This is a genomic window from Burkholderia sp. BC1 (genome assembly GCF_052683555.1).
Genome location: NZ_JBQYLP010000050.1, coordinates 1 through 45,490, shown reverse-complemented (window position 1 = coordinate 45,490; position 45,490 = coordinate 1). Strand labels below are relative to the sequence as shown.

The window sequence follows — 45,490 nt, the reverse complement described above, 5'->3', positions numbered from 1 at the left end:
GCCCAGCGCGCCCGTCACCGTGCTGACCACGCCGTTCAGCGCACCGGTCGGATTGTTCGCGCCACCCAGGGCGCCCGTGACCGTACCGACCACGCCATTCAATGCGCCCGCCGGATCGTTACCGCCCAGCGCGCCCGTCACCGTGCTGACCACGCCGTTCAGCGCACCGGTCGGATTGTTCGCGCCACCCAGGGCGCCGGTGACCGTACCGATCACGCCGTTCAGCGCGCCCGTCGGGTTGTTGCCGCCCAGCGCGCCGGTGACCGTGCCGACCGCACCATTCAGCCCATTGCTCGCCAGATCGAGCACCGCTTGATCCAGCGCGCCGTGCGCCGCGACGATCGTGTTGACTGTATTGGTTGCGGTGTTCACGACACCGTTCAGTGCGCCAGTCGGGTTGTTGCCGCCCAATGCGCCCGTCACCGTGCTGACCACGCCGTTCAGTGCACCGGTCGGATTGTTCGCGCCACCCAGCGCACCCGTGACCGTACCCACCACACCGTTCAATGCGCCCGTCGGATCGTTACCGCCCAGCGCACCCGTCACCGCGCTCACCACACCGTTCAGTGCACCGGTCGGATTGTTCGCGCCGCCAAGGGCGCCGGTAACCGTACCGACCACACCATTCAATGCACCCGTCGGATTGTTCGCACCACCAAGCGCACCCGTGACCGTACCGACCACGCCATTCAGCGCGCCCGTCGGATCGTTACCGCCCAGCGCACCCGTCACCGTGCTCACCACACCGTTCAGCGCACCGGTCGGATTGTTCGCGCCACCCAGCGCGCCCGTGACCGTACCGACCACGCCATTCAACGCGCCCGTCGGACCGTTGCCGCCCAACGCACCCGTCACCGTGCCCACCACACCGTTCAGCGCACCGGTCGGATTGTTCGCGCCACCCAGGGCGCCGGTGACCGTACCGACCACGCCATTCAACGCACCCGTCGGATCGCTTCCGCCGAGCGCGCCCGTCGCCGTCCCGATCGCACCGCTCAACGCGCCGCTTGCCGTATTGAGCGCACCGGTCAGCGCGCCAGCCGGGTTGTTCGCACCACCCAGTGCGCCCGTGACGGCGCCGACGGCACCGCCCACTGCACCGCTCACCGCGCCGCCAACCGCACCGCCCGCGTTTCCGCCGCCGAGCGCGCCAACCACCTGCCCGACCGCGCCCTGCACCTGGCCGAGCGGATCGACCGTGCCGCCGCCGGCGCCGCCGAGCAGACCGGTCACCGTATGTGCGACACCGTTCAGCACGCTGCCCGGATTGCCGATCGACGTGCTGATCGAGCCGGACCCGGATGCGGTCACGTTAACCGAGCCCAGCGGCGTCGTGCCCGTCGCCGTGAGGCTCGCCGATACGCCTTGCGACGGCGGATTGACGATCACCTGCGGAATCGAGAGTCCATCGAGCGAACCGGCCGCGGCAACCGCCGACCCCGAAGCCAGCACCCCGAACGCGGCCGCTACGGCCAGCGCCCCACCCGTCAATTTAAAGTTATTTCCCATCGTGACCTCATCTCGGTTGGCACTTCATTGATAAAGCACGGGGACAGGTTGCATGAAGTGTGCCATCGCGAAATTCACGCGGAATTTCACGATTTATTGCGATGCAATAACCGAGAAAAGCCCGACTCCATTAAGAAATAACGAAATACGACGGGTCAATATTCATACGAGAAAACGGCGCCGCGCAGAAACGTAACGTAACGTTTGCGAGCCCCAAGGTAACGTGTTCCGGTACATTTGCGAACGATCGTTTCGACAGCGTCGCGGACGCCCAATCGGATCGCTATAGATATTCCTTTTCACGAATATGAAAATGCACGGATAAATCGCGAATTTACTGGTTTTATGATTTCGCGATATCTTTCCGACGCCTTACGGGGTTCATCAGCGAATCGTCGTTTCAACTCGATTCGGATAGCAAAACGAAAAATTGTTAACGCCGAGATTTTGCGTCGATTCACCGGCGTCAATTGTTAACGGCAAATACGCACGCATGTGCGCATCGCCGAAAACTCAACCGAATCGCTCGGGCCGATACGGACGCGGATCGATGTAGGTCGGCGTGCCGGTCATCATCTCCGCGAGCAGACGCCCGGTCGCGGGCCCGAGCGTCAGCCCGTGGTGGCAGTGGCCGAACGCGAACCACAGCCCGCGATGCCGCGGCGCCGGCCCGATCACCGGCCGCATGTCCGGCGTGCACGGCCGCAGCCCGAGCCACGGTTCGGCATCGAGCCGTTCGCCGAGACCGAATGCCTCGCGCGCAAGCGGCTCCGCGCGCGCGAGCTGCACGCCGGTCGGCGGCGCGTCGGGTAGCGCGATCTCGACACCGGTCGTCAGCCGCAGGCGGCCGCCGTCCATCGGCGCGACGACGAACCCTTGTTCGGTGTCGCACACGGGCACGCGCAGCGGCGCGCGCGTCGGCCGGTAATGCATGTGATAGCCGCGCTTCGCGCGCAGCGGAATCCGGTAGCCGAGCGGCCCGAACACGCGCTCGGACCACGGCCCGAGCGCGACGACGACGGAGCGCGCCGACATCGCCCCGTGCGCCGTGGCGACCTGCCAACCGTCACGTATCTGCGCGAGCGTCGCCGCGTCGCCGTGCACGAACGTGCCGCCGTCGCGCTCGAACAATCGCGCGTACGCCTTCGTGAGCCCGCCGGGGCTCGACACCGTCTTCGGATCCTGCCAGTGGAACGCGCCGCAGAACGCCTCGCCGATGCCGGGCTCGCGTGCGCGCAACGCGCGCGCATCCAGCACCGTCATCCGCAAGCCGTGCGCATGAGCGACGCGCTGCTGCGCGCGCGCCTCTGCATCGAACAGGGCGGGCGAGCGAAACGCCTCGATCCATCCGCCGTCGTGTACGAGCGGCTGCGCGTCGGTGCGCGCAAGCAGTACATCGTGCTCGACGACGCTCGCCGCGACGAGCGGCAACATGTCGCGCGCGGCCGCCGCGAGGCGTTTCGGCGACGACTCGCGCCAGAATCGCGCGAGCCAGCCCGCATACGCGGGCAGCGCACGGTAGTCCCAGTAGAGATCGACCGAACGGTTGCGCGCATAGCGCAGCAACGTGCCGAGCCGGCGCGGAAACGCATACGGCACGACCGACGAACGCTCGATGAGCCCCGCGTTGCCGTGGCTCGTTTCCTCGCCGGGATCGCGCCGGTCGACGAGCGCGACGCGCAGCCCGCGATCCTGCAGGTGCAGCGCCGACGACACGCCGACGATGCCGGCCCCCAGAACGATCACGTCGAAATCCATGCTTGCCCGTCCAGCGTAGAAGGTCGATGCAGCACGCGCCGGCACCGCGGCCGGCGCACGCCCGCGCTTACTTCGCGATGATGTCGCGCTTGAAGTACTTCTGCGACAGCGCGCTCAACGTGCCGTCCTTCTTCAGCGCATCGAGCGCGCCGACGACCTTCGCCTGCAGCGCCTTGTCGCCCTTGCGCAGCCCGAAGCCCGTGCCTTCGCCGAGCGTCGCCGGATCCTTGAGCGGCTCGCCGACGATCTGGTAGTCGCGGCCGGCCGGCTTGTCGAGGAAGCCCTCCTGCGCGGTCTGCGCTTCCTGCACGGCGGCGTCGAGCCGCCCGGCGACGAGATCCGCATAGATCTGGTCCTGATCCTGATACGACACGACGGACACGCCCGCATTGGCCCAGTGCGCCTTCAGGAAATCTTCCTGCGACGAGCCCTGCAGCACGCCGACGTGCTTGCCGCGCACGCTCGCGACCTCGGGCCGCAACGGCGAGCCGCGCTTCGCGATCATCACGATCGGCACCACGTAGATCGGCGGCGTGAAATCGATGCTCTGCTTGCGCTTCGCTGTGATGTTCATCGCCGAATTGATCACGTCGAACTTGCGCGCCTGCAGCGCGGGAATCAGGCCGTCGAACGCGTTCTCGACCCACACGCACTTCATGTTCAGCTTCGCGCACACGGCGTTGCCGATGTCGACGTCGAAGCCCTGCAACTGGCCGGCCGGCGTCTTGCTCTCGAACGGCGGATAGGCGGCTTCGATCCCGAAACGCAACGTGGTCGGTTCCGCGTGGACGGTGACGGCCGCGCAGGCGAGCGCCGCGGCGGCGCAAAGGGAAAGCTTCCAGTTCATGACGGGTCCTTCAGGGTTCAGCGATGAAAATCGGACGCGCGACGCGATCGCGCAGGGCGACGAAGCGGCGGCCGGTGCGGCGGGCCCGCGTGTGCGGACACGCTGCCGGGCATTCGAAATATAGACTCAAAGTCTACTATAGACTATAGGGGATACGATAATGCGAGGCCGCCGCGCCGCGTATCGGACGCCGCATACGACCCTTATCTCCTTGATTCTTCACTGCTATTCCAACAGGCAACGATTCCGGAAGCGTAGAAAAAGAAACGCTCGCCACATCCACATTGTCTATATTAGACTTTTCGTCCACAACGAACCCAGCCGGACATCGCATTGCGAGACTGTCCTGTCCGGCCCCGACCGGAGATGTCCGATGAACCCGACCGCCCCGACCCTGCCGCTGACCGTCGACGACGCGATGGTCCGCGCGGCGCTGCCGTCGCTCGACGTGCTCGGCACGCTGCGCCGCATGTTCGCGTCGCTCGCGTCCGCACGCGCCGTGCAGCCGCCGCAAACGCTCACGCTGTTCCCCGAGCAGGCCGGCGACTTCATCACGTACCTCGGCGCGCTCGCCGACGAACAGGTGTTCGGCGCGAAGCTGTCGCCGTACATCGTCGGCGGCGGGCCGGACGGCAAACCGGTCGTCACCGCCTGGACCGCGCTGATGTCGATGCGCACGGGCCAGCCGCTGATGTGGTGCGACGCCGGACAGCTGACGGTCGAACGCACGGCCGGCACGACGGCGCTCGCGGTCGACTGCCTGGCGCCGCGCGACGCGCGCCGTCTCGCGATCGTCGGCGCCGGCGCGGTCGGCCTCGCGCATCTGCGGCATGCGGCAGCGCTGCGCGAGTGGGACACGATCTCGGTGTACTCGCCGACGCTCGCCGACGATCGCGCGCTGCAGGCCGCCGTCGCCGGCACCGATCCGCGCGCACGGCCGGCAGCCGACATCGCCGCGTGCGTGCGCGACGCCGATGTCGTGATGCTCTGCACGTCGTCGGGCACGCCGGTGCTCGGCGACGGAATGCTGACGCGGCCGGCGCTCGTCACGTCGATCAGCACCAACGTCGCGCAGGCGCACGAGATTCCGCCTGCATGGCTGCCCGACATGGACGTCTACTGCGACTACCGGCACACGACGCCGGCCAGTGCCGGCGAGATGCGGCTCGCGGCAGCCGAGCACGGCTGGACGCCGGAGCGCATCGTCGGCGATCTGCCCGCGCTCGTCGCCGGCACGTGCGCGGCGCCGTCGCGCACGCGTCACGCGTTCTTCCGGTCGATCGGCCTCGGCCTCGAGGACATCGCGATCGCCTACGCGCTGTATACGCATCTGACGCGCGCATGAGCATCGTGCGCACGCGACGCCGATACAATGGCGCAACCGCGACAGCCGCACGCGGGCGCACGGGCACGACGACTGCCGGTGCGCCGGCGGATCGGCCGGACCTGCGGCCTGCGTCCCGCTCACCCGATATCGCGATTCCGATGCGCAAGAAGCCGTCCCCCGTCAAAGACCTGCTGCTCACCCGCTACGCGCCGATCGCGGACGGGATCGCAGCGCTGTTCTTCCCGTACGCGGAAGTGGTCATCCACGATCTGCACGACCAGACCGTGCTGTATCTGGCGAACAACCTGTCGAAGCGCGAGGTCGGCGACGATTCCGCGCTCGAGGAAATCGACCACTCGGCGCGCGAGCGCGTGATCGGTCCGTACGAGAAGCTGAACTGGGACGGCCGGCGCATGCGTTGCGTCAGCAACGTCCTGTTCGACGACGACGGCCGGCCCGCCGGGATGATGTGCATCAACTTCAACATCGCGGTGTTCGACGAGGTGCGCACGACGCTCGATCTGTTCATCAAGGGCGCGGGCGTCGTCGCGCAGCCGGATGAACTGTTCCGCGACGACTGGCAGGAGCGCATCAACACGTTCCTGCACGGCTGGCTGCGCGAGCGGCAGATCGGGCTGAACGGCCTCACGCGCGAACACCGGCGCGAACTCGTCGAGGCGCTGCATGCGCAAGGCGCGTTTCGCGGCAAGAGCGCGGCGAACTACGTCGCGAACGTGCTCGGCATGGGGCGCGCGACCGTCTACAAGCATCTGAAACATCTGAAGGACACGCAGGGCGACGCATGAGCGCTCGCGCCTGCGCGCAAATGCTATAGTTTCAGTTACATTTTTTCGAATGCCTGTTGCCATGCCGACCGCTCCCGCTCCGACCGCCCGCCCGACGCTGACCGTCGAAATCTGGTCCGACCTGATCTGCCCGTGGTGCTGGATCGGCAAACGCCGTTTCGACGAGGCGCTTGCCGCGTTCGCGCATGCGGACCGCGTCGACGTCGCGCTGCGCGCGTACCGGCTGATGCCCGGTCAGCCCGTCGAGCCGGTCGAGGCAATGCTCGCCGCCAAATACCGGATGTCGACCGCGCAGGTCGACCAGATGCTGCGCCAGGTGACGGACGCCGCCGCGAGCGTCGGGCTGCGCTACGACCTGCCCGGCACGCTGGTCGGCGATACGCTCGACGCGCACCGGCTCGTGAAGCTCGCGGAAGCGACCGGCCGCGCGCACGCGCTGACCGAGCGGCTGTACCGCGCGTACTTCTGCGAGCACGGCTCGCTGTTCGATCACACGGCGCTCGCCGATTTCGCGGTCGAAGCCGGTCTCGAGCGCGCGGCGGTCGAAGCGGCACTGCGCGGCGATGCGTACCGCGACGAAGTCGAAGCCGACGGCGCGCGCGCCGCGCAGATCGGCGGACGCGGCGTGCCGCTGTTCGTGTTCGGCGGCCGCTATGCGGTGTCGGGCGCGCAGCCGGCCGACGTGTTCGCGCAGGCGCTCGAGCAAGCGTGGCGCGACGGCGTCGTCGAATCGGGCGGCGACGCGGCAACCGCATGCGGCCCGGACGGCTGTGCGCTGCCGCCGCGCGAATAAGCGCCCGGAGCTTCGATCGCCGAGGCGCGCGACCGCGTAACGGCACGTCGCTGCTGCATCCGCGCGTGCGCTCACGCCGTTCGGCCGCTACGCGATGCTGCTGCCATAAACCGGCAGCAGACGCGTACGAATGCCGTCTACAATCCAGCCTTTCAAATCCCTATCGGAAGGTTGCGAGCCCATGACACACGGCATCCACGGCGAAAAGCGCTGGTACGCACTGATCGTCCTCTGCCTCGGCGTGCTGATGATCGTGCTCGACAGCACGATCGTGAACGTCGCGCTGCCGTCGATCGGCACCGATCTGCACTTCACCGAGACGGCGCTCGTCTGGGTCGTCAACGCGTATCTGCTGACGTTCGGCGGCTGCCTGCTGCTCGGCGGCCGGCTCGGCGATCTGTACGGCCAGCGGCGCATGTTTCTCGCCGGCCTCGTCGTGTTCACGCTCGCGTCGCTCGCATGCGGACTCGCGCCGTCGCAGACGATGCTGATCGCCGCGCGCGCGGTGCAAGGGCTCGGCGGCGCGGTCGTATCGGCCGTGTCGCTGTCGCTGATCATGAATCTGTTTACCGAGCCCGGCGAACGGGCGCGCGCGATGGGCGTATACGGCTTCGTGTGCGCGGGCGGCGGCAGCATCGGCGTGCTGCTCGGCGGGCTGCTGACGAGCGCGCTGTCGTGGCACTGGATCTTCCTCGTGAACCTGCCGATCGGCATCGCCGTCTACGCGCTGTGCGCGGCGCTGCTGCCGCGTACGCGCGTGCCGGCCGGCGCCGGGCGGCTCGACGTCGCGGGCGCGATCACGGTCACCGCGTCGCTGATGCTCGCGGTCTACGGAATCGTCGGCGGCAACGAGGCCGGCTGGCTGTCGGCGCAGACCGTCGCGCTGATCGGCGCGGCCGTCGTGCTGCTTGCACTGTTCGTCGCGATCGAGATGCGCGTCGCGCATCCGCTGATGCCGCTCACGCTGTTCGCCGCACGCAACGTCGCGCTCGCCAACGTCATCAGCGTGCTGTGGGCGGCCGCGATGTTCGCGTGGTTCTTCCTGTCCGCGCTGTACCTGCAGCGCGTGCTCGGCTACGGGCCGCTGCAGGTCGGCCTCGCGTTCCTGCCCGCGAACCTGATCATGGCCGCGTTCTCGCTCGGGCTGTCCGCGCGGATCGTCATGCGTTTCGGGATTCGCGGCCCGATCGCGGCCGGCCTGCTGATCGCCGCGTGCGGGCTCGCGCTGTTCGCGCGCGCGCCCGTCGACGGCGGCTTCGTCTGGCACGTGCTGCCCGGCATGACGCTGCTCGGTATCGGCGCCGGCATCGCGTTCAACCCGGTGCTGCTCGCCGCGATGAGCGACGTCGATCCGGCCGATTCGGGGCTCGCGTCGGGCATCGTGAACACCGCGTTCATGATGGGCGGCGCGCTCGGCCTCGCGGTGCTCGCGAGCGTCGCGGCGGCGCGCACCGATGCGCTCGCGGCCGCGCAGGTCGCGCCGCTCGGCGCGCTGAACGGCGGCTACCACGCGGCATTCGCATTCGGCGCGGCGTTTGCGGCGCTCGCCGCCGCGATCGGCATCGCGCTGCGCGTGCGTCCGCCGGCGCACGCCGACGGCGGCGTCGGCGCTTCGCTGCACTGACGCGCGGCGGGCGGCCCTCGGCGCCGTCCGGCCGCCCGCCGCAGCCGGTACGGCTGTCCGCAGGCGCCACACGCCGCCGCGCGCAACCACCGTTCAAACGCCCGTTTCACCGCTCCGCCCCATCGGCCGGCCGCCGCGCGCCGGCCGATTTTTAACGCAGTCGTACACCGACCCGTCACTTTTGCGACAATGTCGGACTTTGATCCGCGCGTCGCAGCCGCGCGCCGCCGCCGAACGCCCCCTAACCGCCTGCTTCCGATGTCGCTTCCCCATATCGATCTGCTGTACTCCCTGTCCGGCCTGTTCGTCGGCATCCTCGTCGGCCTGACGGGCGTCGGCGGCGGTTCGCTGATGACGCCGATCCTCGTGCTGCTGTTCGGCGTGCATCCCGCGACGGCGGTCGGCACCGATCTGCTGTACGCAGCGGCGACGAAGGCGACGGGCACGCTGGTCCACGGCCTCAAGGGCTCGATCGACTGGCGCATCACCGGCCGGCTCGCGGCCGGCAGCGTGCCGGCGGCAGCGCTCACGCTGTGGGTGCTGCATTCGCACGGGCTGAACGCGCCGGGCACCGCCCGGCTGATCCAGCTCGTGCTCGGCGTGGCGCTGCTGCTCACATCGGTCGCGCTGATCTTCCGCCCGCAGCTCGCCGCGTTCGCCGCGCGCAATCCGCTCGCGCCGAGCCCCGCGCGCACGCTGTGGTCGACCGTGCTGACGGGTGCGGTGCTCGGCGTGCTCGTGTCGATGACCTCGGTCGGCGCGGGCGCGATCGGCGTGACCGTGCTCCTGCTGCTCTATCCGGCGCTCGCAACGACACGCATCGTCGGCTCCGACATCGCGCACGCGGTGCCGCTCACGCTCGTCGCCGGCATGGGCCACTGGCTGCTCGGCTCGGTCGACTGGTCGATGCTGCTGTCGCTGCTGCTCGGCTCGCTGCCGGGCATCGTGATCGGCAGCCTGCTGTCCGCGCGCGCCCCGGAACGGCTGCTGCGCAATCTGCTCGCGGCGACGCTGGTCGCGGTCGGCGTGCGGCTCGTGCTCGCCTGAAACCTGCGCCATGCGGCGCGGTGCGCCGCGGCCGTCCTGGTTGCGGGCCATGTTCGCGGCCGTGGTCGTGGTCGCAGTCACGGCTGCACTGAAACGCGTCGCGTCCCCGGCGGCCGCATCGCGCTTCCCGCCTCTCCGGCCGCTCGGCGGCCGAGGCCGCCCCGCCCGATTTCCCCGCTTCAAAAAGAAAAAAGCCGGACGACCATCGTCCGGCTTCGCAGCAAGCGCGCGTGCGCTCAAAGCGGTACGTCGATCGTGCCGGCCGCCGCCGAAATCGCGTTCGCGCCCGGCGCACTCGCGATCGGCGGCAGGTTCGCCGTCGTCAGCGCGGGCGCCGCACCGGGCGTGCCGCCCCGCGGCACCGTGCGGATCACCTGCGACGGCGGCAGCGGCGCACCCTTCTTCAGGTGCTGCCACATCAGGTTCAGCGCCTGCAGATCGTAGTAGTGGACCGGCACGAAACGCGTGTCGTAGCCGGCCACCGGCAGGAACGCGTCGAAGTGCTGGCCGTTCGTCACCTCGTAGAACACGAGCCCGCTACGGCTGCCCTCGGTGAGGCTGTTCTGCGCGACGTACGCGCGCGACGCGTGATTGACGGGCACGAGCGCGTCGCTGCGCCCCTGCACGATGATCGCGGGCTTGCCGTGCAGGTTCGCGTTCACGCGCACCGCCTCGACGTTCGCCGGCATCCCGAGCATCGCGTTCGTCCACAGCTGGCGCAGGCATAGCGCGCCGGCGAAGCTCGCATCGGGCGTCGCGAGCCGGTGATCGACGCCGGCGCCCGTATTGAATACGAGATCGATGCCGGCCGTCGGCGGTATGCCGTTGCCGGCGCCGAACACGGCCGGCATCGGCGATGCCGCGGGCGGTGCGACCGCGCCGGTCCCCGCTTGCGTCGTCGCGAAGCTGAAATTGCAGAGGTTGTCGGTCACGCGCGAGCGCGTATACGCGTTCGCATAGGTGACGGCGATCGCGGGGATCGCCTGCGAATCCCACATCGACGCGTGCAGCAGATCGGAATCGGCGAGATAACCGGCCGCATGCAGCTGCGCGAGCGCGTCGGCGGCCTGGCTCTGCGTGTCGGCGCCCGACACGAGGCCCGCGGCGGCGAGCGTCGCGCAGCGCTGCGCGCGGATCGACTGCGTGGTCGCGAGCGGCAGCGCGCTGATGTACGGCTCGCCGGCCAGCGACGCCGAGGCGGCCGCGCACGGCTGCAGCAGGTTCGCGAGCGTCGCATAGTCGGCGAGCGGCCGGCCGAACGACGGCACCGGCTGGCCGCCGCTCCGCACGACCGCATTCGGCGCCAGCCGCACGTTGATCTGCGGCTCGCCGACCACGACCGCGGTAATCCAGCCGCGATCGTCCTGCTCGGCGGCCGCGAGCGACGCGCCGCCGCCGTTGCTGACCGACGCGGCGATCGTCGTGATGTCGCCCGCGCGATAGCGCACGCCGCGATGCGAGCCGTCGACGAGCGGCGCGAACTGCTCGTTCAGCGCCCAGTACGCGAACTCGACTGCCTGCAGCGTCGAGCGCCCCCAGTCCTGCTCGGGATTCTGCTGCGAATGCGCGTGCTTGAACGCATAGCGGTTCGGAAAGCGGCTGTTGAACGCGGCGAGATCGCCGCTCGTCAGATTCGCGGTGAACAGGCTCGCGTTGCCGGCGAGCACCGCGTTCGCGAGCGTGCCGTCGATCAGCGTGACGGTGTCGCTGCCCAGTTCGTGCGCGCCGTTGCCGCCGCCCTTGTCGTTGTACGCGACCGCGCAGCCGCGCTTGAGCCCCCACTCGCCGGCGGCCGAGATCGCGCCGTAGACGCCGCGCGAGCCCGACGACGTCGCCGTCACGATGCACGGCTGTGCGGGATCGAAGCTCGCGGGCACCTGCACGAGCAGCGTCACGTTCTTGCGGCCGCTGCCGTCGTCGGAATAGGCGAGATATTCGGTGCCGGCGATCTTGCCTTCGCCGAGCGTGGCGTTGCCGTCGACATCGACGTTCGGCCCCCAGAAGCGGCCGTAGCCGCCGTTCGCGCTCATGTCGACGAGCGCGCGGTAGTTCGACCAGATCGCGAGACGGCGCAGCTCGGCGCTCGTCGGCCGCGACGGATTCGCGAAGGCCGGCGCGGTCGCGCTCGCAAGGCCCGTCTTGCCGAGGCCGGCCGTCAGCAGATCGTCGCTCATGCCGTCGTATGCGGTCGTGCGCACGTTGCCCGACACGAAGCCGGGTAACCGGTTGCGCTCGCTCGTCTCGTCGCCGTTGCAGGCGCCGAGCAGCGCCGCGATGCCGGCCAGTGCCGTGCCGACAAGCATCCACCTGCCCCATCCGTGCATCGTCATTGCCGCCCCTCTCTCGATATCGTTATCGGGCCGCCGCCGTGTCGCGCACCGCGTGCGGCCGCTGAAGCGCAAACGGGCCCCGGCATGCCGGGGCCCGCACGACCCGCGCGTGCGCGGGCCCGGACGACGCTTGCGCGCCGTCGCCCGGCATCATTGCTGCTGGACCGTCAGCTTGTTCGTGACCGACGTGACGCCCTTCACGCCCTTCGCCGCTTCTCCCGCCTTGTCGATCTGAGCCTGGTCGGGCACCGTGCCCTCCAGCGTGATCGCGCCGCCCTTCGAGCGCACGACGAGGTTCGACACATCGATCCCGCCTGCTTTCGTGATCGCCTTGCGCACCGCGTAGCCGAGCTTGCGGTTCGCGTGCTTCGCCGTCTTCGCGGCCGACTTCGACTGCGTCGCGGCGGCCGGCGCTTCGGCCGCGGCCGGCTCGCTCGACTGCGCATACGCGCTGCCCGACAGACAGGCCGCCACGGCGGCAATACCCAACGCTCTCAACACGATCGACTTCATGCTATCTCCTTGTAACTTCGGAACGGCCGCGCACAGTACGGCCGGATACCCCCAAAGGCAGCCGGCCCGCGCGCGAACGGGCGGGTCGGCCGATGATTTCCACGGCGATGCGAGAGAGGCGAGACGGGCCGGCAGCCGGCGCACGCGAAGCGGCCGGCCGGACCGGGCAGCCGCCGTGCCGGACGCGCCCGGTCTCGTCGGGTGCCGGGTCGCGCGAGTCGGGCGCGGCTGCGTCGCACAATGTAATCCAGCGCCCGCGGAAGCGCAAAGCTTTTGACGCGGCATCGCGCGGCGGCCCGCCGAAGGCCGTCACGCGGCACTCGCGCGGGCGCGCCCAAACCGGTTACCATCGCCGCCAGAGCGCGCAGCGTCGCCGTCGCGGCACTGCGCAGCGCCCGCGTCATCGATCGATCTCATGAAGCCAACCCGCCCGCAGCGGCCGCCGCCGCGCATCCTCGCCCGTTTCGTCGCGGTGTCGTGGCGCGACCTCGCACTGTCGATCGGCCCGACCGTGCTGCTCGCGGCCGCCGCCGTGTGGCTCGCGATCCGGATGATCCAGCCCGCGCCGCCCTCGACGCTCGTGATCTCGGCCGGCCCGCCCGGCAGCACCTACTGGAACGCCGCCCAGAAATACAAGGCGATCCTCGCGAAGAACGGCGTCACGCTCGACGTCGAATCGTCGGAAGGATCCGCGCAGAACCTCGCGCGGCTGCAGAACCCGAACGCCACGGTCGACGTCGGCTTCGTGCAGAGCGGAATCGGCCCGAAGGAACGCGACGATCACCTCGCCTCGCTCGGCAGCATCGGCTACGTGCCGCTCGCGATCATGTACCGCGGGCCGGTGGTCGCGCGCCTCTCCGATTTCAACGGCAAGCGGCTCGCGATCGGTACCGAAGGCAGCGGCGCGCGCGAGCTGAGCCTCGCATTGCTGAAGATGAACGGGATCGAGCCGGGCGGCACGACGCGGCTGCTGCCGACGAGCGGCGAAGACGCCGCGGCCGCGCTGCTCGACGGCAAGATCGACGCGGCGTTCCTGTCCGGCGACTCGACGCAGATCCCCGTGATGGCGAAGCTGTTCCGCACGCCGGGCGTGCACATGTATTCGTTTACGCAGGCGGAAGCCTACGCGCGGCGCTTTCCGTACCTGACCGCGATCACGCTGCCGATGGGCGTCTACGATCTCGGCCGCAACCTGCCGCCCGAGGATCTGCATACGGTTGCGCCGACCATCGAACTCGTCGCGCGCGACACGTTGCACCCGGCGCTCTCGGACCTGCTGATCGAGGCCGCGCGCGAAGTGCACGGCCACGCGACGATCCTGCAGCACGCGGGCGAATTCCCGTCGCCGGTCACACGCGGCTTCCCGCTGTCCGACGATGCGGCGCGCTACTACAAGTCCGGCAAGACCTTCCTGTATCGACGGCTGCCGTTCTGGGTCGCGAGCCTCGTCGACCGGCTGCTGGTCGTCGTCGTGCCGCTGATCGTCGTGCTGATTCCGGGCCTGCGGCTCGTGCCGTCGCTGTACGGCTGGCGCGTGCGCTCGCGGATCTACCGCTGGTACGGCGCGCTGATCGCGATCGAACGCCGCGCGCTCGGCGAGCATACGGCCGAGGAGCGCGTCGCGCTGCTCGACGAGCTCGACGACATCGAGGAAGCCGTGAACCGGATGAAGATGCCGCTCGCCTACGCGGGGCAGTTCTACGTGCTGCGCGAGCACATCGGCTTCGTGCGCGAACGGCTCGCCGCGCACGACGCCGATGCGCCCGCCGGCGCCGCGCCTCGCGCGGCCGATGCCGCGCCGCGAGCGGCCGACGCCCCTCGGGCGACTCCCGGTTCCGCATGAACGGACGATCCGCGATCATTGCTGCATGCGCGTACGGCCCGTAACATGGAGGCCCGCCGCACGCCCCACCCTCTGGAGATCGTCATGACAACCGGCCTCGACACCGCCCAACCCGCGTGGTTCTTCGACTTCGTGTCGCCGTTCTCCTATCTGCTGCTCGAACAGCACGACAAATGGCCGGCGATGCCGTTCGAACCCGTCGCGGTGTCGCTGAACGAGCTGCAGCGGCACTGGGGGCAGCGGCCGAGCGCCGACGTGCCGGCCAAGCGCATCTTCACGTACCGGCACGCGCTGTTTCGCGCGGAGCAGCTCGGCATCCGCTTCAAGATGCCGCCCGTGCATCCGTTCGATTCCGACAAGGCGCTGCGCCTCGCGATCGCGACGCGCGCCGACATCGCGACCGTGCTCGAGATGTTCCGCTTCATCTGGCGCGAGGGCAACGATCCGTCGACGCCGGCCGGCTTCGCGGCGCTCTGCGAGCGCGTCGGCGTGAGCCATGGCGACGCGCTGATCGAATTCGAAGAGACGAGCGCGCAGCTGCGCCGCAATACCGACGACGCGATCGCGCTCGGCGTGTTCGGCGTACCGACCTTCTGGATGAACCGCCAGCTGTTCTGGGGCGAGGACGCGCTGCCGATGGTGCTGTACTGCGCGCGCACGCCGAACTGGCTCGAATCGCAGGAAGTGAAGCGGATCAGCACGCTGCCGAAAGGCCGCGCGTGATGGCGGGTATCACGCACGCGCGCGCACGGCTGCGGTAAGGTTACGCTTCGCCCGGATCACCCCGCATCGATGGAAGACGACGACCGTACCGCCTCGCTCGATATCTGGCTCGTGCGCGTGCTGCGCACGCTGCTGCTCGAGCGCAGCGTCACGCAGACCGCGCTGCGGCTCAACCAGACGCAGCCCGCGATCAGCACCGCACTGCGCAAGCTGCGCGAAACGCTGAACGACCCGATCCTCGTGCGCGGCAAGTCGGGCATGGTGCCGACCGAATACGGCGCGTCGCTGCTCGGCGCCGCGACGCGCGCGCTGCGCGAGGTCGACTTCATCTCGACGCCGCACGGCGATTTCGATCCGTCGTCCGCGCGGCGCACGTTCCGCATCGCCGCGCCCGACTATCTGAACGATTTCTTCATGCCGACGCTGATCGAGCGCTTTCGCGATGCCGCGCCGCACGCGCATCTGGAAATCGATTCGCTGAATCCCGCGCTCGACCATGCGGGCGCGCTCGAATCGGGCGCGCTCGATCTCGTGATCGGCAACTGGCCGAAGCCCGATCCGCAGTTCGCGCGGCAGGACCTGTTCTCCGACACGATCGTGTGCCTGATGCGCGATGCGCATCCGCTCGCACGCGAGCCGCTCACGCGCGAAGCGTACGCGGCCGCCGCGCACGTCGCGCCGACGCCCTATACCGGCGACAAGCGCAACGCGATCGAGATCGGCCTTGCGCGCGCGGGCCTCGCGCGGCGTGTCGTGACGACGCTGCCGTACTTCGGGATCGTCCCGCAGGTGCTGCTGCAAACCGATCTGATCTTCACGACGACGCGCCGCTTCGCGACGCACTATGCGCAGCTGCTGCCGCTTGTCGTCGTCCCGCCGCCGGTGCCGTTTCCGCGCATCAAGAGCTATCTGCTCACGCATCCGCAGCCGGATCGGCCGACCGATATCGCGTGGCTGTGCGCGCTGATGCAGAGCGTGTCCGACGAACTGACCGCCGCGCGCGCACGCAAGCGCTGAGCCCGCGCGCGCGGCACGCGCGTCACGCCGCGCAGAACGTTTCCTGCAGATGCGTCCAGCGCACCGCGCCCGCGGAATCGCGTGCGAACACGGCGGTCGAACGGCGCGCCGGCAACTCGCCGGACGCCGCGTGCTGCGCTTCGACGTACGCAACAACCGCATGCGACGCGTCGGCCGCGAGCACGCGTACATCCGACAGCGTAATGCGCAGCCCCGGCTTCGCGCCGCCGAGCGTCGCGAACAGGGCGCGCAGACCGTCGCGATCGACTGCGCGGCCGTCGGTCATGATCATCGTGAAGTCGGCGGAGAAATGCGCGAGCAGCGCGTCGAGCGCGGCCGGCGCCGTGTCGACGCCGGACAGCCAGCGTTCGATGGCGACGATGCTCGCGTCGAGCACGTCGAGATAGAGGCGGGAATCGGACATGGTGCGTACACGAAAAGGCGCGGCCGGACGCCGCGCATGCCGTGCAGTGTAGGGAAAAACGCGCGGCCGTGCGTCGACGCGATGTCGTGCGGCGCTGCCGGGCGCGTCCGATGCGCACCGGCGCCTATCGTCGTTGCGCGCGTGCGTGCAGTGTGCCGCGTGCAACGCAGGACGTGCGACTCAGCGCAGGCAGCACGCGTCGTCGCGCGCGGCGGCAGCCGCGGCCGCCTTCGCGCCGGCGACCGGCATCCCGGCGCGCACCTGCAGCAGTTCCGCACACACGGCCACCGCGATCGAGCCGGGCGCCTTGTCGACGATGCCGGCCACGCCGATCGGACACACCATCTCGACGAGCCTTGCCGGATCGACGCCGCGCGCGGCAAGCCGTCGTTCGAACTTCACGCGCTTCGTGCGCGAGCCGATCATCCCGAAGTACGCGAAGTCGCGCCGCCGCATGATCTGCTCGGCGAGCGCGAAATCGAGCGCATGGTTGTGCGTCATCACGAGGAAGTACGTGCCGGGCGGCGCGGCATCGACGATCGCCTCGGGCGTGTCGGTCGGCTCGGGCTGCACGTTCGGCGGACACTCGTCGGGGAACAGTTCGTCGCGCGTGTCGACCCACTGCACCGTGCACGGCAACGCACCGAGCAGCGTGACGAGCGCATGACCGACGTGCCCCGCGCCGAACAGCACGACGTGCATCGGCGGCGGCGCGCCGGTCGCGCGGTTGCGGGTGCCGGTGCCGCGCGCAAACGCGGCCGCGTCGGGCGCGACCGCGCGTGCAGGCGAATGCGGCGAACGGGCCGGCGCACGCATGTCAGGCTGCCCGCGCCGCGCGCACGGCCTGCACCGCACGCAGGATCGACTCGCCGGTCGCCGGTGCGTCGAGCGGCGGATTCACGCGATAGTCGCCCACCGCCGCGATCGCGTCGCGCACGGCGAAGAACACCGAGAACGGCAGCAGCAGCGGCGGCTCGCCGACGGCCTTCGAGCGGTGAATGCTGTCCTCGACGTTGCGGTTCTTGAACAGCCGCACGTTGAATTCGGGCGGCGTGTCGTTGACGGTCGGAATCTTGTACGTCGAGGGCGCGTGCGTCATCAGCTTGCCGCCCGCGTTCCACCACAGCTCCTCGGTCGTCAGCCAGCCCATCCCCTGGATGAACGCGCCTTCGACCTGGCCGATGTCGAGCGCCGGGTTCAGCGATGCGCCGACGTCGTGCAGCGCGTCGACGCGCAGCGTGCGCATCTCGCCCGTCAGCGTGTCGATCACGACTTCCGACACGGCCGCGCCGTACGAGTAGTAGTAGAACGGCCGTCCCTGCAGCTTCGATTGATCCCAGTGCAGCTTCGGCGTCGCATAGAAGCCGTCGGACCAGAGCTGCACGCGCGCGAGATACGCCTTCGCGATCACGTCGCCGAACGGCACGGCCGTCGTGCCGATCCACACGCAGTCGTTCGCGAACTTCACGTCGGCCGCCTCGACCCGGCCGTCGCCGTACTGCTTCGCCGCGAACACGGCGAGCCGCTCGCGCAGCTGGCGCGCGGCGTCCTGCGCGGCCTTGCCGTTCAGATCCGAACCGGTCGACGCGGCCGTCGCCGACGTATTGGCGACCTTGCTCGTATCGGTCGCCGTCACGCGGACGCGGCCGAAACGGATCCCGAGCTCGTGCGCGACGACCTGCGCGACCTTCGTGTTCAGCCCCTGCCCCATCTCCGTGCCGCCGTGGTTCACGAGCACCGAGCCGTCGGTATAGATATGCACGAGCGCACCGGCCTGATTGAAGTGCGTGACGTTGAACGCGATCCCGAACTTCACCGGCGTCAGCGCGATGCCCTTCTTCAGCACTGCGTTGCGGGCGTTGAACGCGCGCACGCCGTCGCGCCGCGCGCGATAGTCGCTCGCTGCCTCGAGTTCGGCGAGCAGTTCGTGCAGCACGTTGTCCTCGACGGTCTGACCGTACGGCGTGACGTTGCGCTCGGTCTTGCCGTACAGGTTCGCGTAGCGGACGTCGAGCGGATCGCGGCCGAGCGTGCGCGCGATGTCGTCGAGGATGTACTCGATCGCGAACGCGCCCTGCGGGCCGCCGAAACCGCGAAACGCGGTGTTCGACTGCGTGTTGGTCTTGCCGCAGTAGCCGGCGATCGCGACGTCGGACAGCCAGTATGCGTTGTCGAAGTGGCAGACCGCGCGCGTCATCACGGGCCCCGACAAATCGGCCGAGAAACCGCAGCGCGAGGTCATGTCGAGCGACACGCCGTCGATGCGGCCGTCGTCGTCGTAGCCGACGTCGAAACGGTAATGGAAGTCGTGCCGCTTGCCGGTGATCATCATGTCGTCGTCGCGGTCCGGACGCAGCTTCACCGGGCACAGCAGCTTCCAGGCGGCGAGCGCCGCGCAGCACGCGAACAGCCCCGACTGCGATTCCTTGCCGCCGAACCCGCCGCCCATCCGGCGGCACTCGACGAGCACGTTGTGCGACGCGACGCCGAGCACGTGCGCGACCAGATGCTGCATCTCGCTCGGGTGCTGCGTCGAGCAGTACACGTGCATGCCGTCGTCGTCCTTCGGCACCGCGTACGCGATCTGTCCTTCCAGATAAAACTGCTCCTGGCCGCCGAGCAGCATTTCGCCCGACTCGCGATGCGGCGCGGCGGCGATGCGTGCCGTCGCGTCGCCGCGCGCGAGCTTCAGCGGCGGAATCACGTACGACTCGGCCTTGCGCGCTTCCTGTGCGGTCAGGATCGCCGGCAGCTCCTCGTATTCGACTTGCGCGCGCCGCGCGGCGAGCCGCGCGACATCGTGCGACGTCGCGACGACGATGAACATCGGCTGGCCGACGTACTGCACGACGCCCTGCGCGAGCACCGGATCGTCGTGGACGATCGGGCCGCAGTCGTTGACGCCCGGAATGTCGTCGGCGGTGAACACCGCGACCACGCCCGGCGTCGCGCGCACCGCGTCGAAATTCATCGACACGATTCGCGCGTGCGGCTTCGCCGACAACCCGAGCGCCGCGTGCAGCGTGCCCGCGACGAGCGGAATGTCGTCGGTGTAGGTCGCGCGCCCGCTCACGTGCAGATGCGCGGACTCGTGCGCGCGCGACACGTGCACCTGCGCGGCATCGGCTTGCGGATCGAGGGTGCTGAGGAACGGTTCTGCTTGCTGGTTCATGTTCGGGGTTCTCCGTCGTCAGACACGCGCCGCTTCGGCGGGCACTTCGCGCACGTTCAGGGCTTGCGGCGGCAGCGGATCGTGCGGACGCGTCTCCAGCCAGAATCGGTACATCAGGTTCTTCGCGGTATCGAGCCGGTAGGTGCTCGTCGCGCGCATGTCGGTGAGCGGCTGGTAATCGCGTTCGAGCGCCTGCATCGCGGCCTGCGCGGTCGCTTCGTGCCACTGCGCGCCGTCGAGCACGGCTTCGGTGTGCGCCGCGCGCTTGGGCGTCGCGGCCATCCCGCCGAACGCGATGCGCGGTTCGCGGATCGTGTCGCCGTCCGCGATGAACGCGAACGCCGCGCAGACGGCCGAAATGTCGGAGTCGAACCGTTTCGACAGCTTGTAGGTGCGGAATTGCAGGTTCGCGCGCGCGCCGCTGCGCGTCGGCACCTTCACGCCGACGACGAATTCGTGCGGCGCCATGTCCTTCTGCTGGTAGCCCGTATAGAGCGCTTCGAGCGGCAGCTCGCGCACCGTGTCGCCGCCGCGCAGCACGACGCGCGCGCCCAGTGCGATCAGGCCCGGCATCGAGTCGCCGATCGGCGAGCCGTTCGCGACGTTGCCGCCGAGCGTGCCCGCGTTGCGGATCGGCAGCGACGCGAAGCGTTTCCACATCTCGGTCAGTTCGGGATACGCCTCGGCGAGCGCTGCATAGGCGTTCTCGACCGTGACGCCCGCGCCGATCTCGATCCAGTCCTCGCCGTGCACGATGCGCTGCAGTTCGGCGATCTGGCCGACGTAGATCAGGTCGTCGAGCCGGCGCATCTGTTTCGTGACCCACAGCCCGATGTCGGTGCTGCCCGCCAGAATCCGCGCGTCCGGACGCTCCGCCTTCAGCGCGGCCAGCGCGTCGAGCGTGCGCGGGGCGGCGAAGCGCGCGCCGCCGACCGTGTAGTCGAATGTCGCGTCGCGCCGCAGCGACGCAAGCGTGCGCGCAAGCGCGGCCGGGTCGACGGGCGCGGTGTTCGGTTCGGGGGTGGAGCCTTCGCCGGTCGCGCCTTCGCCCGTCGCACCTACGCCGGTAGCATCGAACATCCTCACCGCCGCGTCGACGATCGGACGATAGCCGGTGCAGCGGCACAGGTTGCCGGTCAGCGCATCGGCGATTTCGGTGCGCGTCGGCACGTGCTTCGCCTTCTCGCATGCACCGCCGCAGCGTTCATGGCCGTGCTTCTCGTAGAGCGCCCACATCGACATCACGAAGCCCGGCGTGCAGAACCCGCACTGCGACCCATGACAGTCGACCATCGCCTGCTGAACCGGATGCAGCGAGCCGTCCGGGCGACGCAGGTCCTCGACGGTCAGCAGCGCCTTGCCGTCGAGCGTCGGCAGGAACTGGATACATGCGTTGACGGCCTTGAACGCGACCGTGCCCGCGTCCGTCAGCTCGCCGACGACGACCGTGCACGCGCCGCAGTCGCCTTCCGCGCAGCCTTCCTTGGTGCCGGTGCAGTGCGCGTCCTCGCGCAGGTACTGCAGCACGGTGCGGGTGACGTCCGCGCCGCTGACTTCGCGGACGGCGTGACGATGGTAGAAGCGGATCGGCTCACTCATGTCTCTGTCGTTCTTCAAGTGGGGGCAAAGGCGGCCTGCGCGGGGCGCTCGGCCGACGTTTCTCTGACAGTTTGCACGCTATCACCGTCAAATTCCGCAACCCATAGCCCAATACGCATGCGGCCCATATAACTGCGGCGATATGCGCGGCCGCCCATGCCGGCGGGCCGCCGCGGCGGGCGCATGGAGCCGCATGGCCGGCCGCGGTGCGCGAAGGCGCCGGTTCGGCGTCGTCCAAAAAACGGGGCGCGGTTAACTAAACGGTACCTGCGTGAAAACCGGTTCCATGGGAAAATCCCGATTCCGTTTTTCGCCACGATCCGTTCCGTTCGCTCATCCGTTCCGACCCCATGTCAACCGATTCTGCCTCCACGCCGCGCAGCGGGCTCGCCGTCACGCTGCAAATCGTGTCCGTCGTCTGCTTCACGTTCATCTGCTACTTGACCATCGGCCTGCCGCTCGCGGTGCTGCCGGGCTTCGTCCACGACGAGCTCGGCTTTTCCGCGATCGTCGCGGGCGCCGCGATCAGCGTCCAGTATTTCGCGACGCTCGCGTCGCGCCCGCTCGCCGGGCGCCTCGCCGATACGCTGGGCCCGAAGCAGACCGTGCTGCGCGGGCTGCTCGGCTGCGGCGCGTCGGGCGTGCTGCTGCTCGTCGCGCTGCTGCTCGCGCGCTGGCCGGCCGCGAGCCTCGTGCTGCTCGTCGCGAGCCGGCTCGTGCTCGGCGTCGGCGAGAGCCTGTGCGGCACCGGGGCGATTCTGTGGGGCATCGGCCGCGTCGGCGTCGCGCACAACGCGAAGGTGATCTCGTGGAACGGCATCGCGACGTACGGCGCGCTCGCGCTCGGCGCGCCGGTCGGCGTCGCGATCGCGCATTCGCTGAACCCGGCGCTGATCGGCGTGCTCGTGATCGCGCTCGCGGCGCTCGGCTATGCGCTCGCGCGCCTGATCGACGCGGTGCCGCTCGTGCACGGCGAACGGATGTCGTATGCGAGCGTGTTCACGCGCGTGCTGCCGCACGGCATCGGCCTTGCGCTCGGCTCGGCCGGCTTCGGCTCGATCGCGACGTTCGTCACGCTCTACTACGCGGCGCGTCACTGGCCCAACGCCGCGCTGTCGCTGACCGTGTTCGGCACGCTGTTCATCGGTGCGCGTCTGCTGTTCGCGAACACGATCAAGACGCATGGCGGCTTCCGCGTCGCGATCGTATCGTTCGCGTTCGAATGCGCGGGCCTCGTGCTGCTGTGGCTCGCGCCGGTGCCGCACGTCGCGCTCGTCGGTGCCGCGCTGACGGGCTTCGGCTTCGCGCTGATCTTCCCGGCGCTCGGCGTCGAGGCCGTCGCGCTGGTGCCGGCCGCCAGCCGTGGCGCGGCGCTGTCCGCGTACTCGGTGTTCCTCGACCTGTCGCTCGGCATCACCGGGCCGCTCGCCGGCTACGTCGCGGGCGCGTTCGGCTATCCGCAGGTGTTCCTGTTCGCGGCGCTCGCCGCGGCGGCAGGCGTCGCGTTGTCGGTCGTGCTGTATCAGCGGCAGGCGCGCGTCGCGGGAAGCGGCGCGGCGGCGTGAACCCGCGGCGGATGCCGTCGGCGCGCAGCGCACTCGTGCGTGCGCGCGCTGCACGACGGTGCCGCGGCTAACGCGGCAGGATGTTGAAGTCCCGCAGCACGCGGGCCGCTGCCGGGTGATCGCGGAACGGAACCGCGGCCGACAGTGCGAGCCTGGGCGCGGCGCGATCGAAGAGCACGAGCGCTTCCGACGTGTTCAGATGCCTCGACATGTAGAGGAAGCCGTCGACGTGCTGGCGATGCCGGTACACGGCGGCCGACCATTGTTGCGGGATGTCGTAGGGCACGACGGTCGACAGCGCGCCGTCACCGCCCAGATTCTTCAGCGGCACGCCGTGCAGGACGGCCACGTTCAGCGACCGTCCGGTAAAGGACAGCACGTAGCGTTCGAGTTCCGTTGTCACGAGCGGGAAACCGCCGAGTTCGAGATCGGCGACCTCATCATGCAGCACCGTCTCGGCGAACGCGCAATGCAGATCGAAACCGAAATAGCAGGTGCCGTACCGGCCGCGCTTGCGCGGGTCGTCGAAGCGGTTGCCGCCCGATCGGCCGAAGTAAGGCTCGCCGGTGTCGTAGCGCGAAATGCGCAGAAGCGTCGAAGGCGAGATTTCCTTCGTCGTCAGTGTCGCGCTCGCGAAATGCCTGCGGGGCGTCGTCAACGTCAAATATCGGCTCCCCAGGATCCGGATCCACCGGGAAGCCGGCCCTAGCGCTCGGCAAACGCCGCTGCCGCGCGCGTCACCTGCTCGACCTTGCCTTGTGCGAGCGCCTTCAGCGGCGTGAGCCTGCCGAGCGACGCTTTCGGCGTCGTGAAGAACTGCCATTTGCTCCAGCCCGGCAGATCGCCCAGCTGCTGCGTCACCCTGCCCAGCGTCTTGCGATCGATGTCGCCGGCGAGATAAAAGGCCGGATAGTACTGTGCGGCGCCGACGTCGACCGTGAAGATGCGGCCCGATGCGACCGCCTTGTTCAGCGCCTGGCGCGTGATCCCCAGCGCGGTCCAGACTTCGGCGGCCGGCAGCAGCCTGCCGCTCGCGACGAGCGCCTGTCGTTCCGGCAATACGAGACGCTCGCGCTCGGCAAGCGCGGCAGACTCATGCGCGCTCGAGCGCGGTTCGGGCTTCGCGCGGCCCGGCTCCGTCCTGTCGCCCGTCGCGGCAGCCGCGATCCCGAACGTGACCGTCGCCGCCAGATCGATGATTTGCGCGATACCGACCTTGAACAGATGCCCGAGCTGCGCATCGGAAAGCCGGAGCAGCGCGCGCGCCTTGTCGGGCCCCAGCATGGTCGCGGCGCCGACCGCGCTGCGCAGCGCGTCCGCGGTATCGACATCGAGAATGACGTCGGCATCCTCGATCGTGTGTGCGTGCCGGCCCATCGCCGCCTCCTTTCGCAATCAGAAAGCAGCGTAGGCCAATCTCGCAACCAAGTCAACCTCGTCAACCGATTCGTCGCCATCGCGGGCCGCGCGCATCGCGCCGGGCAGCATCGGCGATCGGCCCGTTGCGGACCGTTGCCGCCCGCTCAGGCCGCCCGCAGAAACAACCGCCGCGTCAAATCGAACGCAACGAGATTCCCGGCCAGCACGAGCAGCAGCCCGATCACCGCGAGCGGCGACCACCGATACCCTTCGAACACCGTCGACACGGCCAGCGCGACGATCGGAAACAGCACCGTGCAGTACGCGGCGCGCTCCGGCCCGATCCGGCCGACGAGCGTCAGATAAGCGGTAAAGCCGATCACCGAGCCCGGCACGGCCAGATAGAGCAGCGCGCCGAGATAGCGCGGCTCCGTTTCGAGCGAAAACGGCAGCCCGGCCGCCACGCTGCCGACGGTCAGAATCGCCGCGCCGATCAGCATCGCCCAGCCGTTCGTCGCGAGCGGATGCAGGCCCATCGACTGCATGCGGCTCGACAGCAGGTTGCCGGCCGAGAAGCACATCGTCCCCGCCAATGCGATCGCGAGCCCGATCCACGTCGCGCGATCGTCGAGATGGCCGGCCATCTGCTGCCAGAACAGGCAGGCGATGCCGGTCAGGCCGAGCAGCGCGCCCGCAATCGCCGACGCGCGCAGCGGCCGCCCCATGAACAGCCGCCCGTTGATCGAATTGAGCAGTGGCGCGGTCGAGAAAATCACCGCGACGAGGCCGCTCGGCACGACGCGCTCCGCGTAGTAGAAGCACAGGAAGTTCAGGCAGAACAGCGCAACGCCCTGCGCAGCGAGATAGCGCCACGCGGCGCGCGGCGGCCGCGCGGGGCGACGCATCGCGCGCAGCAGCGCGAACATCACGGCGGCCGCGAGCCAGAAGCGCCACGCGATCGACACGGGCGGCGGCACGCTGCCGAGCTGCCATTTGATCGCGATCCAGGTGGTTCCCCAGATCAGCACGGTAACGATATAGAGCGACAGGTTCATGGCGACGGCGACGAGGCTTCGAACGAAACGGGAATCCGACTATGCCGTCGCACGACGCGTGCCGATTGTCCGGAATTGCGGTCTTTTTCGCCGGCGCCCGCGCGCCGGCATGCGCGCGCTTATACTCGGACCTCATGAACGCGTCCCTGTCCGCCCCGCCCGTCGATCGCGCCGCCGCCCTGTCCGGCGGCGATCTGCCGTTCGGCCTGCAATCGGTGTGCCGCACGCTCGCCGACGCGAACGCGACGCTCGAGCGCTTCGCCTGGCTCGGCGACCACCTCGCGATCGCCGAGTGGACGCGGATCACCGACGAGAGCGAGACCGTCTACGCACAGCCCGGCCATCACACGCTGTCGTGCTACCTCGACGGCGGCTACCGGACCGAACGGGAACGCGTGCCGCGCTACGGCGCGCCGAGCCTGCTGTGCGCGCTGCCGGGCGACCACGAATCGCGCTGGTGGGTGCGCGGCGAGATGCATTTCGTCCACCTGTACTTCCTGCCCGAGCACTTCACGCAACGCGCGATCCGCGAGCTCGATCGCGAACCGCGCGAACTGAAGCTCGCCGATCGGACCTATTTCGAGGAAGCGCGCGTCGCGTCGCTGCTGCGCTCGGTCGCGCTCGAGCGCTGGGACGACGCGGACGGCCGCCTGCGCGTGAACGAAACCGCGCACGACGTGCTGAGCCTGCTGCTGCGCGAACAGAGCGCGACGCGCACCGACACGCCGTTTCGCGGCGGCCTCGCGCCGGCCGTCCGGCGCCGCGTGCGCGACTACATCGACGCGCATCTGTCGCAGCCGCTGACGCTCGGCGAACTCGCGGAGGTCGCCGCGCTATCCGAATACCATTTCTCGCGGATGTTCCGGCTGTCGTTCGGCCGCGCGCCGCATGCGTGGGTCGCTGAGCAGCGGCTCGCCCGCGCGCGCCTGCTGCTGCGCACGACATCGCTGCCGCTTGCGCAGATCGCGGCCGACTGCGGCTATGCGAACGCCGCGCATTTCAGCCACCGCTTTCGCGACGCGCACGGCGCAGCGCCGAACGCGTACCGGCGCGCGATCCAGGGCCGCTGAGCGGCCGCGCCGCGCGCGTTACGCGCCGCGCCGCGACAGTTCCTGCTCGAGCGCCGCGACGCCGGCCGGCAGATCGACGGGCACCTTCAAGTCGACCATCGTGCGGCCGAACGCATGCACGGTGCGGAACAGGTTGTGTTCGCGGCACTGCTCGCCCATCTGGCCGATCCGCACGATCGGCAAGCCGAACGAGCCCGAGATCTCGACCTGATACTGCTTCGAGATATGGCCGCAGATCAGGCCCGGCGTGAGGCCTTCCGGCGTCTCGATCCCGACGACCGAATTGAGCCGGCATGCCTTCGGCGCATACAGCTTCAGCCCCATCGCCTCGACGGCCGCCTGCAGCGCGAGCGAACAACGCAGATGGCGCGCGAAGCGGCTTTCGAGCGTCTCCGCGCACACGAGCCGCAGCGCTTCGTGCAGCGCGAGCACGCCCGACACCGGCGCGGTGTAGTGATAGCCCGCGTTGTGCCAGAAGTTCTCGGCGAGCGCCATGTCGAGGCACCAATGCGCGTTCGGCTCCGGGCGATGCTTCATCCGTTCCCACGCGGCGTCGGAGAACGCGATCAGCGACACGCCGGGAATCGACGACAGCCCCTTCTGACCGCCGGTGATCACCGCGTCGATGCCCCACGCGTCCATCTCGAGCGGCATCGTCGACAGCGTGCAGACCGCGTCGACCACGACCAGCGCGCCGGCCGCCTTCGCGAGCGCCGCGATGTCGCGCAGATCGCGGTTCCATACCGTATTCGACGTCTCGCCCTGCACGATCGTGACGATCTCGGGCCGCTCGCGCGCGATGGCCTCCGCAACTTCGTCGAGGCTCGCGACCGCGCGATCGGCGACTTCGAGCGTCGCGACTTCGGCGCCGACGCGCGTCGCCATCTCGGCCATCCGTGCGCTGAAGAAACCGTTGCGGATCGACAGCACGCGCGTGCCGCGCCATGCGAGATTCGAGATCGCCATCTCCATCGCAGCCGAACCGGGGCCCGCGACGCCGAGCACCCACTTCGTGCGCGTCTGGAACACGTAGCGCGCCATTTCCTTCACCTGCTCGATGATCTTCGCCATCGTCGCGCCGAGGTGGTTGATCACGATCGTGTTCGCCTTCGCGACGGCGGCCGGGATCGGGACCGGGCCGGCCCCCATCATCAGCAGCGGTTCTTCGGGCAGGATCGCGTCGAGCGGCACGACGACGGGACAGGGAATCGGCGAATGGTCGATGGACATGGCTGGAACGAAGTGAAGGAAGAAAACGCACGGAACGCGTGCCGCACGGCACGGCAAGCGATCGATCATTCCGCGTTCCGCGGCATTGCGCAAGAGGCACGCGCGGGCGGACAGCGCGAAGGTGGCCCGGCGCGCCGACCGGGCCAGCGCACCGCGCGCGCCGCGCATCGCTTGCGCGCGGATTGTGGGCGCCATTCGCAGCCTGGAGAAAGGAGCCCGATCGTGCGCGATTTTGCGCGGCCATATCGCGGCGCGCTCGATACGGTCGCTTTCGGCGCTGTATGTCCGCCGAACGGCAAAAAGCACCGCACGCCGCAAAATCGGCATACGCGATTCGGCACGCATATTGGGCACACGCTGAGTTATCTCGATCTCTAATGCCGCCGCTTGCCGAAATTACCGACCCGCATTCCCACCTTGTCTCGCAATTCATTGATTTTCCGAAGAATTATCCGCGCGACGACGAGGCCCAAGCGAAAATACACGCAATCGCGACAAGCGTATGACCGGCATCCATCGGTTTTCCGATACGCGCGATTTCGATTTTCCGCAACCCGCCCCTTTTCTCAGGTTGACGGACACGCTTTTCTTATTGAACAATCGTCTGCAGATTCCGAAAACGCTTTAACCGATACGAGCGGGAATCACGCGCCGCGCAATGTTTTTTCCGCGCTGCACGATGAAAAATCACAACCATAATCAGTCAACCGGGCCAAAAATACGCAAGCCATGAACCAGATTCAGACCATGCGTGTCTTCGTCTGCGTCGCCGAGCATCAGAGCTTCCGGCGTGCGGCGCATCATCTCGGCGTGTCCAATGCACTCGTCACGCGTTCGATCGCGATGCTCGAGAGCCATCTCAATACGCGGCTGATCCACCGCACCACGCGCAACCTGTCGTTGACCGAAGCCGGCGTGCGCTATCTCGACGGCTGCCGCGCGCTGCTCGAGGAATTCGATCATCTCGAGGCGTCGGTCGCGCAGGCCACGCACGAGCCGGGCGGCACGCTGCGCGTGGTCGCGTCGGGGCTGCTGTCGCCTGGCGCGCTGACGCCGCTGCTCGGCCGGTTCCGCCATCGCTATCCGGAGTTGCGCGTGCAGATGACGATCGCCGAAGCGCCGCTCGACGTGCTCGATGCCGGCTACGACGTCGGCATCGTCACCGGCGACGGCTTCGACGGCAACCCGGCGCTGATCGCACAGGCGCTCGCGCCGAATCCGTTCGTCGCATGCGCATCGCCCGCGTATCTCGAACGGCGCGGCGAGCCGCGCACGCCCGACGATCTGCCGCGCCACGACTGGGTCGCGCTCGCGCCGCATCAGCATCCGGGCGCATGGCGGCTGGTCGGCCCCGACGCGCGTGTGCATACGGTCACCGTGCGGCCCGCCTGCACGGTCAATCAACTCGCGCTCGTCCATGCGGCGACGGTCGCGGGCTCGGGCATCGCGATGCTGCCCGAGCACTGCGTCGCCGACGCGATCGACAGCGGTACGCTCGTGCGGCTGCTGCCCGGCTACCGGATCGACGATCCGCATACGCAGCTCTCGCTCGTCTATCCGAACCGGCAGTTCGTGCCGGCGCGCACGCGCAGCTTCGTCGAACATGCGATCGAGCACTTCAGCGCGCTCGCGCAGCCCGAGCGGGCGGGCTACGGTTTCCTGCGCGCGGCGCACGCGTCCGCGCATGCCGACGGCGTGCCGGGCCTGCAGTAAACTGCGGGCGACGACGCTCCCCGGAGAAACAGCGTGCGCGTGATCCTGTTCAGCAGCCGACAGTACGACGACGATTCGTTCACCGCCGCCAACCGCCGGTTCGGCTACCGGCTGCACTTCCAGCCGTCGCATCTCGATGCGGAAACGGCAATCCTCGCGCACGGCTACGACGTCGTGTGCCCGTTCGTCAACGACACGCTCGATGCGGCGGTGCTCGAACGCCTCGCGGAAGGCGGCACGCGGCTGATCGCGCTGCGCTCGGCGGGTTTCAACCATGTCGACCTCGCGGCGGCCGAGCGGCTCGGCATCACGGTCGTGCGCGTGCCGGCCTATTCGCCGCACGCGGTCGCCGAACATGCGGTCGCGCTGATTCTCGCGCTGAACCGCCGGCTGCCGCGCGCGGTCGCGCGCACGCGCGAAGGCGACTTCTCGCTGAACGGGCTGCTCGGCTTCGACCTGCACGGCAAGACGGTCGGCGTGATCGGCACGGGGCTCATCGGCAGCGTGTTCGCGAAGATCATGATGGGCTTCGGGATGCACGTGCTCGCGCATTCGATGCCGCCGTACGACGACGAACTGATCGCGTTCGGTGCGCGCTACGTCGACCTCGACACGCTGCTGCGCGGCGCCGACATCGTCAGCCTGCACTGCCCGCTGCTGCCGTCCACGCATCATCTGATCAATGCGCGCACGCTCGCGCAGATGAAGCCGGGCGCGATGCTGATCAACACGGGCCGCGGCGGGCTCGTCGACACGCAGGCGCTGATCGACGCACTCAAGAGCGGCCAGCTCGGTCATCTCGGCCTCGACGTCTACGAAGAGGAAAGCGGCCTGTTCTTTGAGGATCATTCCGACCTGCCACTGCAGGACGACGTGCTCGCGCGGCTGCTGACGTTCCCGAACGTGATCGTCACGTCGCATCAGGCGTTCTTCACGCGCGAAGCGCTGGCGGAAATCGCGCATACGACGCTCGCGAACATCGAAGCGTGGCATGCGGGCACGCCGCAGAACGTCGTGACGCCGAGTCGCTGACGCGCCGGACGCGCCTTCGGCCTTCGCCTTCCGCCCCCCCGCCTTCGGCCTCCCGCCGCAACCGCACACCGCACGCTATCGCACACCTCTGCCGCGCCGGCGTTTTTCGCCGAAGCACCGCGGCGTGCCCGCACTCTGCTATCGTTCGCCGACTTTCCTCTGCTGCCGCTGCCCGTCATGCGTTTCGACGATTCCGCCCTCGACGCCGTTTACCGCGCCATCTTCGAGCGGCGCGACATGCGCCATTTCACGTCGGCCCCGGTCGATCCGGCCGTGCTCGCACGGCTGCTGCGCGCGGCACACCATGCGCCGAGCGTCGGCTTCATGCAGCCGTGGCGCTTCATCCGCATCACGGATCCGGCACGGCGCGAGGCGATCCACGCGCTCGTCGACGCCGAGCGGCGCGCGACCGCCGACGCGCTCGGCGAACGCCACGACGAATTCATGCGACTGAAGGTCGAAGGCGTGCGCGAATGCGGCGAGCTGCTCGTCGTCGCGCTGACCGACGATCGCGAGCGCCATGTGTTCGGGCGCCGCACGCTGCCGGAGATGGACCTCGCGTCCGCCGCGTGCGCGATCCAGAACATGTGGCTCGCGGCGCGCGCCGAAGGGCTCGGGATGGGCTGGGTCTCGCTGTTCGACGTCGACGCGCTGCGCACGCTGCTCGGCATGCCGGCCGGCGCGAAACCGATCGCCGTGCTGTGCCTCGGTCACGTCGACGCGTTCTACGCGAAGCCGATGCTCGAACAGGAGCGCTGGGCCGCGCGGATGCCGATCGAAGCGTGCCTGTTCGAGAACGGCTGGGGCGAGCCGGCGGGGCACGGGCCGGCGGCTGTCGCAGCGGCCGCCCCCGATGGCGGATCGGGCAGCACGGCCGCCTCGGCCGTCAGCGAAGTGCCGACCGCCGCGCAATCCGTCACGTGCACTCCGGCGCCTTCACCGCACGCCGCCGACCCGGAACCCGCCGTCGCGCTTTCCGCTCGCTCGACCGAACGGCCGTCCTAGACGCGCGCCTGCCCCAACCCGCGCGCTATCGCGACCCGCGCCGCCGCGTCCCACAGTGTGGGCGCAGCCCGTCGCACGCCGGCAACATCCGTTCCGGCCCCCAGCATAAGGGTTTTTACTGAAGTAGAATCGCCGCTATCGCCCTGCCGTCCACCCGCTCCCGCGCGTCCTGCGCCGCTCCTGGCCGACGGCCTTTCCCGGAATCCCCGCGATGCCCTTACCTCTGTTCGCCCTCGCCGTTGCCGCGTTTGGAATCGGTACCACCGAATTCGTGATCATGGGACTGCTGCCGAACGTCGCGCGCGACCTCGGCGTGTCGATCCCGGCCGCCGGCATGCTCGTCTCCGGCTACGCGCTCGGTGTGACGATCGGCGCGCCGATCCTCGCGGTCGTCACCGCGAAGATGCCGCGCAAGCGCGCGCTGATGGGACTCATCGGCCTGTTCATCGCGGGCAATCTGTTCTGCGCGATCGCGCCCGGCTATGCGGTGCTGATGGCGGCGCGCGTCGTGACCGCGTTCTGCCACGGCGCGTTCTTCGGCATCGGTTCGGTGGTCGCGAGCAGCCTCGTCGCGCCGAACCGCCGCGCGCAGGCGATCGCGCTGATGTTTACGGGCCTCACGCTCGCGAACGTGCTCGGCGTGCCGCTCGGCACCGCACTCGGCCAGGCATACGGCTGGCGCGCGACGTTCTGGGCCGTGACCGGCATCGGCATCGCCGCGGCCGCCGCGCTCGCCGTCTGTCTGCCGAAACACCTCGCGATGCCCGAAACCAGCATCACGCGCGAATTCGGCGTGCTCAAGCATCCGCAGGTGCTGATGGTGCTCGGCATCAGCGTGCTCGCGTCCGCGAGCCTGTTCAGCGTGTTCACGTACATCACGCCGATCCTCGAGGACGTGACCGGCTTCTCGCCGCACCAGGTCACCTGGGTGCTGCTGCTGTTCGGGCTCGGGCTGACGGTCGGCGGCACACTCGGCGGCCGGCTCGCCGACTGGCGCCGGATGCCCTCGCTGATCGCGACGCTTGCGCTGATCGGCGTCGTGCTCGCGCTGTTCGCGGCGACGATGCATCTGCCGTTCGCCGCGCTCGCGACGATCTTCGTGTGGGGCGTACTCGCGTTCGCGATCGTGCCGCCGCTGCAGATCCTGATCGTCGATCGCGCGAGCGACGCGCCGAACCTCGCGTCGACGCTGAACCAGGGTGCGTTCAACCTCGGCAATGCAACCGGCGCGTGGCTCGGCGGCAGCGCGATCGGCGCCGGCGTGTCGCTCGTGAACCTGCCGTGGGTCGGCGTCGCGATGGCCGTCGCCGCGCTCGCGCTGACGCTGTGGTCCGCGTCGCTCGAACGCCGCCCGGCCGCGGTACCGACCGAATACGTCTGACGCGCGCCGCGCGATCGTTGCGCACGCAACGCAACGCAACGCAACGCAACGCAACGCAACAACGTAGCGACACCGCACGCCGGCCGCGTCATGAACCGTTCAAAGGCTGCGGTGTAGCATCTCGGCCGATGAAAGCCATACTCAATCGCGATTTCGTCGCGCTGATCCTGAGCGTCGCCGTCGTCGGTCTCGGCACCGGCGCCACCCTTCCCCTCACCGCGCTCGCCCTGACCGAAGCCGGCCACGGCACGAACGTCGTCGGCATCTTGACTGCCGCGCAGGCCGGCGGCGGTCTCGCGATCGTCCCGTTCGTCACCGCGCTGGCGCGGCGCATCGGTGCGCGCCGCGCGATCGTCGTGTCGGTCGTCGTGCTCGCCGCGGCGACCGCGTGGATGCAGTTCACGTCGAATCTCGTCGTCTGGGGCGTGCTGCGCGTACTGTGCGGCGCCGCACTGATGCTGCTGTTTACGATCGGCGAGGCGTGGGTCAACCAGCTTGCCGACGATGCGACGCGCGGCCGCGTCGTCGCGATCTACGCGACCAATTTCACGCTGTTCCAGATGGCGGGCCCCGTGCTCGTCAGCCAGATCGCGGGCGCGACCGGCATCCGCTTCGCGCTGTGCGGCGCGCTGTTCCTGCTCGCGCTGCCGACGCTCGCGACGATCCGCCGCGCACCGCTCGCCGGCGACGACGCGCAGCACGCGCAACACGATCGCTGGCTCGCGGTGCTGCCGCGCATGCCGGCGCTGATCATCGGCACGGGTTTCTTCGCGCTGTTCGATACGCTCGCGCTGTCGCTGCTGCCGCTCTACGCGATGGATCACGGCGTCGGCAGCGAAACGGCGGTGCTGCTCGCGTCGATCATGCTGTTCGGCGACACCGCGATGCAGTTCCCGATCGGCTGGCTCGCCGACAAGCTCGGCCGCGAACGCGTGCATCTCGGCGCGGGCGCCATCGTGCTCGCGGGGCTGCCGCTCTTGCCGTTCGTCATCGCGAATCCGCTGCTGTGCTGGCCGCTGCTGTTCGTGCTCGGCGCGGCGGCCGGCAGCATCTATACGTTGTCGCTCGTCGCGTGCGGCGAACGGTTTCGCGGCGCGGCGCTCGTCACCGCGAGCTCGCTCGTCTCCGCATCGTGGAGCGCGGCCAGCTTCGGCGGCCCGCTCGTCGCCGGCGCATTGATGGAGCAGCTCGGCAGCAACGCGCTGGTCGGCGTGCTGGTCGTGTGCGTCGCCGCATTCGTCGCGGCCGCGCTGTGGGAGCGGCGTGCCGCGTTGTCGCGCGCCGTCTGAGGTCCGCGCTCACATCGCACGCGTGGCACGGCCGAAACGACGACGGCCCGCGCGAAGCGGGCCGTCCGGAACCGGCGCGTCATGCGCGATGCGTCACGCTTGCAATGCAGGCAGGATCTTGCCGACGCAAGTGCCGAAGCCGACACGATAGCCGTCGCCCTGGCACCAGCCGGCGAGCGTCAGCTCGTCGCCGTCCTCGATGAACGTGCGCGTGCCGCCGCCGTTCAGTGCAACGGGCTCCTTGCCGTTCCACGTGAGCTCGAGCAGGCTGCCGAACGAATCCTTCGTCGGCCCGCTGATCGTGCCCGAGCCCATCAGGTCGCCGACCCGCGTATTGCAGCCCGACACCGTGTGATGCGCGAGCTGCTGCGCCATCGACCAGTACATGTACTTGAAGTTGGTACGGGAGATCGTCGTCGCTTCGGCCGCGTCCTGCGCGCGCAGCGTCACTTCGAGCGCGATGTCGAACGCGTGCCGGCCCGCATGCTGCAGATACGCGAGCGGCGGCGGCGTCTGCTCGGGCTGCGCGGTGCGGAACGGCTCGAGCGCGTCGAGCGTGACGATCCACGGCGAGATCGTCGTCGCGAACGACTTCGCGTTGAACGGACCGAGCGGCACGTATTCCCATTGCTGGATGTCGCGCGCGCTCCAGTCGTTCAGCAGCACCATGCCGAAGATGTGCGCTTCCGCGTCCTCGCATGCGATCGGCTCGCCGAGCGCATTGCCCTTGCCGACGATGAAGCCCGTCTCGAGCTCGATGTCGAGCTTGCGGCACGCGCCGAACACCGGGCGCTCGAGATCGGGCAGCTTCAGTTGCCCGTTCGGGCGCCGCACCGGCGTCCCGCTGACGACCACCGAGGACGCGCGCCCGTTGTAGCCGATCGGCATCTCCGACCAGTTCGGCAGCAGCGCATTCTTCGGATCGCGGAACATCGAGCCGACATTCGTCGCGTGCTCCTTCGACGAATAGAAATCGGTGTAGCCGGGAATGTCGACGGGCAGATGCAGCGTCGCGTCGCGCTGCGCCACGAGCACCTGCGCGCGCAGCGCCGCATCGTCGCGCAGCCGCGCGTTGTCGCGGGAGAACAGCTCGGACAGCTGCACGCGCACGCTGCGCCACGCATCGCGACCGAGCGTGATGAAGGCGTTCAGCGTCGATGCGGCGAACACGTCCGCGCCGCCCGGCAGCGTCAGCAGGCCCGCGCGCGCGAGCGCCGCGAGATCGACGATCTGGTCGCCGAGCGCGACGCCCGCACGACGCGCGGGCTGCTTCGCATCGCTGAAGATCCCGAACGGCAGGTTCTGGATCGGAAAATCGCAGGCGGGATCGTTCGCGGTCTCGACCCAGCTCTTGCGGGCCGGGTCGAGCGTCGCGCGCCAGTCTTGGGTATCGCTCATCGTTGCTCCGGATTGAAGTGTTTCCTGATGCCTTGCCAGCATTCGAAGTAGTTGGCCTGCAGCTGCGCGGTGTCGAGCGCGTAGCGCGTCGGCCGGATCAGCGTGCGGGTTTCGAACATGAACGCCATCGTGTTGTCGACCTTGTGCGGCTTCGTCGTATCGCTCGCCGACGCCTTCTCGAACGTGTCCGCATCCGGGCCGTGACCCGACATGCAGTTGTGCAGGCTCGCGCCGCCCGGCACGAAGCCTTCGGCCTTCGCGTCGTACGCGCCGTGCACGAGCCCCATGAACTCGCTCGCGACGTTGCGGTGGAACCAGGGCGGACGGAACGTATCCTCGGCCGCGAGCCAGCGCGGCGGGAAGATCACGAAGTCGATCGCATCGACGCCCGGCGTATCGGTTTGCGAATGCAGCACGAGGAAGATCGACGGATCGGGATGGTCGAAGCTGATCGAGCCGATCGTGTTGAACAGGCGCAGGTCGTATTTGTACGGCGCATAGTTGCCGTGCCACGCGACGACGTCGAGCGGCGAATGGCCGATGTCCGCGCGCCAGAGCCGGCCGTTCAGCTTCGCGACGAGCTCGAACGCGCCTTCGCGGTCTTCGTATGCGGCCTGCGGCGTCAGGAAGTCGCGCGGATTCGCGAGCCCGTTCGAGCCGATCGGGCCGAGATCGGGCAGCCGCAGCAGCGCGCCGAAGTTCTCGCAGATATAGCCGCGCGCGTCGCCGTCCGGCAGCGCGACCGTGAAGCGCACGCCGCGCGGAATCACCGCGATCTCGAACGGCTCGACGTCGAGGCGGCCGAATTCGGTCGCGATGAAGAGCCGTCCCTGCTGCGGGACGATCAGCAGTTCGCCGTCCGCGCTGTAGAAGAAGCGGTCCCGCATCGAACGGTTCGCCGCATACAAATGGATCGCGCAGCCGCTCATCGCGGCGGCCGAGCCGTTGCCGGCCATCGTCACGAGCCCTTCGACGAAATCGGTCGGCTCGCTCGGCATCGGCAGCGGATTCCAGCGCAGCTGGTTCGGCGGCGTCGGCGGCACGTCGGCCGAGTCGGCGAAGTCCGACACGAGGCGCTGCGCGCCCGCGAACGGCGCGAACGGCCGGTGCACGGCGGCCGGCCGGATCCGGTACAGCCACGAGCGGCGGTTATGGCCGCGCGGCGCGGTAAACGCGGTGCCCGACAGTTGCTCCGCATACAGGCCGTACGGTGCGCGCTGCGGCGAATTGCGGCCGTGCGGCAGCGCGCCCGGCAGCGCCTCGGTCGCGAACTCGTTCGCGAAACCGCTCAGGTAGCCGGCGGTCGCCGGTTTCGACAAGTCAAGCGTCATCGTTTCATTTCTCCATCAATTCAGGCGGCATGCGGCGCCTGCGCACCGCTTCGCCGCGTCACGCCGGCCAGCCCGAGCACGAACAGCGCCGAGCACAGCACGGGTACCGCGGCCGCATGAAACAGCGCGCCGTTGGTCCAGTTCAGCGCAATCAGTTGTCCGCCGACGAGCGGCCCGAGCACCGAGCCGATCCGGCCGATGCCGAGGCTCCAGCCGATGCCGGTCGAACGCAGCGAGGTCGGGTAATACTGGCCGGCGAGCGCGTTCACGGCCGGCTGTCCGCCGACCACGCAGAAGCCGCCCGCGAACACGACGATCAGCAGCCACGGCAGCGCATGCGCGACCGAGCCGATCAGGGCGACCGACACCGCCGCGCACGCGAAGCACGCGAACAGCACGCGCACGAAACCGTAGCGTTCGATGAACCAGCCGAGCGACAGCGTGCCGATCACGCCGCCCGTCTGCAGCACCGTGCCGACGATCACCGCGGTGCCCGGCGAATAGCCGGCGTCGCGCATCACGGTCGGCAGCCAGTTCGAGAGGAAGTACAGATCGATCAGGTTCATGAAGCTGATCGCCCACAGCAGCAGCGTGACCGGCAGGCGGCCGTCGCGGAACAGTTCGGCGACCGGCGCGCCCGTCGTCGCACGCTCGCGCACGACGAGCCGCGTGCTCGCGTCGATGCCCGCGTGCGGCGCGAAGCCGGCGAGCCAGTCGCGCGCCTGCGCGTCGCGCCCTTTCAGCACGAGAAACTGCAGCGATTCGGGCAGCCGCGCGGCCATCGCGATCGCGAGCACGAGCGGCACCGCGCCGCCGACGAAAAACACGGCGCGCCAGCCGAGCGCCGGAATCAGCGCGGCGCTGATGAAGCCGCCGATCGCCGCGCCGAGCGTGAAGCCGCACGACACGATCATCATCCGCTTCACGCGATGCGCGCTCGGGCTGAACTCGCCGACGAGCGCCATCGCGTTCGGCATGATGCAGCCGAGGCCGAGACCGGTGACGAAGCGCAGCGCCATCAGCACCGGGATCGAGCCAGCGAACGGCGTCGCGAGCATCGTCAACGCGAAGAACAGCGTCGCGCCGATCAGCACCGGCCGGCGGCCGATCCGGTCGGCCAGCACCGACAGCGCGAGCGCGCCGAGCAGCATCCCGAACAGGCTCGCGCTGAACACGGGCCCGAGCGCCTGCTTCGGCACGTGCCATTCGGCGATCACGCTCGGCGCGACGTAGCCCATCGCCTGCGCATCGAAGCCGTCGATCACGAGGCACAGCCCGCACAGCACGAGCAACATCCAGTGAAAGCCCGGACGATGCGTGTCGTCGATCACGCGCTCGACTTCGAGCGTGCGCGCCTCGCCCGCGGCGCTCACGGCGTCACCTCGGCGGCCGGATGCACGGGCGGCGTCACGCCGCGGCGCGCGAGCGCCATCGCTTCGCGCAGCACGTCGAGATCGCCGATGTGGTTCGCGAGCAGCAGGATCAGCTTCGCGTTGACGAGCTGGCTGTCCGCGTCCGACAGGTCGCGATGCATGTCGATCAGCGCTTCGTAGAACGCGTCCGGGTCGGCGAGACGCGCGCGGGTATCGAGTGGGGGCATGACGGTGTCTCCGTATCGTTGTCGTATTCAGCCGGCGCAGATCGCGCGGGCCAGCGCCTCGGCGATCGCCTGGCGGTCGAGCGCGCGCATCCGCGCGCACACATGCTGGTCGGGACGCAGCAGATAGAAGGTGCCCGGCCGCGCGTCGTAGCGCTGCGCAGCGAGCCCGTCGACGTCCTCGACGACGTCGACGCCGGCCACCGGCTGCGCATGGCCGGCCGGCACGACGAGCACCGGCCGCACCGGCAGCGCGAGATCCGCGACCGCCTGCGCGAGCGCCGCGCCGTCGCCCGGCAGGCCGAACAGCACGCCGGCGAAGCCTCCGTGCAGATGCGGCAGCAGCCAGCTCGCGCCGTGCTCGGCGCGCACCGGCGCGTCGGCCGCGGCCGCGCCCGGACGCATCGCGCACGCGAACGTCTCGCCCGCGCGATCGGGCGTGTTCAGCGGCGAACCGTCAAGCACCGCGGGCGTCGACAGCCGCCCGCTGTTCACGATCTTGCGTGCGAACTCGCAGTCGCGCGCGAGCTTCAGCGTCGCATCGCGGAACACGCGCGACACCGCGCTTTTCGGCGTGATGAAGTCGGTCGAGCGCGTCGAGTGGCGGATATTTTCGTCGGCCGCGTATTCGCGCTCGCTCGCATAGGTGTCGAGCAGCCGGTCGGGCGCGCGGCCGTCCAGCACGAGCTTCAGCTTCCACGCGAGGTTGTCCGCGTCCTGCACGCCGCTGTTCGCGCCGCGCGCGCCGAACGGCGACACGCCGTGCGCCGAATCGCCCGCGAACAGCACGCGGCCGTGACGGAACGTGTCCATCCGCTGGCAGCGGAACGTATAGATGCTGACCCATTCGAGCTCGAACTCGACGTCCGGCCCGAGCAGCGCGCGCACGCGCGGAATCACGCGCTCCGGCTGCTTCTCGGCGACCGGATCGGCGTCCCAGCCGAGCTGGAAGTCGATCCGCCAGACGTTGTCCGGCTGACGGTGCAGCAGCACCGACTGGTTGCGATGAAACGGCGGATCGAACCAGAACCAGCGTTCGGTCGGAAAGTCGGCCTTCATCTTCACGTCCGCGATCAGGAAGCGATCCTTGAACGTGCGGCCGCGGCTTTCGAGGCCCATCATCGTGCGCATCGGGCTGCGCGAGCCGTCGGCCGCGATCACGTACTGCGCGCGCAGCGTGTCGACGCCTTCGGGCGTCTCGACCGTCAGCACCGCATGCTCGGCCGCCTGCTCGATGCCGGTCACCTTGTGCTTCCAGCGGATCTCGAGGTTCGGCAACTCGAACGCGCGCTCGGCCAGATACCCTTCGACGTAGTACTGCTGCAGATTGATGAAGGCGGGACGCGCATGCCCTTGTTCCGGCAGCAGGTCGAACGCGTACAGCTGCTCGTCCTGCAGGAACACCTTGCCGACGTGCCAGCTCACGCCCTTGTCGACGAAGCGTTCGCCGCAGCCGAGCCGGTCGAAGATCTCGAGCGTGCGCTTCGCGAAGCAGATCGCACGCGAGCCGGTGGACAGCGTGTCGTCGTCGTCGAGCAGCACGACGGGCACGCCCTGCTGCGCGAGATCGATTGCCGCGGCGAGGCCGACCGGCCCCGCGCCGACGACGATCACGGGCCGGACGGCCGCATCGTCGGCAATCGCGCGCTCCGCGCGCGTGCGGTACGCAAACTTCAGGCTCTGGTAATCGACGTTCATGACCGGCGCGCTCCCACTGCCGCGACGCGCGCACCCGCGCACGCCGTCGTTGCGCCCGTCGCGTACCGGCCTGCCGGCCCGCCCGCGTCCTCCGTCCATTTGCTGTCAACCGCCACGTCTCGCTCCTTGCTTCCTGTTGATCTCGGGCCGGCACCGCCGCGGCGCCCGTAGCCGCCTGCCGTGATCCGCCGCACGTCTTTGGATTTACGAATAGTAAAACCAATTACGAATAGTGAAATCAACGTAAACCCTAGGGATCGGTTCGGGGACGGGATAACGATATGAACGAAACGCCGAGCCGAGCGGCGCGGGCGCTGCTACTATCCAGACATGAGGCGGCCCGTTGGCCGCCGTTTTTCCTTGTCGACGCCGATGATTCCGCCCACCATCCCCGAGCTGGTCGCCCGTGCCGGACAACTGCCCTATCTGCGGGAGCACGTCGCGCTCGCCGACGACGGCACCGCATGCGCGCGCCTGCCGGAGCGCACGCTCGGCAGCACGTACGAGCCGATCTACGACGTGACGATGCCGGGCGCGCCGCAGTCGACGTCGTTCGCCGATGCGATCGAGCGCTACGGCGACGAACTCGGGTTCCAGGCTGTCACGCAGGTGACGGGCGCGCCGCACGATCCGGTCGACTCGGCCGTCGACGACCAGACGCTCGTCGCGCTCGACCGCCTGTCGCGCGCGCTGCACGCGATCAACTTCTTCGGCGCGCAGCGCCACGGGCTGCTGTTCCTGCGCGTGCACGAGCGGCTGCTCAAGAGCGTGAAGTACGATCACGGCAAGCATTTCTCGTCGGTGCTGCAGCGCTTCGGGCTGCCGCCGGAGCGGATCGTGATCGAACTGCCGGCCGTCGCGGTCGCGCACAAGACCTTCCTCGGCTATCTGACGCGCAGCTACCAGCATCACGGCTTCAAGGTCGCGGACAAGCTGCCCGATCCGGGGCGCATCCTCGCGGTCGAATCGGAGATGGCGCGTCCCGACTACATCAAGATGGACGCCGGCATCGCGCTGCGCGACGGGATGGTGAAGGCGCTCGTCGCGTATGCGCAGCGCGTGCGGATTCCGCTGATCTTCGATGGCGTCGTCGACGAAACGCAGTGCGAACTGCTGCGCCAGCACGATGTGCGCTTCATGCAGGGGCCGGTGTTCGCGAAGGTGATGACGGTCTAGCGCCCGTTGCGGCGCGGGCGCGGGTGGCGGCCTGCCGGCCGTTCGCGCGTTGCCGACGGGTTTTCAGGATCGTTTTGCCGCTGCGTTTTGCGCATCGCCGCGCGCGAATCGGGCGCGTCGCGCGGCCGTGTCAGTCGCGGCCGCCGTCCGCGTACTTCGGCAGATCGTCGCCGATCTCGATGCCGGGAAACCGGTCCGCATACCAGACGTGCCAGCGCGGCTGCAGCCGCGACGGATCGTCGAGCGTCGCCGTGTTGATTTCGACCGTCTGCGGCGCGTCGCGGCGCCGGTATTCGAGCTGCGCGCCGCAACGGCCGCAGAAACGCCGCTCGCCCCACGCACTCGACGCATAGACGACCGGCTCGCCCTGCAGATATGTGAACGCGCCGATCGGCACCGACGCGGACGCGACGACCGCCGCGCCGGTCGTTCGTTGACAGAGCCGGCAATGGCAGAAGCCGGCGTCGGTCGGCACGCCGGCGATCCGGTAGCGGATCGCGCCGCATGCGCAGCCGCCGTCGAGCGTGTCGGATGCAGTCATCGTGTTCCTCGTCGTCGAAGTCGGTAGACGGACGAACGATGATGAGCGCTGTCCGCCCGGTCCGCAACCGTGGGCCGGACGCATCCGCAGATTTCGCCGATCCGCCGCCGAACGGCGCCGCCGCGATCTCGCGCGGCCGTTCGTCAGACCGTCTGCCCGAGACGCTGCGCGAGCGCCTTCAGCTTCGGCCCGACCTGCGTGCGGAACACCTCCTCGCCCATCGACGACGCCGGCCCGCTGCAACTGAGAATCAGCCAGCGCCCTTCGCGCGGTTCGCGAAACGGCACGGCCGCCGCATTGACGTCGGCGTGCCACGCGCGGAACGAATAGCAGCAACCGCTTTGCGGAAATTCGGCGACCGCCGCCTGCGCCGCGGCGACCAGCGCATCCGCATCGTCCGCGCCGCCGGCCGCCTTGTGCAGTTCCGCGTACAGCGCGCGCCGCACGTCGTGGGGCTGCACGGCCAGATAGGCGCGGCCCATCGAACTCGTCAGCATCGAGAGCCGCGAACCGGGCGCGAGCCCGAGCGTCAGTGCCGTCTCGCTGCGGATCGTCTCCAGGTAGATCATGTCGAGCCCGTCCCGGCAGCCGAGCGACACGGCCGCGCCGATCTCGCGCGCGAGCGCCTGCATGTGCGGCCGCGCGAGATCGATCGTGCCGGCGCCCGACAGCAGCGCATAGCCGAGCGACAGCACGCCGGCGTCGAGCGCATACTTGCCCAGCGTCTCGTCGTAGCGCAGATAGCCGAGCACCGTCAGCGTGTACGCGAGCCGGTTCACGGTCGCCTTCGGCAAGCCGGTGCGCTGCGCGAAGTCGCGATTGCCGAGCATCGTCTCGCCGGGCCGGAACGCGCGCAGCAAGTCGAGCCCGCGCGCGAGCGCGACGACGAACTTGCGCTCGTCGATGGTGGTGTCGTCGATGGTTGAAAGTGTCATCCGATGCTACACTGGGATCAAATTTGCAAAACATTGTTCCGCACAGCGGAACTCCAGTCAAGTGAGGAGATGACACGATGAGCGCTGCAACTTTTCATTGGGACGATCCGCTGCTGCTCGACCAGCAACTGACCGAGGACGAGCGCATGGTGCGCGACGCCGCGCACGCGTATGCGCAGGACAAGCTCGCGCCGCGCGTGACCGAGGCGTTTCGCCACGAGCGCACCGATGCCGCGATCTTTCGCGAGATGGGGGAAGTCGGCCTGCTCGGCCCGACGATTCCCGAGCAATACGGCGGCCCCGGGCTGAACTACGTCAGCTACGGGCTGATCGCGCGCGAGGTCGAGCGTGTCGATTCGGGCTATCGGTCGATGATGTCCGTGCAATCGTCGCTCGTGATGGTGCCGATCTACGAGTTCGGCTCCGACGCGCAGAAGGAGAAATACCTGCCGAAGCTCGCGACCGGCGAGTGGATCGGCTGCTTCGGGCTGACCGAGCCGAACCATGGCTCGGACCCGGGCAGCATGGTCACGCGCGCGAAGAAGGTGCCGGGCGGGTACTCGCTGTCGGGCGCGAAGATGTGGATCACGAACTCGCCGATCGCCGATGTATTCGTCGTCTGGGCGAAGCTCGACGAGGACGGCAAGGATACGATCCGCGGCTTCATCCTCGAGAAGGGCTGGAAAGGGCTGTCGGCGCCGGCGATCCACGGCAAGGTCGGGCTGCGCGCGTCGATCACGGGCGAGATCGTGCTCGACGAGGTGTTCGTGCCCGAGGAAAACCTGATGCCGAACGTCAGCGGCCTGCGCGGGCCGTTCACCTGCCTGAACTCGGCACGCTACGGAATCGCATGGGGCGCGCTCGGCGCCGCGGAATCGTGCTGGCATACCGCGCGCCAGTACGTGCTCGATCGCAAGCAGTTCGGTCGCCCGCTCGCCGCGAATCAGCTGATCCAGAAAAAGCTCGCCGACATGCAGACCGAAATCACGCTCGGCCTGCAAGGCGTGCTGCGTCTGGGCCGGATGAAGGACGAAGGCACGGCGGCCGTCGAAATCACGTCGATCATGAAACGCAATTCGTGCGGCAAGGCGCTCGACATCGCGCGGCTCGCGCGCGACATGCTCGGCGGCAACGGCATCTCGGACGAATTCGGCGTCGCGCGCCACCTCGTCAACCTCGAAGTGGTCAATACGTATGAAGGCACGCACGACATCCACGCACTGATTCTCGGCCGCGCGCAAACCGGCATCCAGGCATTCTTCTGAGCAATCGGCGCAGCGTGTCCGTATTACACGCGATGGGCGGAAACGACACGGCCCGCCCGGCATGACTGCCGGGCGGGCCGTTTTGCGCATGCCGCCGATACGGCGCGCGACGATGGCTTTACTTGTTCGGCTGCGGCGTCAGACGCAGATACGGACGCACCGCGTTGAAGCCCTTCGGGAAACGCTTCTTCAGTTCTTCCGGATCCTGCAGCGACGGCACGATCACGACGTCGTCGCCGTCCTTCCAGTTGCCGGGCGTCGCGACCTTGTAGTTGTCGGTCAGTTGCAGCGAGTCGATCACGCGCAGCACTTCGTCGAAATTGCGGCCGGTGCTGGCCGGATACGTGATGATCAGCCGCACCTTCTTGTTCGGATCGATCACGAACAGCGAGCGCACCGTCAGCGTCTCGTTCGCGTTCGGATGGATCATGTCGTACAGCTGCGAGACCTTGCGATCCGCGTCGGCGATGATCGGGAAACCGACGACCGTCGACTGCGTTTCGTTGATGTCGTTGATCCAGCCTTTGTGCGATTCGACGCCGTCGACCGACAGCGCGATCACCTTCACGTTGCGTTTCGCGAATTCGTCCTTCAGCTTCGCGGTCAGCCCGAGTTCCGTCGTGCACACCGGCGTGTAGTCGGCCGGATGGGAGAACAGGACACCCCAGCTATCGCCGAGCCACTCGTGAAACTTGATCGGGCCCAGGCTCGATTCCTGCTCGAAATCCGGTGCGATGTCGCCAAGACGCAGACTCATGGTGTTCCCTCCTCGAACGATGCAAGTTGAAACCGCGCGCGGTCGGCGCGGGACAGTCCATCAGCTTACGGGAAGCAATGGGCCATGCGAACGATTATTACGTTTGATATTCATATCTTTTTGTCATTTTTTCGATAGGTCGGACGACGATCGCGGGTGCTGGCGAAACTTTTTCGGTTGCTTGCCGCTCTGTTAGGGATTACGAGTCGTTTACCATTCGGTCTGGCACTGCCGCCGTGCGTCTTCCCGGCTCGCCAGCAAGCAGGCGTTTCGCTACGATGTGAACCTGCAGCATGACAGCACGAAGGGAGTTGCAATGTCGGAAATCAACAAGGAGAAACTGATGTCGGATATCAAAACCGTTCTCGCGGACGCCGAAGACCTGCTCAAGCAAGCCGCGAGCAGCACGGGCGACCGTGCGGCCGAGCTGCGCGAGAAGGCCATGTCTCGCCTGAAGCAGGCCAAGGAAAAGGCAGCCGACGTCCAGGTCGTCGTGGTCGAGAAAGGCAAGAAGGCCGCGCGCGCGACCGACGACTACGTGCATGAGCATCCGTGGACGTCGATCGGTATCGCGGCCGGCGTCGGCGTGCTGATCGGTCTGCTGATCAACCGCAAGTAACGCGCGCCGTTTCGTCTCGCAGGCCGCCCGTCGGCCCGCAAGATGCCGAAGCCGGCCGGCGGTTCGCCGCCGGTCGGCTCGGTCCTAGCCGAAATACTGTTCAGATACGAAGCACCGGCACTGGCTGATGCCGCAAATGGAG

At 68.8% G+C, this 45,490-nt stretch carries 40 protein-coding genes; 19 read left to right on the top strand and 21 right to left on the bottom strand.

Going from position 1 to position 45,490, the window contains the following annotated elements; translation table 11 throughout:
* The 3 genes from ACSHSS_RS22010 to ACSHSS_RS22000 form a co-directional block, all read right to left on the bottom strand.
* On the bottom strand, positions 1-1,509 hold a 1,509-nt coding region (locus ACSHSS_RS22010), incomplete at its 3' end, for a beta strand repeat-containing protein (protein WP_445545549.1).
* Between the two features lie 513 nt (positions 1,510-2,022).
* On the bottom strand, positions 2,023-3,267 hold the full coding sequence (locus tag ACSHSS_RS22005; protein ID WP_445545548.1) for an NAD(P)/FAD-dependent oxidoreductase: 1,245 nt from the start codon (positions 3,265-3,267) through the stop codon (positions 2,023-2,025).
* A 67-nt stretch (positions 3,268-3,334) separates the two neighbouring features.
* The gene (locus tag ACSHSS_RS22000) at positions 3,335-4,114 is read right to left on the bottom strand and encodes an ABC transporter substrate-binding protein (protein ID WP_065494207.1); all 780 of its coding nucleotides are present in this window, start codon (positions 4,112-4,114) and stop codon (positions 3,335-3,337) included.
* 373 nt (positions 4,115-4,487) lie between these two features.
* On the opposite strand from ACSHSS_RS22000, the gene ACSHSS_RS21995 reads away from it, so the two are divergent.
* The 5 genes from ACSHSS_RS21995 (at position 4,488) to ACSHSS_RS21975 (ending at position 9,711) form a co-directional block, all read left to right on the top strand.
* A complete protein-coding gene (locus ACSHSS_RS21995; RefSeq protein WP_105799438.1) occupies positions 4,488-5,459 on the top strand; it encodes an ornithine cyclodeaminase family protein in 972 nt (323 codons plus the stop codon).
* A complete protein-coding gene (locus ACSHSS_RS21990; RefSeq protein ID WP_445545547.1) occupies positions 5,456-6,247 on the top strand; it encodes a helix-turn-helix transcriptional regulator in 792 nt (263 codons plus the stop codon). Before ACSHSS_RS21995 ends, ACSHSS_RS21990 begins: the two co-directional genes overlap by 4 nt.
* A gap of 61 nt (positions 6,248-6,308) precedes the next feature.
* Complete coding sequence (locus ACSHSS_RS21985; protein ID WP_445545546.1) at positions 6,309-7,040, top strand: DsbA family oxidoreductase; 732 nt, start codon at positions 6,309-6,311, stop codon at positions 7,038-7,040.
* Positions 7,041-7,221: 181 nt separating this feature from the next.
* Complete coding sequence (locus ACSHSS_RS21980) at positions 7,222-8,664, top strand: DHA2 family efflux MFS transporter permease subunit (protein ID WP_048805177.1); 1,443 nt, start codon at positions 7,222-7,224, stop codon at positions 8,662-8,664.
* A gap of 258 nt (positions 8,665-8,922) precedes the next feature.
* Positions 8,923-9,711 (top strand): sulfite exporter TauE/SafE family protein, encoded by a 789-nt coding sequence (locus ACSHSS_RS21975; protein WP_006401519.1) that lies wholly within the window; start codon positions 8,923-8,925, stop codon positions 9,709-9,711.
* A 236-nt stretch (positions 9,712-9,947) separates the two neighbouring features.
* On the opposite strand, the gene ACSHSS_RS21970 is transcribed toward ACSHSS_RS21975, so the two are convergent.
* Both ACSHSS_RS21970 and ACSHSS_RS21965 read right to left on the bottom strand, forming a co-directional pair.
* On the bottom strand, positions 9,948-12,041 hold the full coding sequence (locus ACSHSS_RS21970; protein ID WP_445545545.1) for a D-(-)-3-hydroxybutyrate oligomer hydrolase: 2,094 nt from the start codon (positions 12,039-12,041) through the stop codon (positions 9,948-9,950).
* A 150-nt stretch (positions 12,042-12,191) separates the two neighbouring features.
* Positions 12,192-12,554: a BON domain-containing protein gene (locus ACSHSS_RS21965; protein WP_006401521.1), complete on the bottom strand. Its 363-nt coding sequence runs from the start codon at positions 12,552-12,554 to the stop codon at positions 12,192-12,194.
* Positions 12,555-12,969: 415 nt separating this feature from the next.
* Between ACSHSS_RS21965 and ACSHSS_RS21960 the strand changes: the two genes are divergently transcribed.
* The 3 genes from ACSHSS_RS21960 to ACSHSS_RS21950 all read left to right on the top strand — a co-directional run bounded on the left by ACSHSS_RS21960 (position 12,970) and on the right by ACSHSS_RS21950 (position 16,137).
* Positions 12,970-14,397, top strand: coding sequence for a TAXI family TRAP transporter solute-binding subunit (locus ACSHSS_RS21960; RefSeq protein ID WP_445545544.1), 1,428 nt, complete (start codon positions 12,970-12,972; stop codon positions 14,395-14,397).
* An 84-nt stretch (positions 14,398-14,481) separates the two neighbouring features.
* Positions 14,482-15,120 carry a 2-hydroxychromene-2-carboxylate isomerase gene (locus tag ACSHSS_RS21955; RefSeq protein WP_006401523.1) on the top strand — a complete coding sequence of 213 codons (639 nt, stop codon included), beginning with the start codon at positions 14,482-14,484 and terminating at the stop codon, positions 15,118-15,120.
* A gap of 69 nt (positions 15,121-15,189) precedes the next feature.
* Positions 15,190-16,137, top strand: a complete 948-nt coding sequence (locus ACSHSS_RS21950; protein WP_006417109.1) for a LysR family transcriptional regulator — start codon at positions 15,190-15,192, stop codon at positions 16,135-16,137.
* Positions 16,138-16,159: 22 nt separating this feature from the next.
* Here ACSHSS_RS21950 and ACSHSS_RS21945 read toward each other — a convergent pair whose 3' ends face one another.
* From ACSHSS_RS21945 to xdhA, 4 genes are all read right to left on the bottom strand, one after another.
* Positions 16,160-16,561 carry a nuclear transport factor 2 family protein gene (locus ACSHSS_RS21945; protein ID WP_217060787.1) on the bottom strand — a complete coding sequence of 134 codons (402 nt, stop codon included), beginning with the start codon at positions 16,559-16,561 and terminating at the stop codon, positions 16,160-16,162.
* A 180-nt stretch (positions 16,562-16,741) separates the two neighbouring features.
* Entirely contained in the window at positions 16,742-17,377 is a 636-nt protein-coding gene (gene xdhC / locus ACSHSS_RS21940; protein ID WP_105779137.1) for a xanthine dehydrogenase accessory protein XdhC, read from the bottom strand.
* 1 nt (position 17,378) lies between these two features.
* Positions 17,379-19,733: a xanthine dehydrogenase molybdopterin binding subunit gene (gene xdhB, locus ACSHSS_RS21935; RefSeq protein ID WP_445545543.1), complete on the bottom strand. Its 2,355-nt coding sequence runs from the start codon at positions 19,731-19,733 to the stop codon at positions 17,379-17,381.
* An 18-nt stretch (positions 19,734-19,751) separates the two neighbouring features.
* Positions 19,752-21,332 (bottom strand): xanthine dehydrogenase small subunit, encoded by a 1,581-nt coding sequence (gene xdhA, locus ACSHSS_RS21930; protein ID WP_445545542.1) that lies wholly within the window; start codon positions 21,330-21,332, stop codon positions 19,752-19,754.
* Positions 21,333-21,682: 350 nt separating this feature from the next.
* Between xdhA and ACSHSS_RS21925 the strand changes: the two genes are divergently transcribed.
* Positions 21,683-22,897: an MFS transporter gene (locus ACSHSS_RS21925; protein ID WP_006401530.1), complete on the top strand. Its 1,215-nt coding sequence runs from the start codon at positions 21,683-21,685 to the stop codon at positions 22,895-22,897.
* A 67-nt stretch (positions 22,898-22,964) separates the two neighbouring features.
* Here the strand turns inward: ACSHSS_RS21925 and ACSHSS_RS21920 are convergent, their stop codons facing one another.
* From ACSHSS_RS21920 to ACSHSS_RS21910, 3 genes are all read right to left on the bottom strand, one after another.
* Positions 22,965-23,555, bottom strand: a complete 591-nt coding sequence (locus ACSHSS_RS21920; RefSeq protein WP_254211008.1) for an RES family NAD+ phosphorylase — start codon at positions 23,553-23,555, stop codon at positions 22,965-22,967.
* Between the two features lie 47 nt (positions 23,556-23,602).
* Entirely contained in the window at positions 23,603-24,274 is a 672-nt protein-coding gene (locus ACSHSS_RS21915) for a hypothetical protein (protein ID WP_217060791.1), read from the bottom strand.
* A 146-nt stretch (positions 24,275-24,420) separates the two neighbouring features.
* Positions 24,421-25,311: a DMT family transporter gene (locus ACSHSS_RS21910; protein WP_445545541.1), complete on the bottom strand. Its 891-nt coding sequence runs from the start codon at positions 25,309-25,311 to the stop codon at positions 24,421-24,423.
* 134 nt (positions 25,312-25,445) lie between these two features.
* On the opposite strand from ACSHSS_RS21910, the gene ACSHSS_RS21905 reads away from it, so the two are divergent.
* Complete coding sequence (locus ACSHSS_RS21905) at positions 25,446-26,381, top strand: AraC family transcriptional regulator (protein ID WP_006401532.1); 936 nt, start codon at positions 25,446-25,448, stop codon at positions 26,379-26,381.
* A gap of 18 nt (positions 26,382-26,399) precedes the next feature.
* Here the strand turns inward: ACSHSS_RS21905 and ACSHSS_RS21900 are convergent, their stop codons facing one another.
* Positions 26,400-27,611, bottom strand: a complete 1,212-nt coding sequence (locus ACSHSS_RS21900) for a pyridoxal-phosphate-dependent aminotransferase family protein (protein ID WP_006411571.1) — start codon at positions 27,609-27,611, stop codon at positions 26,400-26,402.
* A gap of 222 nt (positions 27,612-27,833) precedes the next feature.
* Here ACSHSS_RS21900 and ACSHSS_RS21895 point away from each other — a divergent pair, with 222 nt between their 5' ends.
* The 6 genes from ACSHSS_RS21895 to ACSHSS_RS21870 all read left to right on the top strand — a co-directional run bounded on the left by ACSHSS_RS21895 (position 27,834) and on the right by ACSHSS_RS21870 (position 34,031).
* On the top strand, positions 27,834-27,989 hold the full coding sequence (locus tag ACSHSS_RS21895; protein ID WP_254212524.1) for a hypothetical protein: 156 nt from the start codon (positions 27,834-27,836) through the stop codon (positions 27,987-27,989).
* 351 nt (positions 27,990-28,340) lie between these two features.
* Entirely contained in the window at positions 28,341-29,324 is a 984-nt protein-coding gene (locus ACSHSS_RS21890; protein WP_445545540.1) for a LysR family transcriptional regulator, read from the top strand.
* Between the two features lie 33 nt (positions 29,325-29,357).
* Complete coding sequence (locus ACSHSS_RS21885) at positions 29,358-30,356, top strand: 2-hydroxyacid dehydrogenase (RefSeq protein ID WP_039224595.1); 999 nt, start codon at positions 29,358-29,360, stop codon at positions 30,354-30,356.
* A gap of 177 nt (positions 30,357-30,533) precedes the next feature.
* A complete protein-coding gene (gene bluB, locus ACSHSS_RS21880) occupies positions 30,534-31,361 on the top strand; it encodes a 5,6-dimethylbenzimidazole synthase (RefSeq protein WP_445545539.1) in 828 nt (275 codons plus the stop codon).
* A 211-nt stretch (positions 31,362-31,572) separates the two neighbouring features.
* Positions 31,573-32,742 (top strand): MFS transporter, encoded by a 1,170-nt coding sequence (locus ACSHSS_RS21875; RefSeq protein WP_012214025.1) that lies wholly within the window; start codon positions 31,573-31,575, stop codon positions 32,740-32,742.
* Positions 32,643-34,031: an MFS transporter gene (locus tag ACSHSS_RS21870; RefSeq protein WP_445545538.1), complete on the top strand. Its 1,389-nt coding sequence runs from the start codon at positions 32,643-32,645 to the stop codon at positions 34,029-34,031. The genes ACSHSS_RS21875 and ACSHSS_RS21870 overlap by 100 nt, the downstream gene beginning before the upstream one ends.
* Before the next feature lie 93 nt (positions 34,032-34,124).
* On the opposite strand, the gene fahA is transcribed toward ACSHSS_RS21870, so the two are convergent.
* The 5 genes from fahA to ACSHSS_RS21845 are packed head-to-tail and all read right to left on the bottom strand — an operon-like array spanning position 34,125 to position 40,055.
* Entirely contained in the window at positions 34,125-35,429 is a 1,305-nt protein-coding gene (gene fahA / locus ACSHSS_RS21865) for a fumarylacetoacetase (RefSeq protein WP_445545537.1), read from the bottom strand.
* Positions 35,426-36,760, bottom strand: coding sequence for a homogentisate 1,2-dioxygenase (gene hmgA, locus ACSHSS_RS21860; RefSeq protein WP_217262389.1), 1,335 nt, complete (start codon positions 36,758-36,760; stop codon positions 35,426-35,428). Before hmgA ends, fahA begins: the two co-directional genes overlap by 4 nt.
* 20 nt (positions 36,761-36,780) lie before the next feature.
* Positions 36,781-38,133: an MFS transporter gene (locus ACSHSS_RS21855; protein ID WP_217060795.1), complete on the bottom strand. Its 1,353-nt coding sequence runs from the start codon at positions 38,131-38,133 to the stop codon at positions 36,781-36,783.
* Entirely contained in the window at positions 38,130-38,360 is a 231-nt protein-coding gene (locus tag ACSHSS_RS21850) for a DUF2783 domain-containing protein (RefSeq protein ID WP_006406385.1), read from the bottom strand. The genes ACSHSS_RS21855 and ACSHSS_RS21850 overlap by 4 nt, the downstream gene beginning before the upstream one ends.
* Before the next feature lie 27 nt (positions 38,361-38,387).
* Positions 38,388-40,055 carry an FAD-dependent oxidoreductase gene (locus ACSHSS_RS21845; RefSeq protein ID WP_054316982.1) on the bottom strand — a complete coding sequence of 556 codons (1,668 nt, stop codon included), beginning with the start codon at positions 40,053-40,055 and terminating at the stop codon, positions 38,388-38,390.
* Positions 40,056-40,427: 372 nt separating this feature from the next.
* On the opposite strand from ACSHSS_RS21845, the gene ACSHSS_RS21840 reads away from it, so the two are divergent.
* A complete protein-coding gene (locus ACSHSS_RS21840) occupies positions 40,428-41,231 on the top strand; it encodes an EAL domain-containing protein (protein WP_006417082.1) in 804 nt (267 codons plus the stop codon).
* A gap of 130 nt (positions 41,232-41,361) precedes the next feature.
* Here the strand turns inward: ACSHSS_RS21840 and ACSHSS_RS21835 are convergent, their stop codons facing one another.
* Together ACSHSS_RS21835 and ACSHSS_RS21830 are read right to left on the bottom strand one after the other, a co-directional pair.
* A complete protein-coding gene (locus ACSHSS_RS21835) occupies positions 41,362-41,772 on the bottom strand; it encodes a GFA family protein (protein WP_012214033.1) in 411 nt (136 codons plus the stop codon).
* Between the two features lie 143 nt (positions 41,773-41,915).
* Positions 41,916-42,707 (bottom strand): IclR family transcriptional regulator, encoded by a 792-nt coding sequence (locus ACSHSS_RS21830; RefSeq protein WP_105842398.1) that lies wholly within the window; start codon positions 42,705-42,707, stop codon positions 41,916-41,918.
* A gap of 77 nt (positions 42,708-42,784) precedes the next feature.
* Between ACSHSS_RS21830 and ACSHSS_RS21825 the strand changes: the two genes are divergently transcribed.
* Positions 42,785-43,972 (top strand): acyl-CoA dehydrogenase, encoded by a 1,188-nt coding sequence (locus ACSHSS_RS21825; RefSeq protein ID WP_006401553.1) that lies wholly within the window; start codon positions 42,785-42,787, stop codon positions 43,970-43,972.
* Between the two features lie 118 nt (positions 43,973-44,090).
* On the opposite strand, the gene ACSHSS_RS21820 is transcribed toward ACSHSS_RS21825, so the two are convergent.
* Complete coding sequence (locus ACSHSS_RS21820; protein ID WP_006401554.1) at positions 44,091-44,729, bottom strand: peroxiredoxin; 639 nt, start codon at positions 44,727-44,729, stop codon at positions 44,091-44,093.
* A 316-nt stretch (positions 44,730-45,045) separates the two neighbouring features.
* Between ACSHSS_RS21820 and ACSHSS_RS21815 the strand changes: the two genes are divergently transcribed.
* Positions 45,046-45,348, top strand: a complete 303-nt coding sequence (locus tag ACSHSS_RS21815) for a DUF883 family protein (protein ID WP_006401555.1) — start codon at positions 45,046-45,048, stop codon at positions 45,346-45,348.
* The last annotated feature ends 142 nt before the right edge of the window (positions 45,349-45,490 follow it).

What these genes read in the sequence shown, in the direction of transcription:
- ACSHSS_RS21910 (WP_445545541.1), bottom strand. Translation starts at nt 25,311, where the DNA reads ATGAACCTGTCGCTCTATATCGTTACCGTGCTGATCTGGGGAACCACC.
- ACSHSS_RS21965 (WP_006401521.1), bottom strand. Translation starts at nt 12,554, where the DNA reads ATGAAGTCGATCGTGTTGAGAGCGTTGGGTATTGCCGCCGTGGCGGCC.
- ACSHSS_RS21825 (WP_006401553.1), top strand. Translation starts at nt 42,785, where the DNA reads ATGAGCGCTGCAACTTTTCATTGGGACGATCCGCTGCTGCTCGACCAG.
- ACSHSS_RS21985 (WP_445545546.1), top strand. Translation starts at nt 6,309, where the DNA reads ATGCCGACCGCTCCCGCTCCGACCGCCCGCCCGACGCTGACCGTCGAA.
- ACSHSS_RS21945 (WP_217060787.1), bottom strand. Translation starts at nt 16,561, where the DNA reads ATGTCCGATTCCCGCCTCTATCTCGACGTGCTCGACGCGAGCATCGTC.
- ACSHSS_RS21840 (WP_006417082.1), top strand. Translation starts at nt 40,428, where the DNA reads ATGATTCCGCCCACCATCCCCGAGCTGGTCGCCCGTGCCGGACAACTG.
- xdhA (WP_445545542.1), bottom strand. Translation starts at nt 21,332, where the DNA reads ATGAGTGAGCCGATCCGCTTCTACCATCGTCACGCCGTCCGCGAAGTC.
- ACSHSS_RS21915 (WP_217060791.1), bottom strand. Translation starts at nt 24,274, where the DNA reads ATGGGCCGGCACGCACACACGATCGAGGATGCCGACGTCATTCTCGAT.
- xdhB (WP_445545543.1), bottom strand. Translation starts at nt 19,733, where the DNA reads ATGAACCAGCAAGCAGAACCGTTCCTCAGCACCCTCGATCCGCAAGCC.
- ACSHSS_RS21820 (WP_006401554.1), bottom strand. Translation starts at nt 44,729, where the DNA reads ATGAGTCTGCGTCTTGGCGACATCGCACCGGATTTCGAGCAGGAATCG.
- ACSHSS_RS21925 (WP_006401530.1), top strand. Translation starts at nt 21,683, where the DNA reads ATGTCAACCGATTCTGCCTCCACGCCGCGCAGCGGGCTCGCCGTCACG.
- fahA (WP_445545537.1), bottom strand. Translation starts at nt 35,429, where the DNA reads ATGAGCGATACCCAAGACTGGCGCGCGACGCTCGACCCGGCCCGCAAG.
- ACSHSS_RS21975 (WP_006401519.1), top strand. Translation starts at nt 8,923, where the DNA reads ATGTCGCTTCCCCATATCGATCTGCTGTACTCCCTGTCCGGCCTGTTC.
- ACSHSS_RS21980 (WP_048805177.1), top strand. Translation starts at nt 7,222, where the DNA reads ATGACACACGGCATCCACGGCGAAAAGCGCTGGTACGCACTGATCGTC.
- ACSHSS_RS22005 (WP_445545548.1), bottom strand. Translation starts at nt 3,267, where the DNA reads ATGGATTTCGACGTGATCGTTCTGGGGGCCGGCATCGTCGGCGTGTCG.
- hmgA (WP_217262389.1), bottom strand. Translation starts at nt 36,760, where the DNA reads ATGACGCTTGACTTGTCGAAACCGGCGACCGCCGGCTACCTGAGCGGT.
- ACSHSS_RS21905 (WP_006401532.1), top strand. Translation starts at nt 25,446, where the DNA reads ATGAACGCGTCCCTGTCCGCCCCGCCCGTCGATCGCGCCGCCGCCCTG.
- ACSHSS_RS21960 (WP_445545544.1), top strand. Translation starts at nt 12,970, where the DNA reads ATGAAGCCAACCCGCCCGCAGCGGCCGCCGCCGCGCATCCTCGCCCGT.
- ACSHSS_RS21900 (WP_006411571.1), bottom strand. Translation starts at nt 27,611, where the DNA reads ATGTCCATCGACCATTCGCCGATTCCCTGTCCCGTCGTCGTGCCGCTC.
- ACSHSS_RS21995 (WP_105799438.1), top strand. Translation starts at nt 4,488, where the DNA reads ATGAACCCGACCGCCCCGACCCTGCCGCTGACCGTCGACGACGCGATG.
- ACSHSS_RS22000 (WP_065494207.1), bottom strand. Translation starts at nt 4,114, where the DNA reads ATGAACTGGAAGCTTTCCCTTTGCGCCGCCGCGGCGCTCGCCTGCGCG.
- ACSHSS_RS21875 (WP_012214025.1), top strand. Translation starts at nt 31,573, where the DNA reads ATGCCCTTACCTCTGTTCGCCCTCGCCGTTGCCGCGTTTGGAATCGGT.
- ACSHSS_RS21850 (WP_006406385.1), bottom strand. Translation starts at nt 38,360, where the DNA reads ATGCCCCCACTCGATACCCGCGCGCGTCTCGCCGACCCGGACGCGTTC.
- ACSHSS_RS21970 (WP_445545545.1), bottom strand. Translation starts at nt 12,041, where the DNA reads ATGACGATGCACGGATGGGGCAGGTGGATGCTTGTCGGCACGGCACTG.
- ACSHSS_RS21955 (WP_006401523.1), top strand. Translation starts at nt 14,482, where the DNA reads ATGACAACCGGCCTCGACACCGCCCAACCCGCGTGGTTCTTCGACTTC.
- bluB (WP_445545539.1), top strand. Translation starts at nt 30,534, where the DNA reads ATGCGTTTCGACGATTCCGCCCTCGACGCCGTTTACCGCGCCATCTTC.
- ACSHSS_RS21845 (WP_054316982.1), bottom strand. Translation starts at nt 40,055, where the DNA reads ATGAACGTCGATTACCAGAGCCTGAAGTTTGCGTACCGCACGCGCGCG.
- ACSHSS_RS21890 (WP_445545540.1), top strand. Translation starts at nt 28,341, where the DNA reads ATGAACCAGATTCAGACCATGCGTGTCTTCGTCTGCGTCGCCGAGCAT.
- ACSHSS_RS21990 (WP_445545547.1), top strand. Translation starts at nt 5,456, where the DNA reads ATGAGCATCGTGCGCACGCGACGCCGATACAATGGCGCAACCGCGACA.
- xdhC (WP_105779137.1), bottom strand. Translation starts at nt 17,377, where the DNA reads ATGCGTGCGCCGGCCCGTTCGCCGCATTCGCCTGCACGCGCGGTCGCG.
- ACSHSS_RS21830 (WP_105842398.1), bottom strand. Translation starts at nt 42,707, where the DNA reads ATGACACTTTCAACCATCGACGACACCACCATCGACGAGCGCAAGTTC.
- ACSHSS_RS21835 (WP_012214033.1), bottom strand. Translation starts at nt 41,772, where the DNA reads ATGACTGCATCCGACACGCTCGACGGCGGCTGCGCATGCGGCGCGATC.
- ACSHSS_RS21950 (WP_006417109.1), top strand. Translation starts at nt 15,190, where the DNA reads ATGGAAGACGACGACCGTACCGCCTCGCTCGATATCTGGCTCGTGCGC.
- ACSHSS_RS21815 (WP_006401555.1), top strand. Translation starts at nt 45,046, where the DNA reads ATGTCGGAAATCAACAAGGAGAAACTGATGTCGGATATCAAAACCGTT.